Below are 56610 nucleotides of genomic sequence, written 5' to 3' on the forward strand. Positions count from 1 at the left end.
GGGGCAGCCCGAGCGCGGTGCGCTGCCGCTCGGCCCGGACGGCGGCCGGCGCCGGGCGCACCGTCTGGTCCGGCGTCACCGCCGCGGTCCGCGCCCGGACGGCCGGCACCCGGGTCAGCGGCGACGTGCGGCGGCCGGCGAGCGCGTCGGGCGGCGCCGAGCTCGTCGGTGACCGCTTCGCGGCCCTCGCGCAGCCCCCGGGCCAGGAGGGCGACCTCGGCGAGCTTCTGGTCGGCGAAGGCGAGCCAGCCGCGCAGCTCCGGGTCGAGCCCGGTCTCCAGCCCGACGTCGATCGGGACGTGGATCAGCGAGCACGACGGCGCCACATCGAGCCGGCCGACCCGCGGGGCCAGTCGTTCGAGCACGCCCAGCGCCTGGTCGAGATCGGTCCGCCAGACGTTGCGGCCGTCGACCACCCCGGCCACCAGCCGCAGCCCGGCCAGACCGGACGGCGCGTGCTCGCCGGCCAGCCGGTCGAGGTCGGCCGCACCCCGGCCGGTCAGGTCGACGCCCAGCCCGTCGATCCCGCTCGCGACCAGCGGCTCGAGGGCCTCGCCGAGCCGGTCGAAGTAGCCCGCCACCAGCAGCCGGGGACGCCCGGTGACCGCGGACAACCGCCGGTACGTGCCGGCCAGCGCGTCCAGCCCCGCCGGGTCGAGCCCGGTGACGGCGACCGGTTCGTCCAGCTGGACCCACTCCACCCCGGCGGAGGCCAACCGGCCGAGCAGGTCGGCGTAGACGTCGGTCAGCGGGTCGAGCAGGTCGAGCGGCGTGCCGGAGCCGGCCGGATCGGGCTTGGCCAGGCGCAGGTAGCTGTAGGGGCCGAGCAGCACCGGCCGCGGGCTCAGCCCGAGTTCCTGAGCCTGCGCCACCTGGTTGAGCAGGGCGGCCGGATCGAGCCGGAACCGGGTCGAGCGGCCGAGCTCGGGCACCAGGTAGTGGTAGTTGGTGTCGAACCACTTGGTCAGCTCGAGCGGGGCCAGTTCGGCGGTGCCCCGGGCGGCCGCGAAGCTCCGGGCCAGCGCGGCGGCGGCCGGGTCGTCCGCGTCGGCGCCGGCCGCGACGTACCGGTCCGGCAGCGCGCCGAGCATCACGGTCAGGTCGAGGACGTGGTCGTAGAGCGGGTCACCGACCGGGACCTCGGTGATCCCGGCGGCGGCCAACGTCTGCCAGCGCTCGCGGCGCAGGTCGGCGGCCACGCCGAGCAGCCCGGCGGCGTCGAGCGCGCCGGACCAGTGGCGTTCGAGCGCCCGCTTGAGCTCGCGGCGCCGGCCCTGGCGGGGATAGCCGTGCACGGTCGGTGCCGCGGCGGCCGCCGCCGGCACCGGGGCGCGGCCGACCGGGCGGTCACCGGGGGTTGTGGGGGTGGGACGGGACATCAGGACTCTCCTTCGCGAGCTCCTGACGGCCTCGGGGACGTCCGCGGGCACGTCGGACGGCGCGCGCAGGCGCGCCGGGACGGCTCCGACCGACCTTCCGCCGAGGTCGCTGCCGGCTGCCCGGCGGTCGCCGGACAGGTCGCTGGCAGGTCTTCGGACTCACGGGCGCGGGCCGTGGGGCCCACCTACTGGCCGTCGCTTCCCAGGACGCAGGCGTCCCAGTGCTCGTTGACGGCGGTCGTTCCCGTACACCGCTGCGGGGCAGTCCCGGTCTCGCACCGGGTTCCCTCTCTCCTCCCCCGCACCCCGGACTGGCGGCGCGGCGGAACCAGCAACGCGGACGACCCTACGGTGGCGTGGCCCCGGTGAGCGGACCGTCCCGGAACCGGCAGCGCGGGCTCGGCCGGGTCAGGCGAGGGTGGCCGGAGCCGACTCGCGGCCGCGGCGACGCCGGGCCAGCACGACCTCGACGGCCATCGGGATCAACGAGACCAGCACGATCAGCACCAGCATCGCGTCGATGTGCTCGCGGATGAAGGCGATCCGGCCGAGGTAGAAGCCGAGGATCGTCACCCCGGGCGCCCAGATCAGCCCGCCGATGCCCGTGAACAGCATGAACTTGCGGAAGTCCATCCGGCCGACGCCCGCCGTGAAGGTGACGAAGGTGCGGATGATCGGGACGAACCGGGCCAGGATCAGCGCCCGGTTGCCGTACCGCTCGTAGAAGTCGTGGGTCTTGGCCACGTACTTGGGGTGGAAGATCCGGCCGGCCAGTCCGCGGCGCTCGCGGAACAGCGGCGGCCCGACCGCGCGGCCGATCCCGTACCCGCAGGCGTTGCCGGCGATCGCGCAGACGGTCAGCACCGCGCAGACGAAGAACATCGAGTGCGGGATGATCCCGGCGCCGGTGAAGATCCCCACGGTGAACAGCAGCGAGTCACCGGGCAGGATCGCGAACAGCCCGCACTCGGCGAAGATGATGAACGCCACGCCCCAGAGCGCGTACGGACCGAACCCCCGGAGGAGCACCTCGGGGTCCATCCAGGAGGGCAGCAGCAGCGGGACCAGGCCCGCGAGGTGGCCGACGGCGCCGGTGAGGAGGGGCGTCATGGCTCAGACGGTACCGTCGCGGAGCGTGGCAGACGACTCGGCGAGCGCAGCACCCCCGCACCAGGGAGTCCCCTCCGAGCCGCCGACCGCCGGCGCGGAACGGCCGCCGCTCGACGAGGACACCATGGCCCGCGCGGTCGAGCACGGCGTGGGACCGCACCCGCAGCCGTGGCCCGACGACCCGCGGCTCGACCCCGAGCTGCTGGCCGGCGGCGACCGGCGGAACGTGGTCGACCGCTACCGCTACTGGCGGCTGGAGGCGATCGTCGCCGACCTCGACGCCACCCGGCTGCCGCTGCGGATCGCCATCCAGAACTGGGAGCACGACTTCAACATCGGCTCGATCGTCCGGACCGCGAACGCCTTCAACGTGACCGGGGTGCACGTGGTCGGACGGCGGCGCTGGAACCGTCGCGGCGCGATGGTCACCGACCGTTACCTGCAGGTCCACCACCACCCCGACGTCGCGGACCTGGCCGGCTTCCTGGCCGCCCACGGGTCGGTGCCGGTCGGGGTGGACAACCTGCCGGGGGCGGTGCCGCTGGAGACCGCCGAGCTGCCCGAGCACGCCTGTCTGGTCTTCGGCTCCGAGGGCCCGGGGCTGACCGACGAGATGGTGGAGGTCTGCGACCGGCTGGTCGCCATCACCCAGTACGGCTCGACCCGCTCGATCAACGCCGGCGCGGCCGCAGCCATCGCGATGTACCACTGGGCGCTCCGCTGGGCCCCACGCTGATGCGCGCTGAGCCCGTGCTCCGACGCGCGCTGAGCCTGTCGAAGCGCCGGGTAGCACGCGCGCTGAGCCTGTCGAAGCGTCGGGGAGCACGCGCGCTGAGCCTGTCGAAGCGCGGGTGAGCGCGCTGAGCCTGTCGAAGCGCGGGTGAGCGCGCTGAGCCTGTCGAAGCGCCGGGTAGCACGCGCGCTGAGCCTGTCGAAGCGCCCCGGCTCAACCCGAGGGCCGCTGGGCCAGCAGCACCGTGGTCTCGCGGTCGTCGTCGCGCTCGAGCCGGGGCTCCAGCCCGGCCGCCCGGGCCGCGGCCAGCGCCGCCGGCCCCTGCGCCTCGGCCACCTCGACCAGCACCGTGCCGCCGGGCGCCAGCCAGTCCGCGGCGCCGGTGAGCACCCGGCGGGCGGCGTCGAGCCCGTCGGCCCCGCCGTCGAGGGCGGCGCGGGCCTCGTGGTCGCGCGCCTCGGGCGGCATCAGGCCGATCGCCGCGGTCGGCACGTAGGGGACGTTGGCGGTCAGCACCGCCACCCGGCCGCGGTCCGCCACCGGGAGCGGCGCGAACAGGTCGCCGGTGAGCACCCGCGCGTCGGCCCCGGCCAGGTTGCGCGCCGCGCACCCGGTGGCGGCCGGGTCGACGTCGGCGGCGAGCACCCGCAGCCCGGGCACCCGGGCGGCCACCGCGGCGGCGATCGCCCCGACACCGCAGCACAGGTCGAGCAGCAGCGCGTCGTGCCCCGCGTCGCGGACGAGCCCGGTCGCGCGGTCCACCAGGGCGGCCGTCCGCTGCCGGGGCACGAACACCCCGGGGGCCACCGCGAGCCGGAGTCCGCAGAACTCGACCCAGCCGAGCACCTGCTCGAGCGGTTCGCCGGCCATCCGCCGGACGACCAGCGCCTCTCGGGCCCCCGGGTCGGGGGCTGCCGCGAGCAGCAGGTCGGCCTCCTCCTCGGCGAAGACGCTCCCGGTCGACCGGAGCCGGGCCGCCAGCGCGTCGCGTGCGCTCACCGCCCTGCGCGTCCCCGCGGGCGGTCCGGCGGCGGTGTCGTCGGGCACCCGCACCACCTCCGGCGTACTGGTATGGTCTGGTCTGCACCGGCCGCGGGGCCGCTGCGCTCGGAGGCGAAGGAGCTCGACGGTGGATGCCGGTCTGCGCACGGACGAGCCGGACGGCTACCCGGGAAGCTATCGGATCGACCGCCCGATCGGCGCCGCCACCAAGCGCTCACAGGTCCGGGCCATCCTCGAGCAGATGATCGACGGCGAGCTGCACCCCGGCGACGCGATCCCCAGCGAACGCGTGCTGGTCGACCGGCTCGGGGTCAGCCGGGTCACCATCCGGCAGGCGATCGCCGACCTGGTCGACAACGGCGCGCTCGAGCGCGTGCACGGCAAGGGCACCTACGTCACCGGCCCGCAGATCGACTCCCGGCTGCACCTCACCTCGTTCTCGCGCGAGATGCGCGACCGCGGGCTGATCCCGGCCACCGTGGTGCTCTCGGCCAGCGAGCAGCAGGCCGACGACGACACCGCCTACGCGCTACGGATCCGTCCGGGACGGCCGATCATCCGGGTCGAGCGGCTCCGGACCGCCGACGGCACCCCGATGGCCTACGAGATCGGCTACTACCCCTCGGCGCTGTTCCCCGGGCTGCTCGAGCGCGAGCTCGGCGCGCTCTACGACGTGTTCGCCTCCGAGTACGGCGTGGTGGTGACCAGCGCCGAGCAGACCGTCCGCGCCGAGTCGGCCGACGCCCACCAGGCCCGGATCCTCGGGGTGGCCAAGCGCGCCCCGCTGCTCGTCCAGGAGCGGGTCACCTACGCCGGCGAGCGCGCCGTCGAGCTGGCCAGCTCGGCCTACCGGGCCGACCGCTACCGGATCCACATGGCCATCACCCCGCGCGGCGCGCGGGAGAACTGACCGGCCGGAGCAGGCGGTGGAGGAGTTCGTCGCGCCGTACGACCCCGGCCCGACCCACGAGCGGATCGCCCGCTACCGCGGCTGGTTCCGCGGCCGGCTGATCGGGGTGGCCATCACCCTGGTGCTGGTGCTGGTCATCGGGTTCACCCAGCGCAAGGCGCTCGGGACCGCCGCGTTCACCGTCGGGTCGGTGCTGGTGGTGGGGCTGTCGGCGGCGGCCGCACTGGTGCTCTACCTGCTCTACCGCCGCACCCGGGGACCGCTGGCCACGATCGGCACCGGGACCGCGCTGCGGATCGACCGGGCCGGGGTCGAGCTGGCCGGTCAGCCGGTCGGGTGGGCCGAGCTGACCGGGTTCGCGGTCCGCCCGGGCGCCTGGGGGCTGAGCCCGGTGCTCGAGGTCACCGGCCCGCGCGGCAGCGTCCGGCTGCCGCTCGACCAGGTCGGTGCGCCGCCGGCCAGCATCGACTCCGCGGCCCGTGCCTTCTCCGGCGGCCGGCGCGGTCTGGACCTGTCCGCGCTCGACAACTGAGAGGCGGGCGAGCCCGACCGGCGGCTGCGCGAGATAATTGCCGAGGCCGAGACAGCACACGAGACATCCGACGAACGAGCCAGGCTGGTGGACCAGGCTGGCGCACCCAGCAGACGAAAGCGAGACACCATGCCCATTGCGACTCCCGAGGTCTACGCCCAGATGATCGACGCGGCGAAGAAGGGATCGTTCGCCTACCCGGCGATCAACGTCAGCTCCTCGCAGACGCTGAACGCCGCGATCCAGGGCTTCGCCGAGGCCGAGTCCGACGGCATCGTCCAGGTCTCGACCGGCGGCGGCGAGTACGCCTCCGGCCCGAAGATCAAGAACATGGTCACCGGCGCGGTCGCGCTGGCCGCGTACGCGCACGAGGTGGCCAAGAACTTCGGCGTCAACATCGCCCTGCACACCGACCACTGCCCGAAGGACAAGCTCGACGGGTTCGTCCGGCCGCTGCTGGCCATCTCCGAGGAGCGGGTGAAGAACGGTGAGAACCCGCTCTTCCAGTCGCACATGTGGGACGGCTCGGCGGTGCCGGTCGAGGAGAACCTGCAGATCGCCAAGGAGCTGCTCGAGCGCACCTCGAAGGCCAAGATCATCCTCGAGATCGAGGTCGGCGTGGTCGGCGGCGAGGAGGACGGCGTCAGCCACGAGATCAACGACAAGCTCTACACCACCGTCGAGGACGGGCTTCGCACCGTCGAGGTGCTCGGCGCCGGCGAGAACGGCCGCTACATCACCGCGCTGACCTTCGGCAACGTCCACGGCGTCTACAAGCCGGGCTCGGTCAAGCTGCGTCCCGAGGTGCTCAAGGACATCCAGAAGCAGGTCGGGGACAAGATCGGCAAGGCCGACCCGTTCGACCTGGTCTTCCACGGTGGCTCGGGCTCGACCCTGGAGGAGATCCAGGCGGCCGTCGACTACGGCGTGATCAAGATGAACATCGACACCGACACCCAGTACGCGTTCACCCGCCCGGCGGCCGCGCACATGTTCACCAACTACGACGGTGTGCTCAAGGTCGACGGCGAGGTGGGCAACAAGAAGGCCTACGACCCGCGCGCCTGGGGCAAGGCGGCCGAGGACGGCATGGCCAAGCGCGTCGTCGAGGCCTGCCAGAACCTCCGCTCGGTGGGGACCAGCCTCGGCAAGTGAGCGACCGCCAGGGGTCCGGCTCCGCGGACGGAACGCACGTCCCGCGGAGCCGGGTCTGGGTCGGGGACCGGGTGGTGGCCGAGGACGTCGCCGGCCCGGAGACCGCCGACCTGCTGCACCACGAGGCGGACGCCTGTGCGTGGGCGGTCGTCGATCCGTCCGACCACGAGCGGATCGGCGGCGTGATCGACAAGTTCGGGCTCGACGAGTGGGTCCGTCGCGACCTGCTCGGTCATGATCACCACCCGGAGCCGGACCGGCTGGCCGCGCTCGGTCCCGAGCGCGCCGCCGGGCGTCCGCAGGTCAAGTACGAGGAGTTCGGTGACGTCCGGCTGGTGATCACCGCGGCCACCGAGCTGCCCGAGCAGCCACGGGGCCGGGACGCGCTCGACGTCCGCCGGGTGGCGATGGTGATCACCCCGCGGCTGCTGCTGGTGGTGGCCGGTCCCGAGGACGCCGACGAGCTCGGCCGGCACCTGGTCGCCGCCCAGTCGCGGCTCGGTCCCGGCGGCACCGAACGGGCGGCCCAGGCCGTCCTGCACGGGCTGTCGAGCGGCTACTTCACCGTGGTGCAGGCGATCGAGGACGCCGGCGACGAGCTGGCCGACGCGCTCTTCGACCTGCAACCGCTGAGCCGGGAGGAGAAGGGCACCGCCTTCCGGCTGCGGCGCACGGTCACCGAGCTCCGCCGGGTGACCGTGCCGATGCGCGAGGTGGTCGAGGGGCTCGGGCAGAGCAGCGCGGAGGAGCCGGGCAGCATCTCGCGGAGCTGGAACCTGCTGATCGAGCACCAGACCTCGGTCTCGGCCGCCGCCGACGACCTGCGCGACAGCCTGGGCGCGCTGTTCGACACCAGCCTCGCCTTCGACGACTCGCGGATGAACGAGGTGATGAAGAAGCTGACCGGGTGGGCGGCGATCGTCGCCGTGCCCACCCTGGTCAGCGGCTTCGCCGGGATGAACGTGCCCTTCTGGGGCAACGGTCACGCCACCGGCTTCTACGTCTACCTCGCGATCATGGCGGTGGCCTGCGTGAGCCTCTACGTGGTCTTCAAGCGGCTGGAGTGGATCTGATCCCGCCGACCGCCCGGACCACGCCGGGCCCGGCCAGCGTGGCGGTGGCCCGCAACCGCCGGCCCAGCAGCCCGTCGGGCCGCTGACCGCCCAGCCGGTCGTCGTCCAGGGCCTCGCGGTCGACGGCGAGCTCCAACACCCCGCCCTGGTCGGCGACCCGCCGGGTCACCAGGTCGGGGAACCCGGCCACCGGCCCGGTCCGCTCGACCCGGAGGGTGACCAGCTCCCACCGGTCCACGCCGGGGTGCGGTGCGTGCGCGGTCACGACGCCCTCGACGTCGGTGCGGTTCTCGCGGGCGACGACCATCGCGTCCCTCCTTCCCCGGCGCCGGCCAGGTGGTCGACCAGCGACTCGCTGATCGGTTGCCCGGTGTGCGACTCGAAGAAGCTGTACCCGGGCATCGGGTTGACCTCGAAGCACACCCAGACTCCGTCCGGGGTGCGCCGCAGGTCGAGCCCGGCCAGCGGCAGGTCGAGCGCGGCCGCCAACCGGACGCACCGCTCGGCCACCTCCGGAGGCAGCGCGGTGGCGGTGAGCACCGCCTCCTCGCCGTCGCGGCCGGCGTAGCGGTAGTCGGTCGCCGCGGTCTCGACGGCGGTGGCGAACACCCGCTCGCCCACCACGTGCACCCGGATGTCGACGCCGGGCACCAGCGCCTGGAACTGGGTGGGCAGGTTCCGAACCCGGTCGAGCCGGTCGAGGTAGCCGCGGTCGAGCCGCCGGACGATCGAGCGGACCCCGCTGACCGACTTGAACACCACCGCCCCGTGGGCGTCGGCGAACGCCCGGACCGCGTCCGGGTCGCTGCTCACCAGCGTCTCCGGCACCGCGAACCCGGCCTCCGCGATCAGCTGCGCCTGGAACGGCTTCGAGCTGTTCGAGGCCATCGCCACCGGCCGGTTGACCACCCGGACCGGTGCGGTGTCCAGCCACTCGACGGTGAGGTCGACCAACCGGGCGTCGCGCTCGCCCCGTCGCGGGTCGCCGGGAGCCGGGACCGGGCTCAGCGGCCGCGCGTACACCGCGGTCACCCGCTCGAGCTCGACCCGGCGACCGTCGACCACGAACGCGCCGCGCAGCCCGCCGTCCTCGTCGCCCGCCAGCACCAGGTCGGTCCCGGCGGTGGCGCGCTGGTCGACCACGAGGTGGTCGAGGCCGCGGTCCGCGGCGGCCCGCACGGCGCGGACCAGCGGCGGGTCGTCGCCGTACCCGAAGAAGACGATCATGCGGCACGCTCCCCGGCTCCCGGCCGCGTCGACCCGAGCAGCGCGGCGACGGCGGCGAGCTCCGACCGCCCGGTCAGCGGCGGGACGGGGTCGGCCCCGAGCACCCGGCCACGGGCGTCGAGGTCGAGCCCGAGCACCCGGCAACCGCTGAGCGCGGCCAGCCGTCGTCCGGCGGCCGTCCTCCCGGGCCACGACGGGGAGCCCACCGGGACGCCGTCGACCAGCAGCAGCCGGACCGAGGTGGGCCGGTCGTCGAGCAGGTCGTCGTGCGGGAGCCGGGCCTGCCACGGCCCGCCCCGCCAGCCCGGGACCAGCCGGGCCGAGGTCGCCGCGGTGCGCGGGGCGACCGGCCAACTGGCCTCGGCGGCCGCGGCCCGCCACCGGGCCGCCGACCACGACGGACCGCTCGGACGCTGGCCGTCCGGCCGGTTGACCACCCGGTCGCCGAGACCGGCCAGCCAGCTGACCAGCAGCGCCCCGAACTCCGACCAGGCGTAGTCGGCGTCGGCGGGCCCGACCGGGAGCCGCCAGTGCCTGCCGCGGAACCAGACCAGCCGGAGCCGGTCGCTGTCGATGACCACCTCGGGGCCGGCGCCGGACCGGGCCGGCCGGACGGTGGTCGAGGACCGTCCGTCGGCGTGCACCCGGTGTTCCCAGCCGGCCCGGGCCAGCGCGTCGGTGCTGACCAGCAGCGGGCGGTCCCCGTCCCCGGCGGCGGGGGCGAGCCGGCACGCGGCCCGCGCCCCGCCGTCGGAGGGATCGGCCACCACCAGCACCGCGGGCGTCCGGGCCCCCGGACCCGGTCGGGTGCGGTCGGTGACCACGGTCAGATCCGGGTGTCGAAGACGCGCTTGGCCCCGGCGTCGCCGGCCGCCATCCGCGCCGCCAGCTGCGGGTCGGGTCCGGTGCCCGGGGCGCCGATCAGGTCGGGCCGCAGGCTCGGGTCGATGAACGACGCCGCGGTCTCGGTCCCGCCGTCGGCGGCTCCCGCCGCGTCCGGGTCGCCGTAGACCAGCGCCTCGAGGGCGGCCACCCGCTGCTCGAGGTCGTCGCCGGGACCGGACGGTGCGAACCCGCCGCCGTCGCCCCCGCCGCCGGGCCAGTTCTCGCCGGCCTCCTTGGCGTTCTCCTTGATCTCCTTGGCGACTTCCTTGCGGTCCTTGAGGTCCTTGCGGGCCTCCTTGACCTCCTTGATCACCTCCTTGCGGATCTCCTTGACCTCCTTGCGGACCTCCTTGATCTCCTTGGCCACCTCCTTGCGGTCCTTGAGGTCCTTGCTGATCTCCTTGCCGTCCTTGCGGACGTCCTTGATGTCCTTGATCACCGACTTGGTGCGGACGGTGACGTCGGCGGTCATCGACGGGCCGGAGGCGGAGATGTGGGAGACGGTCACCGAGGTGCTCGCGCCCGCGTAGGAGCGGGTGTTCGGCGAGGTCGAGTCGTTGACCGCGGTGGTGTTCGCGCTGCCCGGGAACGGGTCGCCGGCGTCACCGCGGTTGTGGTCGAGCTCGAGGTCGCGCCGGCCGTCGGCCTGGAGCAGCCCGACCTTGTAGTGGTTCTCGTCGGTGTTGCCGGGCTGGTTCTCGTCGACGTGCCAGAGCAGCAACCCGCTGCCCGGCAGGTCGGCGTCGTAGCCGGTCTGCTGCCGGTTCTCGAGCAGGAAGTACTCGCTGCCGCTCGCGCCGTTCTGCCACAGCCGGAACATCGTGTGCCCGGTCTCGATCGCGGGCACGGTGATCGTCCCGTTGGTGGTCACGTTGGTCACTGAGGCCCAGCCCTGGTTGGCCTTGCACCAGGCGCTCGGGTGGGCGGGGACGTCGCCACCGCCGTTCCAGCTGCCGCCGGCCATCAGGCACCAGTTGCCGATGCCCTCGGAGGAGTAGTCGGTGTCGTAGAGGTCGGGGAAGCCGAACAGCAGGTGCCCGAGCTCGTGCGCCGAGACGCCGATCCGGGCGTCCTCGGGGATGGTCAGGTAGCCGTAGATCCTGGTGCCGTCGGCGTTGTAGACGCTGCTCAGCGTCGACTTGTGCGACCAGATGTCGTTCAGGCTGCCGGTCACCTCGGCGCCGGACCCGGCGTGCACGACGATGAACGCGTCGACGTAGCCGTTGCCGTCGTTGTCGTACGGCGCGAAGTTGATCGCCGGGTCGGCCGCGGCGGCGGCGTCGCGGGCCAGCTGCGGGCTGCGGAACGGCGTGCTGTTGAGCCCGATGCCCGAACCGTTGGCCGCGTACCAGGCCAGCGTCTGCGGCATCCGGTAGGGCCCCACCACCGTGCCGTCGAGGGTGACCAGCCCGTTGGTCACCTCCTGGTAGTACTCGCGGACGCTGCCGTGCGGCAGCACGCCGGTGGAGAAGAACAGGTCGCTGAAGTGCTGCGTGGTCTGGGTCATCGCGTGGTCGGAGAAGTCGACCAGCACCACGGCGACCCGGACGGTGCCGCGCAGCGGGGCGCGGTCGGCGGCGGCGTTGCGGATGGCCTGCAGCGGCGTGCCGACCGGGAACTCCTCGGGCGGCACGATCACGCCGTCGTTGAAGCCGAGCCGGCGTGGCTCCCGGCGCAGCGTGAACCGGGCGGAGTCGTCGCCGCGGAGCCGCCGCTGGGCGGTGTCGAGCTGGCCGGACCAGCGCTCGCGGAGCTCGGGGCTGGGTGCGATGGCGCAGGTGCCGTGGCGCTGGTCCTCGGTGAGGCCGGCCGTGGCACCAGCAGCGCCGTGGTCGTGCTGGTGGTCGTGCGGGTGATCGAACATGGTGTCCCCCTTCGTCGGGTCGTGGCGAACGCCCCCGGAGCGTTCCTGCGTGGACAGAGCAGCCACCCGGGCCGGAAATACGGACGCCGTCCGCGGGCGTCGGGGCGGCGGCTACCGTGAACCGGGTGACCACACCGCCGCACCGTGACCTGCTGGCCCCCGCGCTGCCCGAGACCCGGCTCCCGGTCGACCCGGCCGCCGAGGCGCTCGCCGACCCGGACGCCCTCGCCGACACCGTGGCCGCGCAGCCGACCTCGAGCCTGGGCTGGGCGCTGCTCGCCGAGCGCGCGCTCACCGGCACCGGTCGCGAGGCCGACCTGGCCGGGTACGCCTACGCCCGGACCGGCTACCACCGCGGGCTCGACGCGCTCCGCCGGGCCGGCTGGCGCGGGGCCGGACCGGTGCCGTGGGAGCACGAGCCCAACCGCGGTTTCCTCCGCGCGCTGTGGGCACTGGCCACCGCCGCCCGGCGGATCGGCGAGGACGACGAGTACGAGCGCTGCGCGCAGTTCCTGCACGACTCGAGCCCGACCGGCTACACCGCGCTGGCCGGCCGGCCCCGCTGACCCGTACCACTCCGCCTCTGCGCCCTGCCGGTCATGATTGCGCCCGGAAGAACGGGCGCAACCATGACGGCCGGGGCGCAAAGGTCGGGGTGGGCGCAGAGGGCGGGGCAGCGCGGGGTCGCCGTCGGAACTGTGCGGCTGCCGACGATCTTCGGTAGAGTGCCGTGGTAAGAGCCCCTCAGCGACTGCTGGTGGGGCTTCACTCTTGAGGCGCACCAGGACGTGCGCCGCGAAAGGGCGGCGATCACATGCCGAGCATTGTGGTGATGGGGGCCCAGTGGGGCGACGAGGGCAAGGGCAAGGCGATCGACCAGCTGGGTGACCGGGTCGACTACTGCGTCCGCTACTCGGGCGGGAACAACGCCGGGCACACCGTGGTGGTGAACGGCGAGAAGCACGTGATGCACCTGCTGCCGTCGGGGGTGCTCAACCCGGACCTCATCCCGGTCCTCGGCAACGGCGTGGTGATCGACCTCGACGTGCTGTTCGACGAGATCGAGACGCTGCGCGGCCGCGGCGGTCCCGACGTCGAGAAGACGATGAAGATCTCGACGAACGCGCACGTGATCACCGGCTACCACACGGTGATCGACAAGGTCACCGAGCGCTTCCTCGGCAAGAACCGGATCGGCACCACCGGGCGCGGGGTCGGCCCGACCTACGCCGACAAGGTCAACCGGATCGGCATCCGCATCCAGGACCTGCTCGACGAGAAGATCCTGCGGGCCAAGGTGACCGCGGCGCTCGAGCAGAAGAACCAGTTGTTGATCAAGGTCTACAACCGGCGTGCGATCGACCCGGACCAGATCGCCGACCAGCTGCTCTCCTACGTCGACAGGGTGCGGCCGATGATGGCCGACGTCCCGCGGCTGCTCAACGCCGCGCTCGACGACCACAAGGTGCTGCTCTTCGAGGGGGCGCAGGCCCACCACCTCGACGTCGACCACGGCACCTACCCCTACGTCACCTCCTCCAACCCGACCGCGGCCGGCGCCGGCGTCGGCTCGGGGGTCGGACCGACCCGGATCGACCGGGTCGTCGGGGTGGCCAAGGCCTACACCACCCGGGTGGGGGAGGGGCCGATGCCGACCGAGCTGCTCGACGAGCGCGGGGACAAGATCCGGGAGGACGGCGGCGAGTACGGCGCGACCACCGGCCGGCCCCGGCGGTGCGGCTGGTTCGACGCGCTGGTGGTCGAGTCGGCCGCGGTGGTGAACGGGTTCACCGACCTGTTCCTGACCAAGCTCGACACCCTGACCGGCTGGGAGAAGATCCCGGTCTGCGTCGGCTACGAGATCGACGGCGAGCGCACCGAGGTGATGCCGGCGACCCAGACCGACTTCCACCACGCCGTCCCGGTGTACGAGGAGCTCGACGGCTGGACCGAGGACATCACCGGCGCCCGGACGCTGTCCGACCTGCCCAAGGCGGCCCGGGTCTACGTCGAGCGGCTCGAGGAGCTTTGCGGGGTGCGGATCTCCGGCATCGGCGTCGGCCAGGGCCGCGAGCAGACGATCACGATCAACGACCTGCTCTGACCGCCCGCGGCACCGGCGTCAGGGGAGCCCGAGCACCCAGCCGGTGGCCGGCCCGCTGACCACCCAGACCGAGTCCTCGGCCGGGTAGGCCCGGGTGGTCCGGCTGCCGGTGGGTCCGAAGATCTCGATCATGCTGCCGTCCACCAGCACCCGGAGCGGGCCCGGGCCGGCCCCGCCCGGTTCGAGCACCGGCTGGTCACGGTCGCCGGTCCGCAGGCTCAGCCCGAGCAGGCCGTCGGCCTCCAGCTCGAACGCCGGGACGTCGATCGGCGCCCCGGCGTCGAGCGGCTCGCGACGCAGCGCGGTCAGCTCGCGGGCGGGCCGGTCGACCAGCGCACCCTCGGTGATCACCAGCTCGCGGGGGAAGGTCAGCGAGCCCGCCCATCCGGCCGCGGCGACCTGGTCGGCGGACCGGTCGAGCTCCCAGCTCCAGCCCCACAGCAGCACCCGGTCGGGCTGCACCAGGACCTGCGGGGCGTAGAACGCCGGTCCGCTGTCCAGCGTCCCGCCGCTCTCGGCCACGAACCGCGGCGCACCGGTGTCCGGGTCGGGGCGCAGGTCGCCGAGCAGATACCGGACGCCGGCCAGGGTGCCCTCGCCGGGACGCTCGGCCCGCCACAGCGAGAGCAGCAGCACCCAGCGCCCGTCGAGCGGGAACAGGTTCGGGCACTCCCAGATGTCGGCCGCGGCGACGGTGGCGGCCACCGGGTCGGTGTCGTCGAGCAGCGTCCCCGCCGGGAGCCAGTGCTCGAGGTCGCTGGCGTCGTGCACCAGCAGCCGGGGCCGGGCGCCCGGCTCGGGACGCCCCGCGCCCTGGACGACGTAGCGCCGGCCCCCGAACGCGAAGGCGAACGGGTCGCGGACCTCGGCGACCTCCGGGTCGTCCGGCCGGGCGACCACCGGCGGTCCCTGGACCCAGGTCCGCAGCTCGGCGTCGCCGCGGGCCAGCGTGGCCCAGGCGTCGGAGGCGTGCTCGCGGACCGCGGTGTAGAGCGCGGTCGGCGTCCCGTCGTCGTCGACCACGCAGCCCGACCAGCACCCGGCGGCGTCCACCTCGCCGGGCCGGGGCCGCAGCGCCACCGGCTCCTCACGCCAGTGCAGCAGGTCGGTCGAGCTGACGTGGCCCCAGGTGATCGACCCGTGGGTCGGGGCGTCCGGGTTGTGCTGGAAGAAGACGTGCCAGCGGTCACCGAACCGGCACAACCCGTTGGGGTCGTTGAGCCAGCCGGACGCGGGGCGGCCGTGCAGGGCGGGGAACGTCGGGTCGCTCACCGGGCCATCCTGCCCGTCCGGCGCCGCTCGGGCGGAGCCGGTGGCCGGCCCGGCTCGCTAGGCTGAGCGACCGTGACCGACCGGCTGACCGTCCTGGTGATCGGGAACGGCGGGCGCGAGCACGCGCTCGCCCTCGCCCTGGCCCGCGACCCGTCGGTGGCCGCGCTGCACTGTGCACCGGGCAACCCCGGCACCGCCGCGGTGGCCGTCAACCACTCGGTCGACGCGCTGTCCGGGGCGGCGGTGGCGGCGCTGGCCGTCGAGCTGGGCGCCGACCTGGTGGTGGTCGGGCCCGAGGCCCCGCTGGTCGCCGGCGTCGCCGACGCGGTCCGCGGGGCCGGCATCGCCTGTTTCGGCCCGTCGCGCGCGGCCGCCCGGATCGAGGGCAGCAAGGCGTTCGCCAAGGAGGTCATGGCCGCCGCCGGGGTACCGACCGCCGACGCGCGCCGGTGCACCACCACCGAGGAGGCGGCCGCGGCGCTCGACGCGTTCGGCCCGCCGTACGTGATCAAGGACGACGGGCTGGCCGCCGGCAAGGGCGTGCTGGTCACCACCGACCGCGACGCCGCGCTGGCCCACGCCGCCGGCTGCGACGTGGTGGTGATCGAGCAGTACCTCGACGGGCCCGAGGTGAGCTTGTTCGCGGTCAGCGACGGCAGCCGGGTGCTGCCGATGCAGCCCGCGCAGGACTTCAAACGCGCCCACGACGACGACGCCGGGCCCAACACCGGCGGGATGGGGGCCTACACGCCGCTGCCCTGGGCCCCCGACGGTCTGGTCGAGGAGGTGCTGGCCACCGTCCTGCAGCCGACCGTCGACGAGCTGGCCCGGCGCGGGACGCCGTTCGTCGGGCTGCTCTACGCCGGCCTCGCGCTGACCGCAGCCGGGGTGCGGGTGGTCGAGTTCAACGCCCGGTTCGGCGATCCCGAGACCCAGGTGCTGCTGCCGCTGCTCCGGACCCCGCTCGGCGTGCTGCTGCACGCCGCCGCCCGGGGTGCGTTGGGAGAGGTGGGGAGCCGGCTCGACTGGGCCGACGGGGCCGCGGTCGGCGTGGTGGTGGCCAGCCAGGGCTACCCGGCCGCGCCGGTCACCGGCGCGGTGATCACCGGGACCGAGGACGTCCCGGCGGGCGTCGAGGTGGTGCACGCCGGCACCGCCCGTGACGCCGACGGCCGGCTGGTCAGCACGGGCGGCCGGGTGCTCACCGTGGTCGGCACCGGCGCCGACCTCGCGGCGGCCCGCGAGGCCGCCTACGCCGGGGTGGACGTCGTCCGGCTCGACGGCGCCTTCCACCGCACCGACATCGCCCGCGCCGCGGCCGAGACGCAGCGCGCTCGTCCTGCCGACCTGCTGAAGGGAACCCGACCGTGAACGCCCGCTCCACCGTGGTCGCCAACGTGCTGGCCCAGCGCTACGCCTCCGCTGCGATGCGCGAGCTCTGGTCGGCCGAGCACAAGATCGTCCTCGAGCGCCGGCTGTGGCTGGCCGTGCTCGCCGCCCAGCGCGACCTCGGCGTCGACTTCGGCGGAGACGACCCGGACGCGGTGATCGCCTCCTACGCCGCGGTGGTCGACCGTGTCGACCTGGCCTCGATCGCCGCCCGCGAGCGGGTCACCCGGCACGACGTCAAGGCGCGGATCGAGGAGTTCAACGCCCTCGCGGGCTACGAGCACGTGCACAAGGGGATGACCAGCCGCGACCTGACCGAGAACGTCGAGCAGCTCCAGATCGTCTCCGGGCTCAAGATCATCCGCGACCGGCTGGTCACCACGGTCGTCGAGCTGGCCCGGCTGGCCACCGAGTACGCCGAGCGCCCGATGGCCGGCCGCAGCCACAACGTGGCCGCGCAGATCACCACGCTCGGCAAGCGGTTCGCCACCGCCGCCGACGAGGCGCTGATCGCGCTCGAGCGGATCGTCCAGCTGGTCGACCGCTACCCGTTGCGCGGGATCAAGGGACCGGTAGGCACCAGTCAGGACATGCTCGACCTGCTCGGCGGCGACACCGGCAAGCTCGCGCTGCTCGAGCAGCGGATCGCCGAGCACCTCGGCTTCGCCAAGACCTTCACCTCGACCGGGCAGGTCTACCCGCGCTCGCTCGACTTCGACGCGGTGAGCGCGCTCGCCCAGGCCGCGGCGGCGCCGTCCAACGTGGCCACCAGCATCCGGCTGATGGCCGGGCACGAGCTGGTCACCGAGGGGTTCCGGCCCGGCCAGGTCGGCTCGTCGGCGATGCCGCACAAGATGAACACCCGGTCCTGCGAGCGGGTGAACGGGCTGGCGGTGATCGTCCGGGGCAACCTGGCCATGATCGGCGAACTGGCCGGCGACCAGTGGAACGAGGGCGACGTGTCCGACTCGGTGGTCCGCCGGGTCGCGCTGCCCGACGCCTTCTTCGCGCTCGACGGGCTGTTCGAGACGTTCCTCACCGTGCTCGGCGACTTCGGCGCCTTCCCGGCGGTGATCGAGACCGAGCTGCGCCGCTACCTGCCGTTCCTCACCACCACCAAGATCCTGATGGCCGCGGTCCGGCACGGAGTCGGCCGGGAGACCGCGCACGAGGTGATCAAGGAGCACGCGGTGGCCGTCGCGCTCGGGATGCGCGAGACCGGACGGGCCGACAACGACCTGCTCGACCGGCTGGCCGCCGACGACCGGCTCGGGCTGACCCGGGCCGACCTCGACGCCGCGCTGGCCGAGCCGCTCTCGCTGGCCGGCAACGCCGTGGCCCAGGTCGCCGACCTCGCCGAGCGGGCCGAGGAGCTCGCCTCGCTCTACCCCGACGCGGCCGCCTACAGCCCCGCCGACATCCTCTGAACCCCGTCCGGCCGGCGCTGGTAGCACAACGGGGGTGATCCGCACCGACGTCGGTGCGGATCACCCCCGTTGTGTGGTGGACCGGTGGGTCAGCCGGGCTGCCCGACCGGCTGGTCGGCCATCGGGACGATCCGGGCGTGCAGGTCGGGGTCGGTGAACCCGGTGTCGAAGGGGAACATCGGCCGGCTGATCCGGGTGTGGCCGAGCCGGAGCAGGTCCTGGTCGACGCTGCCCGGGGTGAGCGCCATCATCCAGTCGGCGGCGATCGCGTAGAGCTCGGGCTCGAGATAGCCGATCTTGACGATCACCAGGTCGGCGTGCGGGGCGTCCAGGCCGTTGCGCTCGAAGTCTGCCATCCGGTGGTAGGGCTTGCGGTTGCGGGTGATGATCACCTGGAGCCTGCCCACCGCGAGCACCACCTCGACCTCCGCGTCCGGATCGCCCTCGGCGATGTGCGCGACCCGACCGGTGACCTCGACCGGTCCCCGCGGTCCCGGATCCACGATGCCGCCGACCGGGACGGTCACCTCGGCGCCGACGCCGGCGGCGACGCACGCGTCGGTCGCCTGCCGGTCGTGCACCGAGGCGAAGATCGTGGTGACGTCGCCGTCGGTCAGCCGCGGGTCGGCGATCAGCTCGCCCAGGGTCCAGCTGACGTCGCCGGTGCCGCCCGCCGTCGGGTTGTCGCCGCTGTCGGAGATCAGGTAGGGCCGGGCGTCGCTGGCCAGCGCGATGTCCAGCACCTCGGCGAGCGACCCGGTGGGCGCGACGAACTGGAACTCGTCGCGGGCGTCCCAGACCGCACGGGCCAGTTGCTCGGCCTCGCGGGTGATCAGCTCCTGGTCGTCGCCGGTGACCATCACCACGCAGCAGTTGCGCGGCTCGTCGCCCCAGGCGTAGCCGATCCAGATCGCCGCGTCGAGGACCCCGTCGAGCGCCTCGATCCGGGGCACCCGGGCGTACAGCGAGGTGGCCGGCTCGAGCCGGGTGCTGGTCTTCTCGCCGGGCAGCAGGATCGGCACCGGGACCCACGCCTTGAGGGGTCGACGCTGCTCGGGCGGCAGCGCGAGCCGGTCGATCAGGTTGCGGACCGCGCGCTCCTTGGTCTCGAGTGCGTCCTCGTGCGGGGCCATCCGATAACAGGTCAGCAGGTCGAGCGCGTGCGCCAGCCGCCACGAGACGTTGCCGTGCAGGTCCATCCCGGTGCTCATGATCACGTCCGGCCCGACGACCTCGCGGACGGCCACGGCGAGGTCGCCCTCGGCGTCGTCCATCCCGACCACGTTCATCGCGCCGTGGATGTCGAAGACCAGTCCGTCGAGCGGCGTCTCGGCCACCGCCGCCCGGAGCCCGTCGAGGATCTCGGCCTTGAGGCTGGCGTAGTCCGCGGCCGGCACCGGGGCGCCGGGGATCGAGCGCCCGGTGAGCACCGGCACCCAGTCGGCGGCGTCGGCGAGCGCGCCGCCGGCGCCCCAGAACGGGCGCTGGTCGAGCACCTCGGCGCCGCGGCGCGGGTGGAAGTCGGCGATGGTGGTCGCCCCGGGGTTGAAGGTGGAGGCCTCCAGCGAGAGGCCGCAGATGGCGATGCGCGGCCGGTCGGCCGGTGCGGTCGAGGTCATGCCCCATGATCACAATCCCGGTCACGGACGCTTGTGCCGGCTGGTTGACACAAACTCCACAGCCCGTCATGCTGCTTGTACCAACCGGTTGCAACAAGTGGAGGTCGCTGTGCTCGGCCCGGTCCCCTTCCTCGTCCTCGGGGTGCTGCTCGCCGCGGTGCTCGTGCTCGTCGCGATCCGGTTCTGGAGCGCGGTCCGGCCGGTCCCGGCGGGCGCCGAGCCGCCCGGGCTCACCCGGCTCCGGCGGGTCGCGGTGCTGGCTCGGGTGCTCGGGCTGTTCGCCGGTCTCGCCACCCCGTTCCTGCTGGCCGGCGTCGGTCGGCTCGGCCTGGGTCTGGCGCTGGCTCCGACGGTGGTGGCCGCGGTGCTGGTGACCGCCGGGCTGGTCGCCGAGCTGCTCAGCTGGCGGGACGCCCGCGGCGGTTCGGCCGCGCTCGAGGTCCGCCGGGTCCGCGACTACCTGCCGCGCGCGACCACCGGCGCGACGGTCGCCGGCCTGGTGGTGCTGGTCGCCGTCGGGGTCTGGACGACCGTGGTGGCCGCGCCGGACGACCTCGGACGCCCGGGGCGGTCGTACGGCTACACCTGTCGGTACGGCAGCGGCTGCGACAGCGGCTCGTTCGGCCCGTTCCCGGGCTCGTTCTACACGGTCCCGCTGCTGGTCGGACTGGTCGCGCTGCTCGTCCTCGCCGGGCTCGCCGTCGTGGTCGCGGTCCGGCGCCCGCGCGACGGTGCCGACTCCGCGGTCCGTCGGGTCGACGAGCAGGTGCGGCGGTCCGCGGTCTCCACCGCCGTGGCCGCGGTGCTCCTCGCGGTGTCCGGCAGCCTCACCGGGATCGGCCTGACCGCCGGCCGCGGGCTGCTGGTGCACGCCGACGTGCTGTCCGGCGGTCTGCGGGTGGCCGGCGTGCTGATCACCGGGGCCGGCCTCGCCGGGCTGGGGCTGCTGGTCTGGGCCGTCGCGGCGCTGGTGGTCCCGCTGGTGACGCCGGCTCCGGCGGCCGCGAGCCCGGTGCCGTCCGCGGCGCCCGAGCGGTGACCGCGGCACTCCGGGTCGACCCGGACGACCCCACCCCGCCGTACGAGCAGCTGCGGCGCCAGTGCGTGGCGTTGATCGGCTCCGGCGCGCTCGCCGAGGGCACCCGGCTGCCGCCGATCCGGCAGTTGGCCGGCGACCTCGGCGTGGCCGCCGGGACGGTCGCCCGCACCTACCGCGAGCTCGAGCAGCTCGGGCTGGTGGTCAGCCGCCGCGGCGGCGGGACGGTGGTCCGGGCGCCTGCCGCCACCCTCGCGCCCGCCGACCGCCGTCAGCAGGTCGAGCGGGCGCTCCGCGACGCGGTGCGGGCGGCGCGGCTGCTCGGGGCCGACGACCACGAGATCACCGGGGCGCTGCACCGGGCGCTGCAGGGATGATCATCGACGGGCGCCGCCCGCCGACACGCCGGGCGGGTACGGCGGCACGCGCACCCGGTTGACCCGGGCTCCGGGCCGACCTAGCGTCGGGTGACTGTGCGCCGGTACCTGCTCCTGATGTCCGCGGAGTTCCGCCGGCAGAGCACCTACCGGCTGGCGCTGGTCGCCGGGATCTTCACCAACACCGTCTTCGGTTTCCTGCGGATCAGTGCGCTGTTCGCCGCGGTCCGCGGGGGCGGCGGGTCGATCGGCGGGTACGACCTCGCCCAGGCGGCCAGCTACGTCTGGCTCGGCCAGGCCTTCATGGCCCCGGTCTACATGTTCCTCTGGCAGGACGTCGCCGTCCGGGTCCGCAGCGGCGAGATCGTCAGCGACCTCGCGCGCCCCATCGACCTGCAGGCCTCCTACTGGGCCCGCGACCTCGGCCGGGCCGGGCTCCAGTTCCTCACCCGCGGCGTCCCGATCCTGGCGCTCGGTGGCCTGCTGGTCGGGCTGAGCCTGCCGACCAGCCCGTGGTCCTATCCGCTCGGGCTGCTCAGCCTGCTGCTCGGGATCTCGATCAGCTTCGTCTGCCGGTTCGGGATGAACCTGATCGCCTTCTGGACCGTCGACGCCCGCGGTTTCCTGATCCTCTACGGCTTCGTGATGAACGTGCTCAGCGGCTTCTACCTGCCGGTGGCGATCTTCCCCGACTGGCTGCAGGTGGTCGCCCACGCGTCCCCGTTCCCGGCGATGTTCCAGAGCCCGATCGACGTGGTCTCGGGCCGGGTCGTCGACCTGGCCGCGCTCCGAACGGTGGGGATCCAGCTGGCCTGGCTGACCGGGCTGCTGGTGCTGACCCGAGTGGTCTTCGTCCGGGGCCGGCGGCGGCTGGAGGTGCAGGGTGGCTGACCCGACCGCGCGGGTGATCACCCGCGAGGCCGCCCCGGAGCTCAGCGGCTGGACCGCGTTCCGGCTGCTGATCGCGTCCCGGGTGCGCGCGCAGCTGACCTACCGGGCGAACTTCGTGATCAACTTCGCCGGCGCCTTCGTGCTCGGGCTGGTCGAGTTCAGCGAGATCTACATCCTGCTGCACAACACCCCGCTGCTCGGCGGGCTGGACCTGCTGCAGGCCGCGCTGGTCTTCGCGCTGGCCAACGTCGGCTTCGCGCTCGCCGACCTGGTGGTCGGTCAGGTCGACGCGATCCCGCAGCACGTCCGGATGGGCACCCTGGAGTCGTTCCTGACCCGGCCGATGCCGTTGCTGCTCCAGCTGGTCACCGCCGACTTCCAGCTCCGCCGGCTCGGGCGGGCGGTCTTCGCGCTGCTGGTGCTCGTCGTGGTGCTGGTGCTGCTCCGTCCCGAGCCCACCGCGGCGACGGTCTACCTGCTGATCGCCACCCCGCTGTGGGGCGCGACGATCTACGCCGGGTTGTTCGTGCTGGCCGGGGGCATCCAGTTCTTCATCATCGAGGGCACCGAGTTCACCAACGCCTTCGTCTACGGCGCCGGGTACGCCGGGCAGCTCCCGGGCAGCGTGCTGATCGCACCGCTGCGAGTGGCCTTCACCTTCGTCTTCCCGGCCACCGTCACCGCCTACCTGCCGGCGCTGGTGATCCTCGGGTTGCCGGGGCCCGGGTTCCTGCCGCAGTGGCTCGGCTGGTGCGGTCCGCTGTTCGCGCTGACCACCGGGCTGCTCGCCGCGCTCGGCTGGCGGTTGGGTGTCCGTCACTACACCGGAGCCGGAGGATGATCATGAACCCAGCAAGCACGGACCCAGCGAGTACGGACCCCGGTGCGCCGGTGATCGAGCTGGACGGGTTGCGCCGCGAGTTCGTCGTCCGCTCCGGCCGCGGGCTGCGACGCAGCCGTCGGGTGGTGGCCGCGGTGGACGGGATCACCGCCACCGTCCGGGCCGGTGAGTCGGTCGGCTACATCGGCGCCAACGGGGCCGGCAAGTCGACCACGATCAAGATGCTGACCGGGATCCTGGTCCCGACGTCCGGCCGGGTGCGCACCTGCGGCTTCGAACCGGTGCCGCAACGGACCCAGCTGGCCCGCCGGATCGGCGTGGTGTTCGGCCAGCGCAGCCAGCTCTGGTGGGACCTGCCGCTGCGCGACAGTTTCGACATCCTGGCCGCCATCCACCGGATCCCGGCCGACCGGGCCCGGCCGCGGATCGACCAGCTGGTCGAGGGCCTCGAGCTGGGAGCGCTGCTGGCCACCCCGGTGCGTCAGCTGTCGCTCGGCGAGCGGATGCGCGGCGAGGTCGCCGCCGCGCTGGTGCACCGGCCCGCGCTGCTGGTCCTCGACGAGCCGACGATCGGGCTGGACATGATCAGCAAGGAACGGCTGCGGCAGTTCCTGGTCGCCGAGCGGGCCGAGCAGGGCACCACGCTGCTGCTGACCACCCACGACATGAGCGACATCGAGCGGCTCTGCGACCGGGTGCTGGTGGTCGACCACGGCCGGATCGCCTACGACGGGAGCCTGGAGGGGCTGGGGGAGCGGGTCGCGATGGAGCGGGTGCTGGTCGTCGACCTCGCCGAGCCACGACCGCCGTTGGAGCTGAGCAGCGCCCGGCACGAGCGGAGCGAGCTCGACGGGGCCCGGCAGCGGTTCGCCTTCGCCCCGGACCGGACCACCGCGGCCCAGGTGCTGGCCGAGATCGCCGGCCAGGCGGAGATCCGCGACCTGCGGATCACCGAGCCGGCCATCGAGGACATCGTCCGGACCCTCTACACCGGCCGCTGACGGCCGACGCCCCGGTCGGGTGGGTCGCACCCGACGGGACGGGCACGACCGCGCCGCCGGGGCGTCGGGTCGATCAGGGTTCGGCGCGCGGCCGGGTCACTCCTGCGGGATCAGGATCCAGCCGAGGATGTAGATCAGGAACTGCGGACCGGGCAGCAGGCAGCTCACCACGAAGATCAACCGCACGATGTTCGGCGCGATGCCGAACCGCCGTCCGAGAGCTGAACAGACGCCGGCGATCCAGCGGTCGCTGCGCGGGCGGACGAGGGTGCTCATGAAGGTCCTTTCCGGATCGGGAGCCGACGCGGTCGGTCGGCCACCCCTCCACTGTGACGGAGCCGAGGGGCGCAGGGAAGGTCTCGCGGCCGCATCCCGGGTCGGCTCAGGGCCCTGCCAGGGCGGCTCCCGAGCCGACTCCCGACGGCCGGTCAGGGCTAGGCTCGGAGGGTGCCGACCGACTCCGCGCAGTACGCCGACGCGCTCGGGCTCCCGCTGTTGCACCGCGGCAAGGTCCGCGAGCTCTACGCGCTCCCCGAGGCCGACCACGGGCCCGGGGGCGGCCCCGGACGGGTGCTGATGGTGGCCACCGACAACATCTCGGCGTTCGACCACGTGCTCACCCCGCAGATCCCGGACAAGGGCGCGATCCTCACCGGGCTGTCGCTGTGGTGGTTCGACCAGCTGGCCGACCTGGTCGAGAACCACGTGCTCAGCACCGACGTGCCGGAGGTCGTGGCCGGCCGGGCGCTGGTCTGCGAGCGGCTGGAGATGGTCCAGCTCGAGTGCGTGGCCCGCGGCTACCTCACCGGGTCGGGCTGGCTCGAGTACCAGCGGGCCGGCACGGTCTGCGGCGTACCGCTGCCGCCCGGGCTGACCGACGGCTCGCGGCTCGAGGTGCCGATCTTCACCCCGGCCACCAAGGCGCCGCTCGGCGAGCACGACGAGAACATCGACTTCGACACCGCGGCCGGGATCGTCGGCGCCGACCTGGCCGTGCGGGTCCGCGACCTGACCCTGGCCGTCTACCGCCGGGCCGAGGAGCTGGCCCGGGCGCGCGGGATCATCCTGGCCGACACCAAGCTCGAGTTCGGTGTCCGTTCCGACGGCACCCTGGTGCTCGCCGACGAGGTGCTCACCCCGGACAGCTCCCGGTTCTGGGACGCCGACGCCTGGACGCCCGGCAGCCGGCTGGCCTCCTTCGACAAGCAGTACGTCCGCGACTGGCTGGTGCACGAGTCCGGCTGGGACCGCGGCGCCGACACGCCGCCGCCGGCGCTGCCCGACACCGTCGTCGAGGCGACCCGGGCCCGCTACGCCGAGGCCTACCACCGGCTCACCGGGCGCACCTTCGACCGGGCGCTGGTCGGCGCCGGACGCTGAGTCCCCGCCACGGCTCACCCCGCGTTCGGCTGCCGGCCCACGCCGCGGGCGCCGTTAGGATCGGGCCATGGCGCGTGTGGTGGTCGACGTGATGCCCAAGCCCGAGATCCTCGACCCGCAGGGCAAGGCGGTCACCGGGGCGCTGCAGCGGCTCGGTTTCGCCGGGCTCGCGGTGCGGCAGGGCAAGCGGTTCGAGATCGAGGTCGACGGCGAGGTGACCGACGAGCGGCTCGACGAGATCCGCCGGGCCGCCGAGACGCTGCTGGCCAACACCGTGATCGAGACCTTCGCCGTCTCGGTCGAGACCCAGGAGCAGGCGGCGGCCCAGGGGCAGCCGGCGTGAGCCCGAAGATCGGGGTCGTCACCTTCCCGGGCTCGCTCGACGACGTCGACGCGCTGCGCGCGGTCCGGCTGAGCGGGGCCGAGCCGGTCGCGCTCTGGCACGGCAGCGACAGCCTCGACGGTGTCGACGCGATCATCCTGCCCGGCGGCTTCTCCTACGGCGACTACCTCCGGTGCGGGGCGATCTCGCGGTTCGCGCCGATCATGACCTCGGTGGTCGAGGCGGCCGGCCGCGGCGTCCCGGTGCTGGGCATCTGCAACGGCTTCCAGATCCTCTGCGAGGCCCACCTGCTCCCCGGCGCACTGATCGGCAACGACAGCCGGACGTTCGTCTGCCGCGACCAGCGGCTCCGGGTCGAGACCAACGACACCACCTGGACCTCGGCGTTCACTCGCGGCCAGGAGATCACCATCGTGCTCAAGAACGGCGAGGGCCACTACGTCGCCGACGAGCAGACCCTGGACCGGCTCGAGGCGGAGGATCGGGTGGTGTTCCGCTATCTCGACCGGAACCCGAACGGCTCCTACCGCGACATCGCCGGGATCTGCAACGAGCGGGGCAACGTCGTCGGGCTGATGCCGCACCCCGAGCACAACGTCGACCCGCTGACCGGGCCGAGCACCGACGGGCTGGCCTTCTTCACCAGTGCGATCCAGCACCTGCACGCGCTGGCCGGCTGAGCCGGCCGGCGCCGGTGGCCGCTGACGTGGCCCGCCGGCGCTGGCCGCTCGGCCGCTGGACCACGGTGCTGGTGCTCGCGCTCGGCGCCGTCTTCGTGCTGCTCCGGGTCGCCGTCCCCACCGACGACCCGCCGACACCGACGACCATCTACACCTCGCAGGTGGTGGTCGTCGGCGTGGAGGGGATGACCGGCCTCGACGCCGCCGACCGCGCCGTGGTCACCGCCCACGCGGGCGACGTGCAGGCTGGGACCATCGCCACCCGCGGCCGCTACCGGGGGGCGTGCGCCGCCGCCGGGTGGACGACGCTCGGCGCGGGCCGCCGGGCCGCGGTCGCCTCGCTCTGCGACCCCCGGGTGGTCGACGGCCAGATCGCCGACTGGCCCGCCCGGGTGGCCGCGGCCGAGGCCCGGTTCGGGGACGTCCGGATGGGCACCCTGGCCGGTTCGGCGTCGGGGTGCGTCGCCGCGGTCGGTCCCGGTGCCGCGCTGGCCGCCGCCCGTCCGGACGGCTCGGTGCCCGACTACCGGACGCTGGCGCAGTTCAGCGCCGACGGGCAGCGGCTGACCTGCCCGCTCACCCTGGTCGACGCCGGCCCGCAGGGGGCGACGTCGGACCGGCTGGTCCGCGCCCTCGCCGCCCGCAGCGGGGTGACCACGATCGTCACCGGGATCGGGCCGGTGGACCCGGCCGACCGCGAGGAGCTCGGCGTCATCTACCGGCTCGGCACCACGCTCCCGGGGGTGCTGACCTCGGACAGCACCCGACGGGAGGGCGTCGTCGACCTCACCGACCTGACCGCGACGCTGGCCGTGTTCGCCGGGCGGACCGGGCCGGGCGGCGCCGACGCCGCCGTCCCCGACGGCGTCGACGGTTCGCCGCTGCAGGTGGACGAGCAGCCGATGAGCCCGGCGGTGGTCGACACCCTGGTGCACCGGTTCGACGCGCTGTCGTACGCGGTGATCACCGGCTACCTGGCCAACGGGGCGATCGGCGCGCTGATCCTGGCCGCGATCGTCGTCGCGGCGGTCCGCCGGGTCTGGCGGCTGGTCCGGGTCGGCGGGGCGATCGCCTGCGTCTGGACCGCCGGGATGATGCTGCCCGGGGCGTTCCCCTGGTACGACGCCGCCCACCCCGCCCTCGTGCTCACCGTCGCCTCGCTCGGCTGGACGCTCGCGCTGGCCGCCGCCTCGCTCGCGCTGGCCCGCTGGACCCGCTGGCCGGTCGCGGTGGCCGGAGCGGCGCTCACCGTGGCCGCGTTCACCGTCGAGGCGGCGCTCGGCGGGCCGATGGAGCCGGGGTCGATGCTCAACTCCCGCCCGGTCTACGGCGGCCGCTGGTACGGCTTCGGCAACGTGACCTTCGCCGCCTACGCCGTCCCCGCGCTGGTGCTGGCCGGCTATCTGGCGCACCGGTTCCTGCACCACCACCGTCCGCACCGGGCGGCCGCGGTGGTCGCGGTGGCGCTGGTCGGGGCGCTGCAGATCGTCTGCGAGGGCTGGCCGACCATGGGCACCGACTTCGGCGGCGTGATCGCGATGACCCCGGTCGTGCTCTGGCTCGCCCTGGTGGTCTCCGGGCTTCGGGTCACCTGGCGCAAGCTGCTGCTGATCGCGGTCGCCGCGGTGGTGGCGATCACCGCGATCTCGGTGCTCGACTGGCTCCGCGGGCCCGGGAAGCGCAGCCACCTGGGCAACTTCGTCCAGCGGGTGATCGACGGCGACGCCAGCTCGGTGGTGATCCGCAAGGCGGTCACCTCGGTGCAGACCATGATCAGCCCGCTCGGCATCGGCTCGCTGCTGATCGGCGCGGCCCTGTGGGTGATCATCTTCCGGGTGCTGCTGCCCCGGATCCCCGCCGACCGGTACGGCACCCTGCGGCCGACCATGATCGCGGTGCTCGGCGTGGCGGTGCTCGGCACGGTGCTCAACGACGGCGGGATCAGCGTCTGGCTGGTCGGGACGGCGGCTGCGGTCGCGGCCGCCTTCGGGCTCGCCTTCGACGAGCTCGCGGGCGTCCCGCTGCCGGCCGGCAACCCCGAGCGGAGCCGCGCCGCCCGGTCCGGATCGCCGGTCCACCGGACCGCGCCCGACCCGCTGCACCGGCACGACCGGCAGCCTCGGCGGGGCCGTTCGGGTCGCGGTCGCGACCGCTGAGCGGCGGCCCGCTCCGGTAGCGTGACCGCGTGGCCGACACCGTGCAGCACGCCGCCGAGACCCCCGACCAGGAGCAGCCCTGGGCCGAGCTGGGGCTCCGCGGCGAGGAGTACCACCGGATCCGCGAGATCCTCGGCCGTCGTCCCACCTCGGCCGAGCTGGCCATGTACTCGGTGATGTGGTCCGAGCACTGCTCGTACAAGTCGTCCAAGGTGCACCTGCGCCGGTTCGGCGAGCTCAGCCAGGAGACCCCGGTCGGCAAGCTGCTCGCCGGGATCGGCGAGAACGCCGGGGTGATCGACATCGGCCAGGGCTACGCGGTCACCTTCAAGATCGAGTCGCACAACCACCCGAGCTACGTCGAGCCCTACCAGGGTGCGGCCACCGGGGTCGGCGGGATCGTCCGCGACATCCTGGCCATGGGCGCCCGCCCGGTCGGGGTGATGGACCCGCTCCGCTTCGGTCCGCTCGACGCCCCCGACACCGCCCGGGTGCTGCCCGGCGTGGTGGCCGGCGTCGGTGGCTACGGCAACTGCCTCGGGCTGCCCAACCTCGGCGGCGAGGTGGTCTTCGACCGCAGCTACGCCGGGAACCCGCTGGTCAACGCGCTGTGCGTCGGCGTGCTGCGGCACGAGGACCTGCACCTGGCCAAGGCGACCGGGGCCGGCAACAAGGTCATCCTCTACGGCGCGGCCACCGGCGGCGACGGGATCGGCGGTGCCTCGATCCTGGCCTCGGAGAGCTTCGACGCCACCAAGCCGAGCAAGCGTCCCAGCGTGCAGGTCGGCGACCCGTTCATGGAGAAGCTGCTGATCGAGTGCACCCTCGAGCTGTTCGCGGCCCGGGTGGTCACCGGCATCCAGGACTTCGGGGCCGCCGGGATCTCCTGCGCCACCAGCGAGCTGGCCGCGGCCGGTGACGGCGGCATGCACGTCGACCTCGACCTGGTGCCGCTCCGCGATCCCACCCTGGCGCCCGAGGAGATCCTCATGAGCGAGAGCCAGGAACGGATGATGGCCGTGGTCGAGCCCGGCGACGTCGACCGCTTCCTGGAGATCTGCCGCAAGTGGGACGTGCTGGCCACCGTGGTCGGCGAGGTCACCGGCGACGGCCGGCTGGTGATCGACTGGCACGGCGAGACCGTCGTCGACGTCGACCCGCGGACCGTCGCGCACGAGGGACCGGTCTACGAGCGTCCGTACGCCCGGCCCGGGTGGCAGGACGAGGTGCAGAGCCGGGGGACCGGCGGGCTGCGCCGTCCGACCGGCGGCGACGAGCTGCGCGACGAGGTGCTGCGGCTGGTCGCCTCGCCCAACCTGTGCGACAAGTCCTGGGTCACCGACCAGTACGACCGCTACGTCCGCGGCAACTCGGTGCTGGCCCAGCCCGAGGACGCGGGCATGATCAGGATCGACGAGGACACCCGGCTCGGGGTCGCGCTGGCCACCGACTGCAACGGGAAGTTCGCGCTGCTCGACCCCTATCTGGGGGCCCAGCTCGCGCTGGCCGAGGCCTACCGCAACGTGGCGGTCAGCGGCGCCCGTCCGGTCGCCGTCAGCGACTGCCTCAACTTCGGCTCGCCCGAGGACCCGGCGGTGATGTGGCAGTTCACCGAGGCCATCCGCGGGCTGGTCGACGGCTGCCGCGCGCTCGGCACCCCGGTGACCGGCGGCAACGTCAGCTTCTACAACCAGACCGGCACCACGGCGATCCTGCCCACCCCGGTGGTCGGGGTGCTCGGCGTGATCGACGACGTCACCAGCCGGACCCCGATGGGGTTCGCGGTGCCCGGCGACGCGGTGGTGCTGCTCGGGGAGACCCGCGACGAGCTCGACGGCTCGGCCTGGGCCTCGGTCATCCATGATCATCTCGGCGGGCGGCCGCCGTCGCTCGACCTCGACCACGAGCAGCGGCTGGCCGAGCTGCTGGTCGGCGCGGCGCGCACCGGGCTGCTCCGCAGCGCGCACGACCTGTCCGACGGCGGGCTGGCGCAGGCCCTGGCCGAGGCCTGCCTGCGGCACGACCTCGGGGTCGACGTGGTGCTCCGCGAGGGCGTCGACCCGTTCGTGCAGCTGTTCTCCGAGAGCACCGGCCGGGTGCTCGTCTCGCTGCCCGAGGACCGGGTCGACGAGCTCGAGCGGACGGCCGCCGCCCACCAGGTGCCGACGACCCGGCTCGGCCGGGTCGGCGAGCGCGGTGGCGCGTACGTGGTGAGCGGCAGCTTCTCCATCCCCCTCGACGAGCTGCGGGCGCGCTGGCAGGCGACGATCCCCGAGGCCCTCGGCGTCTGAGTCCCCGTCTGAGTCCCCGTGCTCCCGTGACTCCCGGGCGCGGGCCGGGCGGTTGGGTGGGGTGCGCCCCGGGGCTAGAGTGTGGCCGACGACAGGGGAGCGCCCCCGGTCCTTCGGGAGCAGGGCGCTGAGAGTGCGCGCAGGCGCAGACCCTCGAACCTGATCCGGTTCACACCGGCGTAGGGAGTCGGGATTCTCGAACCGGTCCGGGTGCGTCCCGGGCTGGTTCCCCTTCCACACCGAGGAAGGACGCTCGTGACCAGTACTCACACCACTCGCCCGGCCGCACCAACCCGCAGCCGGTTCCGCTGGCGGACGGTCGACCTGATCACCACCGCCATGATCGGGGTCGCCTTCGGGGTGATCTTCATCGGCTGGGGGCAGGTCTACAACCTCGTCGACCCGCTGACCAAGGCGCTGCCGCCGGTCTCCGGACTGCTCGGCGGCTTCTGGTGGCTGCCCGCGGTGGTCGCCGCCCTGGTCACCCGCCGTCCCGGCGCCGCGCTGCTCGCCGAGGTGGTGGCGGCCAGCGTCGAGCCGCTGCTCGGCGGTCAGTGGGGGCTGCTGACCCTCGGCTCCGGGCTGATCCAGGGCCTCGGGGTCGAGCTCGGTTTCCTGATCTTCGCCTACCGCCGGTGGGGCTGGCTGCCGGCCGCGCTCGGGGGGCTGCTGGCCGGGCTGCTCGAGACCCCGTTCGAGTGGGCGACCTACTACCCGTCCTGGTCGGCCGGGTGGGCCGGCCTGTACGCGATCACCATGGGTCTGTCGGGGATGGTGCTCGGCGGGCTGCTGGGCTGGGTGCTGACGAGGGCGCTGGCCGGCACCGGCGCGCTCGCCCCCTTCCCGGTCGGTCGCGAGCGGGCCGAGGCCCGACGACTCTGAACGAGGCCGCGCCGCCGGTCGTCCCGGTCGGTGCCGGTGCGCCCCTGGTGGCCGCCGGGCTCAGCTGGCGGCCGCACGGGCGGCGCGAGCCGACCCTGCGCGGGATCGACCTCCGGATCGAGCCGGGCGAGCGGGTGCTGCTGGCCGGGCCGAGCGGGGCCGGCAAGTCGACCCTGCTGCGGGCGCTGGCCGGGCTGCTCGACGACAGCCTCGGCGAGCAGACCGGCGAGGTCCGGCTCGGTGACGGCGCGCCCGCCGACCGGCCCGGCGCGGTCGGGCTGCTGCTCCAGGACCCGACCGCCGCCACCGTCGCCGAGTACGCCGGCCGCGACGTCGCGTTCGGCCCGGAGAACCGGGCCCGCCCGCGCCCCGAGGTGCTCGCCGGCGCGGCCCGGGCGCTCGACCGGGTCGGTTTCCCCTACCCGGCCGCCCACCGGGTCGACGCCCTCTCCGGCGGCGAGACCCAGCGGCTGGCCCTGGCCGGGGCGCTCGCTCTCGACCCGGCGTACCTGTTGCTCGACGAGCCGACGGCGATGCTCGATCCGGCGAGCGCGGCGGCGGTCCGCACTGCGGTCGCCCGGGGCGCCGACGAGCTCGGGCTCGGTCTGGTCGTGGTCGAGCACCGGCTCGACGGCTGGCTCGGGCTCTGCGACCGGCTGGTGGTGCTCGACGGCACGGGACGTCTGGTCGCCGACGGACCGGTCGCCGAGGTGCTCGCCACCCGGACACCGGCGCTGCTCGACGCAGGGCTCTGGCTGCCGGGCGCACCGGCCCCGGACGTCCCGGTGCTCAGGGTCGAGGACGACTCGCCGCCGGCGCGCGGAGCCGTCGGCGGGCTGGTGGCCGAGGACCTGACCGTCCGCGCGCCAACCCCGGAGGACCGTCGCGGCGTCGCCACCGGCCGGGTGGTCGTCGCGGGTCTCGATCTGGTCCCGGCACCGGGCGAGGTGGTCGCGCTGACCGGGCCGAGCGGGTCGGGCAAGACCACGCTGCTCCGCACCCTGACCGGGCTGCAGGCTCCGGCGTCCGGGCGGGTCGTGCTCGACCGTCCGGTCGGCTGGGTCCCGCAGCACGCCGAGCAGACGGTGACCCGGCGGACCGTCGAGGAGGAGGTGCTGGCCACCAGCACCGTGCTGCACGCCGACGACCCGGCGGCGCTGGCCGCCGCCCGGCGACGGGCGACGGCGGTGCTCGGGCGCCTCGGGCTGGCGCGGCTGGCCCGGGCCAACCCGTACGAGCTGTCCGGCGGCGAGCAGCGTCGGCTGGCGCTGGCCGCCGCGGTCGTCCACCGGCCGTCGGTGCTGGTGCTCGACGAACCGACCGTCGGTCAGGACCGGCAGACCTGGGCGGCGGTGCAGGCGGTCGTCGAGCTGGCCCGGTCCGAGGGCACCACGGTGCTGGTCAGCACCCACGACCCGCTGGTGGTGGACCGCGCCGACCGGGTGCTCCGGCTCGGGGAGCCGGCCGTGGCGACCCCCCTGACCAGCCGGCCCGACCACGTCCCGGGGCCGGTGGACGACCCGACCGACCCCCCGCTGTCCCGGTGCAACCCGTTGGCCGCCCTACTGGTCGGGGTCGGGGCGGCGATCGGGTCGTTCTTCGTCGTCGACTGGCGGGTCGGGCTGGCGGTGCTGCTGGTGAGCGCGGTGCTGTCACCGCTGGCCGTGCCCTACCGGCGGTCCGGGGTGCGCGGACTGGCCCGGCTGATCCCGGTCGTGCTGGCCGCGGCGTCGGTGGCCTGGTCGGCGCTGGTGTTCAGCCGGTTCGACGCCTTCTCGGCCGAGGCGTGGCGGCTGGCTGCCCGCGAGGCGACCCGGATCGGCTGTCTGGTGGTGCCGGGAGCGCTCGTGCTCGGCTGCCTGCGACCGAGCGCACTCGGCGACGCGCTGGCCCAGCGGCTGCACCTGCCGCACCGGGTGGTGGTGGCCGCGACCTCGTCGCTGCTCCGGCTCGACCGGCTGGCCGATGACTGGCGCCGCCTCGAGGAGATCCGCACCGTCCGCGGGCTGGCCCCGGGCCGCTCGCTGCCCGGGCGGGTCCGGCACGTCGCCTCGCTGACCGTCGCCCTGCTGGTCGGGATGCTGCGGACCGCCCAGCAGACCGCGCTCTCGATGGACGCCCGCGGGTTCGCCGCGGTCCACCGCCGGACGTTCGCGCTGCCGTCGCCCTGGCGTCGCCGCGACTGGCTGTGCGTCCTGGTCGGCGTCCTGCTGCTCGTGCTGCCGCCCGTGCTCTCCGAGCTCGCGTCGGGAATCTGACCGCGTCCACCCGGCCGGTTCCCCGACGCGCCGGGGTCGGGCCCTGTGGACGACGCCGACACGCCGAGGGCCGACCTCCCCGCGGTGCAGACATGCACCCACGCCAGATCCCGTCACCCGCCCTGCTCCGGCTCGCCGAGGCCCAGCCGTCCGCCCTCAGCCGCGAACAGGTCCTCGGCCTCGGTCTCAGCCGGCACGCCCTGGCCAGGCTCGTCGCGGAGGGACGCTGGTGCCGGCTCACCGAGGGGATCGTCAGCACCACGCCCCGACCGGAGTGGCTGACCCTGGCCTGGACCGGGCTGTTGGTCGCCGGCGACAGGGCCCGGCTCGGGGGCGCCGCGGCCGCGCACCTGATCGGGCTGGTCGACGCGGCCCCCGACGAGATCGTCGTGTGGAGCCCGGCCGACGCGCCCACCCGGCAACCGCCCCCGCCGTACCGCTGGCGGTTCCGGGTCGACCGGCACGGTGTGCGCGGCACCGGCGCGGCCGGCCACCCACCACGGATCCGGGCCACCGACGTCGTCCTCGACCTGGTCGAGGAGACGGGCGCCGACCGGCTGACCGACCTGGTGACCACGGCGGTCCAACGGCGGGTGGTCACCGCCGGCCAGCTCCGCCGTGCGGCCGGCCGCCGCTCGCTGCTGCGGCACCGGGCGCTGCTCGGCGACGTCCTCGACGACGTCGCGACCGGGACGCAGAGCCCGCTGGAGCGCCGGTTCCTCCGCGACGTCGAACGGGCGCACGGGCTGCCCGCCGGCCTGCGGCAGGTGCGGCGCGCCGGCACCGTGGCCGACGTCCTCTACGCCGCCTTCGGGCTGCTGGTCGAGCTCGACGGCCGGATCGGGCACGACGGCGCCGGTCGATTCCGGGACATGCGGCGCGACAACCGTGCGCTCCGCGACGGGCTGGTGACGCTCCGCTACGGCTGGTCCGACGTCACCGGACGGCCGTGCGCGGTGGCCGCCGAGGTCGGCTCGGTGCTCCACCGGCTCGGCTGGGACGGGACGCCGGACCGCTGTCCGCGCTGCTGATCCGGCAGACGACCGCTCGCGTCGGGGATCTGACCGCGACCACCCGGCCGGATCCCCGACACGCCCACGGACGGCGGCTCCGTAGGCTGTCAGCCCGTGACCAGTTCCACCGTGACCGAGGCCGTCGAGACCGTCCTGCCGGGGGTGGTGGCCGATCTGGAGCGGCTGGTGGCGATCCCGTCGGTCAGCGCCGACCCGGCCCGCGCCGACGACGTCCGCCGGTCCGCCGAGGCCGTCGCCGGGCTGCTCCGCGACACCGGCTGCCCGGACGTCCGGGTGGTCGCTGCCGAGGGCGGACAGCCCGCGGTGATCGCCCGGTACCCGGCCCCGGCAGGGATGCCGACGGTCTGTCTCTACGCCCACCACGACGTCCAGCCCACCGGCGACCGTGCGCTCTGGGGGAGCGATCCGTTCACCGCCGACCGTCGCGGCGACCGGCTGTTCGGGCGCGGGATCGCCGACGACAAGGGCGGGCTGGCCGTCCACCTGGCCGCACTGCGCGCCTTCGACGGGAAGCCGCCGGTCGGGGTGACCCTGTTCATCGAGGGCGAGGAGGAGATCGGCTCACCGACGCTGCGGACGCTGATCGACGAGCACCGCGACCTGCTGGCCGCCGACGTCTACGTGATCGCCGACTCGGGGAACTGGGAGGTCGGCACGCCGGCCTTCACCACCACGCTCCGCGGACTGGCCGAGGTGTACGTCGAGCTCCGCACCCTCGACCACGCGCTGCACTCCGGCCAGTACGGAGGGGTCGCCCCGGACGCGCTGACCGCGATGTGCCGGCTGCTGGCCTGCCTGCACGACGACCGGGGCAACGTCGCCGTCCCGGGTCTGCACGCCGAGCCGGGCCCCGACCTGGTCTACCCGCCGGAGCGGCTGGCCGCCGAGTCGGGCGTCCTCGACGGCGTCGACTACCTCGGCGAGGGCAGCGTGGTCGAGCGGCTCTGGACCAAGCCGGCGATCGCTGTGATCGCGCTCGACGCCACCCCGGTCGCGCAGGCCTCGAACACCCTGGTCGCCGCGGCCCGGGCCAAGATCAGCATCCGGCTCGCACCCGGCGACGACGCCACCCGGGCCACCGCCGCGGTGATCGACCACCTGCGGGCGCACGTGCCGTGGGGCGCGCAGCTCACCGCCACCCCGGGCGAGAACGGCGAGCCGTCGCGGATCCCCTTCGAGGGGCCGTACGCCGAGGCCGCCCGAGGCGCGTTCGCGCAGGCCTGGGGGGTCGAGCCGGTGTTCGTCGGCCAGGGCGGGTCGATCCCGATGGTCGCCGACTTCCAGCAGCGGTTCCCCGACGCGACGGTGCTGGTCACCGCGGTCTGCGACCCGGACAGCCGGATGCACGGCGCCGACGAGTCGTTGCACCTCGGCGACTTCGGCCGGGCCTGCCGGTCCGAGGCGCTCTTCCTCGCCGCCTGCGCGGAGGTCACGAACGGCTGACGGGTTCGCCCGATCGGCCGCGTCCTCGGTCAGCTGGGCCTGATCATCCGTCCGGGACCGGCGGATCCCCCTGCGGACTGACGCCACGGCAGCGGCGGGGTCCCTAGGCTGCCGACTCCGGACACCCGAGGAGACAGGGGGGCGACATGGTCGAGGGCACGAGCCCACCGGCGGTCGGGCGGTACGGACGCCGTCCGGCCAAGCAGGCCCCGGCGCTCCGGCTGGCCAGCTTCCTGACCGGGACGGTGCCGAAGCACCCCGACGCCGTCGACCACGGCGCCAGGATGAAGAACTGGAAGATGCTCGGCAACGACGCCGCCGGCGACTGCGCGGCGGTCTGCTGGGCCAACGAGCGCCGGGCGGTCAGCACCGCGCTGGGTAAGGCCGGCTATCCCACCCAGGCGATGGTCTGGAAGGTCTACCGGTCGCAGAACCCGGGCTTCCGGCCCGGCAACGGACCGCACGGCTACGGCTCCGACGACGACCAGGGCATGGTCATGCAGACCCTGGCCGAGTACCTGCACAAGACTGGTGGCGCCGACGGGGTGAAGTCGGTCGCCTTCGCCCAGGTCGACATCACCCAGCGCGAGGAGCTCGAGGCCGCGGTGGCGATCTTCGGTGGCGTCTCCTGGGGCGTCACCGTCACCCAGGCCAACGAGGACGCCTTCACCGCGGGCAAGCCGTGGGACTGGAAGCCGAAGTCGCCGGTGGTCGGCCGGCACGCCGTCTACGGGCTCGGGTACACCGCCGCCGACGACGAGCGCTTCATCACCTGGGCCACCCCGACCCGCTTCACCGAGCGGTTCCGCCAGCACCAGGTCGACGAGGCCTGGGTCACCATCTGGCCCGAACACCTCGGCAGCAAGTCCTTCCAGGCCGGGGTCGACCTCGCCGCGCTCACGAAGGCCTACAAGACCCTGACCGGAAAGGACCTCGTGATCCCGCCCAAGCCCAAGCCACCCGCGAAGCCCGACGCCGCCGACCAGGCGCTGTGGAAGACCACCGCCTCCTGGCGGAAGGCGCCGCACACCGACCCGACCGTGGTGAAGATGATCAAGGCCCTGGGTGACTGGGGCAAGGCCAAGGGACTGAAGTGAGCCTCAGCCCTTGACCGCACCCGAGGTCAGGCCCTTGACGTAGAAGCGCTGCAGCGCGACGTAGAGGATGACGCACGGGATCATCGCCACCACGGCGCCGGCGGCCAGCAGGCCGAAGTCGACCTGGCCGTAGGTGCCCTGCTGCAGGTTGGCCAGCGTGACCGGCAGGGTGTACTTGTCCGGGTCGGTGATGAAGGTCAGGGCGCCGAGGAACTCGGTCCACGAGACCAGGAACGCGTACAGCGCGGTGGTCGCGACGCCGGGCAGCACCAGTGGCCAGAGCACCGAGAACAGCGTCTGCATGGTGCCCGCCCCGTCGACGTGCCCGGAGTCCTCGAGCTCCTTCGGGATCGCCGCGAAGCTGTTGCGCATCACGAAGATCCCGAACGGCAGGTTGACCGTGGTGTAGAAGAGCACCAGCCCGAGCAGGCTGTCGGTCAGCCGGAACGCGTTGAGCTCCAGGTAGAGCGGGGTGAGGATCGCCTGGAAGGGCACCATCATGGTCAGCACGATCAGCCCGAACAGCGCGTTGCTCATCCGGAACCGGAACTTGGCGAACCCGTAGCCGGCGAACAGCGCGACCGCTGCGGTCAGCACCGCCGTGCCGAGCGAGACCACCAGGCTGTTGAGCACCGAGCGGCCGAGCGCCGGGTTCCCCAGCAGGCCGGAGAAGTTGGCCAGGCTCAGGTCGAAGAACGTCTTCGCGTCAGGCGCGGCGGTGATCACCGTGTTCGGCTGCAGCGAGCGCAGCAGGGCGAAGACCAGCGGGACGGCGAAGACCAGGACGGCGATCAGCCCGCCCGCCACGTAGAGGACCTGCTTGGTCCGGGTGTCGCGCTCGATCCCGGTGAAGCTGGTGGCGCTCATCTCAGTCCCTCTCTCGCAGCAGCCAGAACTGCACCGCGGTGACCAGGCCGATGATGATCACCAGCAACAACGACATCGCGGTCGCGGCGCCCAGCTGCAGCTGGACGAACGCCTTCTTGTAGATCGCCATCACCACCGTCGTGGTGGCCGACCCGGGCCCGCCCTGGGTGAGGATGAAGAACTGGGTGAAGGCGAGGAAGCTGCCGATCACCGAGATGATCACGCTCAGTGCGATGGTCCGCCGCAGCAGCGGCAGGGTGACGTAGCGCTCGGTGCGCCACCACCCGGCGCCGTCGAGCTCGGCCGACTCGTACACGTCGGTGGGGATCCCCTGCATGCCCGACATGAGCAGCACCATGGTCAGCCCGGAGACCCCCCACACCACCAGCACGCAGATGAGTGCGGTGGCCAGCGGCCCGTCGACCAGCCAGGCGGTCTGGCCGTCGGTGATCCCCAGGCTCTGCAACACCACGTTGACGGCACCGCTGCCCGGCTGCGCCTCGAGCACCAGCAGGAAGCTCAGCGTCGACAGCCCGACGACGTAGGGGATGAACAACACCGTGCGCAGCACCTTCACCCAACGCCGGTTGGCCCGGATCATCACCGCCAGCAGATAGCCGAGCACGAGGATCGGGCCGGTGACGATCGCGGTGTAGAGCAGGGTGTAGAGGATCGCCTGACCGAAGGCCGGGTCGGTGAGCGCCGAGAGGTAGTTGCGCAGCCCGATGAACCGATACGAGCCGATCAGCGGGAAGTTGGTCAAGGAGATCCCGATCGCGGCGAGCAGCGGGACGAAGACCAGCACCAGCACGAACAACACCGCCGGGGTGACCAGCAGCAGTCCGGTCAGCGGCCGGTGGGTCAGCGACCTCGGCTGATCGCCCCGGCGGCGTGGGCGGGTGGCCGGCCCGCCGTCGGGGCCGGCGAGCGGGGCTGCCGCGCGGCCGGCGGTCGCGGTGCTCATGCCTGGGCCTGCTGCAGCAGCCGGTCGTAGCTGACCTGGGCTTGCGCCATCGCCGCCTCCGTCTGTCCGTCGAAGACGGCCCGGCGCAGCATGGTCAGCCACGGGCCGTCGCTCTGGTTGTAGAGCACGTTGTAGGCCAGGCTCGTCGGGGCGTAGCCCTTGTCGAGCTCCAGCAGGGTGGGCACCGCGAACGGGTGCTCGCGCCGGAAGGTGTCGGTGACCACGTCGGCCCGGACCGGCGTGTACCCACCGTCGGGCAGCTTGGTCTGCTGCGGCACCGCCACGGCGTAGGCGGCGAACTCCCAGGCCGCCGAGGCGTTCCTGGCGCCGTTGAGCAGGCAGAGGTTGTTCCCACCGTCGAAGAAGGAACGGCCGCCGGTCGGCCCGGGCAGCAGCACGATCTTCGTCCGGGCCAGCGTCTCCTTGCTCGCCTTCGGCACCACCACGCCGTAGCTGGCCGGGAACATCCCGATCGTGCCGGCGGCGTAGTCGGCTCCCCAGGTCGAGGCGTCGTCGGCGTAGCTGCCGGGCGGGACCAGCTTCTCCTGCCACAACGCCTGTAGGAAGTTCAGCGTCGCGCGGACCGCCTCGTTGCCCTCGACGTTGCCGGTCTGGTTGCCGACGGTGCCCTTGATCAGGTCGGTCTTGGCGGCCCAGATGTGAGGCTGGGCGGTGAACCCCCAGGCGCCGGAGTTGTTGCCCGGATAGGTCCAGCCCTTGACGCCGCCGCCGAGCGCGGTGATCTTGCGGGCTGCCTCGAGCAGCCCCTCGAAGTCGGTGGTGCTGGCCTCGAGATCGACGCCGGCCTTCTCGAACAGCTCGGTGTTGCAGAACAGCACCGAGTTGTCGGCCAGGAACGGGACGGCATAGTTGCGGCCGTCCTTGGTGGCCAGCGCGAGGTGCCCGGGGCTCAGCTGGTCGGCGCCCGGCAGCTGCTTGATCAGGTCGGTGACGTCGGCGAACGCACCGCGGTAGGCGAAGAGGGTCGAGTTGATGTCGTCGAAGTCGACCAGGTCGGGCACCCGCCGGCCGCGGATCGCGGTGGCCAGCTTGGTGACGAACTGGGTGTCGGGGATCGGGGTCACCCGCACCCGGATCCGTTGCTGGGCGGCGTTGAATGCGTCGGCCATGAACTGGATCCCGGTCTGGGTGGCCGAGCGGCACCACACCTCGACGAGGCCGCTGCCGCCCTGGCCGAAGCCCGACGCCGCGGTGTCGACCACCGGGAGGGCGCCACCGCAGCCGGACAGCAGCCCGGTCGCCCCGGCGGCGCCGAGGGCGCCGGCCGTGGCGAGCAACCGTCGTCGGGACAGCCTCGTGTGGGCGGGAACCTGTGCGGACAACACTGTCCGACCTCCTTCGTCGCTCCGGATCCGGCTCAGGCCACCGGGAGCCAGACCCGCATCGCCTGCGGGCCGCGGTTGGCCCAGACGTGGTAGGGGATCGCGGTCAGCGTCGCGCCGGACGCTTCCCGCAGCGTGATCACCCGGACCCCGCCGAGCAGGTCGGGGCGGTGCTCGACGCCGAGCTCGGCGTCCGGGTCGACCACGATGTCGTCGACGACCACGCCGTCGGGCTGGTCGCTCTGCTCGAGCGCGTAGACCAGCGGGCCGCGTTCGAGCGCCCGGCAGCCGCGGACGGCGTCGACCCGCGGGTGCGCGGCGGTCCAGCGCGGCGCCATCGGCAGCTCCAACCGGACCACCTCGCCGACCGCGAACGTCCGGGTCACGGTCGCGTAGGCGCCGGCCTCGACCGGCCGGCCGTCGAGGGTGGCGCCCTCCGCCCAGGCCGGGACCCGCAGGCTCAGCGCGATCTCGCGGTCGGGGGCGGCGGTGACGGTCAGCGCGATCGACCCGTCCCACGGGTAGTCGGTGGCGACCTCGACGCCGAGCCCGGTGCGCGGGTCGTCGACGGTGCCGGGGACGTACTGGTGGAGCTGGACCGAGGTGTCGGTGCTGGTGGCCAGATAGCCGGTGAAGCTGGCGAAGGTCCGCATCACGTTCGGCGGGCAGCAGGCGCAGGAGAACCAGCCGCGCCGGCCGTGCGCCGGGCTGCGGTTCTCGTCGGCGTGCGCGCCGGTGCGCAGCTGCAGCGGGTTGACGTAGAAGTACTCGGTGCCGCCCAGCGAGACGCCGGAGAGGAAGCCGTTGTAGAGCATCCGCTCGACCTGGTCGGCGTAGGACGCCTCACCGGTGGCCAGCAGCATCCGCCAGGCCCACTGGACGCCGCCGATCGCTGCGCAGGTCTCGGCGTAGGCGCGGTCGGCCGGCAGCTCGAAGTCGTCGCCGAACGCCTCGCCCTCCCAGCGGGCGCCGAGCCCGCCGGTGACGTACTGCTTGCCGCGGGCCATCGCCGCGTACTGGGTGCCGAGCGCCTCGAGCAGCGCGGTGTCGCCGGTCTCGGCGGCCACGTCGGCGGCGCCGGCCGCCAGGTAGACCGCGCGGACGGCGTGGCCCTCGACCGTGGTCTGCTCGCGGACCGGCACCCGGTCGGAGAAGTAGGTCGGTTCGACGCCGTGGGTGGCCAGCAACCCGCGGCCGCGGGCCTCGACGAAGTAGCGGGCCAGATCGAGGTAGGCCTGGGTGCCGGTCTCGCGGTAGAGCTCGACCAGCCCCATCTCGACGACCGGGTGGCCGTCGACGAAGTCGTACTTGCCGTCCTCGGTGCCGAAGGTGGCGACCAGGTGGTCGGCCAGCTTGACCACCACGTCGAGCAGCTCGGTGCGACCCGAGGTGCGGACCAGCGCGACCGCGGCCTGCATCAGGTGGCCGGCGCAGTAGTGCTCGTGGCTCCACTCGAGCTTGCGGTAGCGCTCGCGCTCGCGGACCTGGACGACCGAGTCGAGATAGCCGTCCTCGGCCTGGGCCGCGGCCAGGGTCCGGGTGATCTGGAGGATCGAGGCGAGCAGGTCCTCGTCGTGGCTGCGGCCGTACTCCCAGGCCGCCGCCTCCAGCCACTTGTGGACGTCGGAGTCGGCGAAGATCGGGCCGATGACGTCGCCCTCCTCCTCGCCCGCGGCGACCCGCAGGTTGTGCAGGTTCTGGGCCTCCTCGAGCTGCTTGAGCCCGGCCGGGATCGCGGCGTCGGCGTTGGCCCGGATGCGGTCGGCCCACAGCCCGGCGGTGACGCTGGCCCGGTCCGGAGCCAGCGGCCGCCAGTGGACGCGAGCGGTGCTGGTGGGGGCGGCGGGACCCGCAGTGGTCATGAGACGACTCCGTCCGGTGACTTCGTGGCCGATCTGGAAACGCAGGAAACGCGTTTTCCTCACCGTAGACCCGGCTCCTCGGGCCGTCAATCGCCTACGATCGTCCGAAACCCGGAAACAGGCTGGAACCAAGCGGGCGGGAGGGCCGATGACCACCACGGGTCGCCCGGTGCGCATCACCGACGTCGCCGCCCTGGCCGGGGTCTCGCCGGGCACGGTCTCCAAAGCGCTCAACAACACCGGCGCGCTCCGCGACAGCACCCGGGCGCGGGTCCGCGAGGCCGCCGACCGGCTCGGCTTCGTCCCCGACCCGGACGCGCGCTGGCTCTCGGCGCGCCGCAGCTACACCGTCGGGCTGCTCAGTGCCGACTCGGCCGGCCGGTTCTCGATCCCGGTCATGCTCGGCGCCGAGAGCGCGCTCGCCGCCGGCCGGATGGCCGCCCTGCTGGCGACCAGCCGCCGCGACCCGGTCCGCGAGGTCTTCCTGGTCGAGTCGATGCTGGCCCGCCGGGTGGACGGGCTGATCGTCACCGGCCGCACCACCGACCCGCGGCCGCCGGTCGACCTGGGCGGCAGCGACATCCCGGTGGTCTACGCGTTCTCGCCGTCCACCGACCCCGACGACGCCTCCGTCTTCCCCGACGACGCCCACGGCGCGCGGCTGGTGGTCGAGCACCTGCTGGCCACCGGTCGGCGCCGGATCGTCCACGTCGGCGGTCGGCCGCACCAGCACAGCTCGACCGAGCGCGCCGAGGCGGCCCAGCGCGCGCTGGCCGACGCCGGGCTGGGGCTGGCCGCCCCGACGCTGTTCGGGGAGTGGAGCGAGGCCTGGGGCAGGCAGGCGGTGGACGTGCTGCTCCGGACCCGCGATCTGGCCGACCCCGACGCCGACCTCGGCTTCGACGCGATCATGTGCGGCAGCGACCAGATCGCCCGCGGGGCCTGCGACCGGCTGCGCGAGCTCGGCGTCGCGGTCCCGGAGCGGGTGGCGGTCACCGGCTTCGACGACTGGGACGTGATGGCCCTGGCCAGCCGACCACCGCTGACCACCGTCGACCTGCGGCTCGAGGAGCTCGGCCGCCGTGCCGCCGAGCTGTTGCTCGACGCCATCGCCGGCCGTCCGCACCACGGCCGCGAGCTGATGCCGATGCGGCTGGTTCCGCGCGCCTCCACCGGCTGACGCTCGCTGAACTTCTTATTCCGGGCGCTGAGCCTGTCGAAGCGCGTGGTGACGTGCGCTGAGCCTGTCGAAGCGGTTGGTGACGTGCGCTGAGCCTGTCGAAGCGGTTGGTGACGCTCGCTGAGCCTGTCGAAGCGCGTGGTGACGCTCGCTGAGCCCGTCGAAGCGCGGGTGACGCTCGCTGAGCCTGTCGAAGCGCGGATGACGCTCGCTGAGCCCGTCGAAGCGCTCAGCGGCAGCGAAGCCCGTCCCCGCTCGGCCGGAAGGTGCACAGCACCCGGTCGGTGTAGCTCAGCGTCGTCCACGGCGCCGCCCGCCCGCCCGCCCGGCTGCGGGGAGCGCCGCACGGGTCGGTGGGCAGTTTCGGGACCACCCAGCGGCCGTCGGCGTCGAGCAGGAACAGCCAGGTGGGAGCGATCCCCGCGGCCGGGCAGACCGCCTGCGCTCCGGGTCCGAAGGTGAGGCTGGGCAGCGCGAGATAGCCGAGCACCGCGCGCACGTCGCGGCTGTGCCGTTCGAGCGCCCGGTTCGGCGCCGTGCCGACGTGCCTCAGGAGCTGCTCCGAGGTGGCGCACCAGACCACCGTCGTCGGCCGGAAGGTCGCGGGGACGTTGCCGGCCGCCGGTGGCCCGTCGGTGCGGTCGCGGGCGAAGCCGACCGCCCGGCAGCCGGACCAGTGCGGGTGCACGGCAGCGTCGGCGGTGCGGGGCGCCTCGATCACCGGTCCGTCCGCTTCCTGCGTCGCGCAGGCGGTCAGGAGCACCGCCGCCGACGCCAGCGCCACCGCGACGCGTCCAGCCCGGATCGGGTCCATGCCTCATCGTGGTCCTGCCCGCGCCGCTCGGCGCCGGTCGTGACCGGATCGTGCGCGAGGTGTGACCACACGGGACCCGACACGATGGGTGATCCGGCCGTGGAACGACGAGACCCCCGGCACCGTCGGGTGCCGGGGGTCGGGAGTTCGTCGAGAGGGTGCGCTCAGCTCTCGAGCGAGGCGTCCAGGGTGATCTCCACCCCGGTGAGCGCCTTGCTGACCGGGCAGCCGGCCTTGGCCTTCTCGGCGGCCGCCTTGAAGCCGGCCTCGTCGAGCCCGTCGACCTCACCGGTCACGGTGAGCTTGATGCCGGTCAGCTTGAAGCCGCCGTTGTCCTTGTCCGGGCCCAGCGAGACGTCGGCCTTGACCTCGAGGGACTGCGGGGTGCCCCCGGCCTCGGCGATCAGCGCGGAGAACTGCATCGCGTAGCAGGCGGAGTGCGCCGCGGCGATCAGCTCCTCCGGGCTGGTGGTGCCGTCCGCGTCGTCGGCGGCGCGCTTGGGGAAGGACACCTCGTAGGTGCCGACCTTCGAGCTGCTGAGCTCGACCTGACCCGAGCCCTCCTGCAGGGTGCCGTTCCAGGCGGTGCGAGCGGTACGCGTGGGCATCTGTTGCCTCCTTGGCGTGGTGTCGATCGGGAAGTACCTTGGGCACAAGGTAGTACGCGGTGCCCCGCCACCCAAGGGTGGGGCCGACATCCGGGAAGGCGTGATGATCGAGAGCAGGACGCGGGTGATCGACGACCTGCTGTGCTTCGACCTCTACGCGGCCTCCAGGGCGATGACGGCTCTCTACCGGCCGCTGCTCGGGCCGCTGGACCTGACCTATCCGCAGTACCTCGTGCTCCAGGTGCTGCACCGGCGGACCAGCGCCGGGATCGGTGAGCTCAACGAGGTGCTGCGGCTCGACTACGGCACCCTCACCCCGTTGCTGCGCCGGCTCGAGCAGCGCGGGCTGATCGCCCGGACCCGCGACGCCGACGACCTCCGCGCGGTGGCGGTCGCGCTGACCGACGCCGGCCGCGCGCTCGGTCCCGCGCTGGACCGGGTCCGAGAGCGGATCGGTGAGACGGTCGGCCTGGACGCGTCGTCGTTGGCCACGCTGCAGGCCACGCTGCGCGACCTCACCGAGCGGATCGACGGCCGGTGACCGGCCGACCGCGGACGGCGGGTGAGATCGGGCCGGGTGTTCGCGGCGTGATGTCCCTCGGTCTTTCCCACCCTCCTGCTGCCCGCGTCGAGGAGGCGTCGTGCTGAGCGACCCGTGGGCGCAACAGCGCGACCTGGCCCGCACCACGGTGGTCTGGTCGGCGGCGAGCATCGCCGCCGGACTGGCTCTCGACCGGTCCGGCCGCTCGCGCCCGGGCGGACCCGGGGGCGGTCAGCGCGCCTGGTGGCGCAGCTTCGGACGTCAGCACCTCGGCTGGGGCGTCGTCGACCTCGGGATCGTCGCGGTCACCGGGGTGCTGCAGCGGCGCCGGAGGCGCGCCACCGACGACCCCTGGGCTCCCGCCGTCCAGGACCACGAACGGGCCACCCTGCACCCGGGTGCTGGCGGTCAACACCGTGCTCGATCTCGGCTACGTCGCCGTCGGTGGGCTGATGGCCCGGTCGGCGAACCGCAAGGTCGCCGGCGCCGGGGTGGCCATCGTGATCCAGGGCGCGTTCCTGGCCGCCCACGACGGCTGGCACACCCACCGCAGCCGCGCCACCCGCTGAACCGGACCGACCAGCCGGGCCAGAGCAGCGCCGTTCAGCCCGGTCCCGGTCAGCCCAGCCCGAGCAGCTCCAGGGTCGCGGCCCGGGAGGCGTGCCAGGCCCGGTGGAACGGGACGATCAGCTCCTGGTGGCCGACGCCCTCGAGCCGGATCAGGCTCCCGAGCGGTTCGCCGTCCGAGCCCACCGAGGCCTCGAGGTAGCGCTCGGACTGGTCGATTGGGACGACGTCGTCGGCGGTCCCGTGGACACAGGCGAACGGCGTGGTGATCGGCCAGCGGATCGGGGACGCCGCCCGGTAGGCGTCCGGGAACGCCGCCGGCTCGCCGCCGATCATCGCCTGGGTGGCGCCGGCGCCGAGGTCCTGCGCGGCCGCGTGCTCGAGGTCGAGCACCCCGGCCTGGCTGACGAACCCGGACAGCCGCACCCGCGGCTCGGCGCCCGGCAGGCCGGCCGGGAAGTGCGGCCGGGCGGCCAGCCAGCCCGCCAGGTGCCCGCCGGCCGAGTGCCCCAGCGCGACCACCCGGTCGAGGTCGAGCCGGTCGCCGGTGAGCTCGCGGACCCGGTCGCCGGCCAGCAGGTCGACCGCCGCCGCGACGTCCTCGCAGGTCCGCGGCCATCCGCCGCCGCCGGCCTTCGGGTCGTCGCCGACGCGGCGGTACTCGATGTTGAGCGCGGCCACCCCGCGGCCCACCAGGTCGCGGGCCAGCGGCGTGCCCAGCGTGCGTCCGTACCGGGTCCGCCAGAACCCGCCGTGGATGACCACGACCACCGGCCAACGGCCGTTGTCGTCAGGGCCGCCCGCACCGCCGCCGTGCCGGGGCAGCCAGAGGTCCGCGTGCTGGCTCGGGTGGTCGCCGTAGGTCAGCCGGGTGCGGCCGCGCCCGAGCAGCAGGTCGAGCGGTCTCCTGAGGTCCATCGTCGTGTCCTTCCGCGCCCGCCGGCCGAGCGGCCGGTCGGCTGTGAACCGCCGTGACGAGCGGCGGACCGGTGCCGCAGGTCACGTTACGATGAGCCCGTGCCCCGCCCGGACGGACGCCTGAACCACGACCTCGATCCGAACGAGAAGGGCCCCCAGGACGCCTGTGGGGTCTTCGGGGTCTGGGCCCCCGGCGAGGAGGTGGCCAAGCTCACCTACTACGGGCTCTACGCGCTCCAGCACCGCGGCCAGGAGTCGGCCGGCATGGCGGTCAGCGACGGCAACCGGATCGTCGTGTTCAAGGAGATGGGCCTGGTCTCGCAGGTCTTCGACGAGAGCGCACTCAACTCGCTCCGCGGCCACCTGGCCATCGGCCACGCGCGCTACTCGACCACCGGCGCCAGCATGTGGCACAACGCCCAGCCGACCTTCCGGCCCACGGCCACCGGCGGCGGCATCGCCCTCGGGCACAACGGCAACCTGACCAACGTCGACGAGCTCGAGACCTGGCTGGCCGACCGGGACGCCCCGGACGACTCGCTGGTCCCGGGTGCCCTCAGTCACGAGCGCGCCACCAACGACACCTCGCTGGTCACCGCGCTGATCTCCACCTACACCGACCGGTCCACCGAGGAGGCCGCGGCGGCCGTGCTGCCGCACCTGCGGGGGGCGTTCTGCCTGGTCTTCATGGACGAGGAGACGCTCTACGCCGCCCGCGACCCGCAGGGCATCCACCCGCTGGTGCTCGGCCGGCTCGAACGCGGCTGGGTGGTGGCCTCTGAGACCGCGGCGCTCGACATCGTCGGCGCCTCCTACGTCCGCGAGGTCGAGCCCGGCGAGCTGATCGCCGTCGACGCGAACGGGCTGCGCAGCCGCCGCTTCGCCGAGGCCCAGCCCAAGGGCTGCGTCTTCGAGTTCGTCTACCTGGCCCGCCCGGACACCCAGATCTCCGGCCAGCGCGTGCACACCGTGCGCACCGAGATCGGCCGCACCCTCGCCCGCGAGCACCCGGTCGAGGCCGACCTGGTCATCCCGGTGCCCGAGTCGGGCACCCCGGCGGCGATCGGCTACGCCGAGGCGTCCGGGATCCCGTACGGCCAGGGACTGGTCAAGAACTCCTACGTCGGCCGGACGTTCATCCAGCCGAGCCAGACCATCCGCCAGCTCGGCATCCGGCTCAAGCTCAACCCGCTGCGTGACGTGATCGCCGGCAAGCGGCTGGTCGTGGTCGACGACTCGATCGTCCGCGGCAACACCCAGCGGGCGCTGGTCCGGATGCTCCGGGAGGCCGGGGCGACCGAGGTGCACGTCCGGATCAGCTCGCCGCCGGTCAAGTGGCCCTGCTTCTACGGCCTCGACTTCGCCACCCGCGCCGAGCTGATCGCCACCGGGCTCAACGACGAGGAGATCTGCCGCTCGATCGGCGCCGACAGCCTCGGCTACGTCTCGATCGACGGCATGGTCGCGGCCACCACGGTCCCCAAGAACGACCTCTGCCGGGCCTGCTTCGACGGCGTCTACCCGGTCCAGCTGCCGCTGGGCGAGCGGATGAACAAGCACCTCCCCGACGAGCTCGGCCGCACCGACGCGGACGGGCTGAGCACGGTGGTCGCCGGGGTCGGCGCCGCCGACGCGCTCAGCCGCCCCTGACCGGGCACTGCCCCACCTCGACAGGAGCCCCGATGACCCAGAGCGCCTACGCCGCAGCCGGTGTCGACATCGAGGCGGGTGACCGCGCGGTCGACCTGATGAAGGAGTGGGTGGCCAAGACCCGCCGCCCCGAGGTGATCGGCGGGATCGGCGGCTTCGCCGGGCTGTTCGACGCCTCCGCGCTCAAGGACTACCGGCACCCGGTGCTGGCCACCTCGACCGACGGCGTCGGCACCAAGGTGGCGATCGCCCAGGCCATGGACGTCCACGACACGATCGGCTTCGACCTGATGGGGATGCTGGTCGACGACCTGGTGGTCTGTGGTGCCGAGCCGCTCTGGGTCACCGACTACATCGCCTGCGGCAAGGTGGTGCCCGAGCGGATCGCCGCGGTGGTCAAGGGCATCGCCGAGGCGGCAGTGGTGGCCGGCTGCGCGCTGCTCGGCGGCGAGACGGCCGAGCACCCGGGGCTGCTGCGGCCCGACGAGTACGACGTGGCCGGCGCGACCACCGGCGTGGTCGAGGCCGACGCGGTGCTCGGACCGGACCGGGTCCGGACCGGGGACGTCGCGGTGGCCATCGGCTCGTCCGGGCTGCACTCCAACGGCTACTCGCTGGTCCGGCACGTGCTGCTCGAGCAGGCCGGCTGGCGCCTCGACCGCGACGTCCCCGAGCTCGGCCGGACCCTCGGCGAGGAGTTGCTCACCCCGACCCGGGTCTACGCGCAGGACTGTCTCGCGCTGATCCGCGCGGTCGAGGTGCACGCAATGAGCCACGTCACCGGCGGTGGGCTGGCCAACAACCTGGCGCGGGTGCTGCCGTCCGGGGTCGAGGTGGTGCTCGACCGGGCCAGCTGGACCCCGGCCCCGATCTTCGGGCTGGTCCAGCAGGTCGGCGGGGTCTCGCGGGCCGACCTGGAGGCCACCCTCAATCTGGGGGTGGGGATGGTCGCGCTGCTCCCGGCCGACGCGGCCGACGCGGCGGTCGCCCTGCTCGGCGAGCGCGGGCTGTCCGCCTGGGTGGCCGGCGAGGTGCGTCCGGGGACGCCCGCCGAGCCGGGCACTGTCCGGCTGGTGAACAGCCATCTCGGTCTCTGAACCGCACGCTTCCGGAGGATCGGCGCCCGCCGACGGCGGGGGATGATTTGCACAGAGGTACCCATTGGGTAGCCTGGGCCCACGACATTGACCAACCCGAGCCGCGGTGAGCCGCAGGCGTACGAGCGAGGGGGTCGACCCTATGGGGCGCGGCCGAGCAAAGGCAAAGCAGACGAAGGTCGCCCGGGACCTCAAGTACCGGACCTTCGACACCGACTTCTCCTCTCTTGAGCAGGAGTTGCGCGGCGGTGAACAGCACCCGTCGGAGATTCCCGAGGCCTACGCGGACCTCGCCGACGACTACGACACCGACGCCCACGACGACGGGTACGGTCTGCGCAAGTCCGGCTGACGCCGGCTTCGTGTCACCGTGAGCACGACCCCGGGACGGTAGGTCCCGGGGTCGCCTCGTGTCGCCAGCCGGCTCCGGTCGGCACTCCGGGTCGGCGCTCCGGGTCATCCCGGACGACGATCTGGTCTCGGCCCGTCGGATGATCTTCGTCACCCGCGCCGCGGCTACCCTGACCCGCATGAGTCAGGACCAGCCCGAGCGGCCGCAGCCGACCCCTCCCGACGGCGACGCGTCGACGCGTACCACGGGGAACGGCTGGCCGTCGGCCGGAGACGGTTCGGGCGCGCACGACCCGTCGGTCGGGGGCACCCCCTCGTCGCTGGGATGGCCCGCGGCCGGCGGGGGCGAGCAGCCGGTTCCCGGCCCGGCCGACGCCCGGAGCTCGGCGAGCGCACCGCAGCACGAGCTCGGCGAACAGTCCGAGGACCGCTCCGGTCCGTGGGCCCCGGCCTCCGCGCCGGGAGCGACCGGCTCCCCGGTCCCGGGTGAGAACCTGTCCGCGCCGGACCCGTACGCCGCGGCCGACCAGCCGTGGAACCAGCCGCCGCCGTACGGCCAGCCGACCGCGACCTGGGGCCAGCAGCCGTACCCGCAGGGCCAGCCGTACGCCCAGGGCCAGCCGTACCCGCAGAGTCAGCCGTACCCGCAGGGGCAGCCCTACCCGCAGGGCCAGCCCTACCCGCAGGGGCAGCCGTACCCGCAGGGGCAGTCGTACCCGCAGGGCCAGCCGTACGCGCAGGGTCAGCCGTATCCGCAGGACCCGTACGGCCAGAACCAGTACGGCCAGACTCAGTACCAGGGCCAGTACGGGCAGGCCCAGTCCCAGCCGCCCTACGGCCAGGCTCCCTATCCGAGCCAGTACGGCGCCGGCACGGCCGGAGCCCCGCTCTCGCCGTCCGACGAGCGGCTGTGGAGCGTGCTCGCCCACGCCGGGATGATCGTCACCGGGTTCGTCGCACCGCTGGTCATCTGGGCACTGTTCAAGGACCGCAGCGCGCTGCTCCGGGCCAACGCCACCGAGGCGCTCAACTTCGGCATCCTCGCCTCGATCGCGGTGACGCTGTCCTCGATCCTCATCTATGCGGTCGTCGGCGGAGTCCTCTTGCCGCTCGTGCTTCTGCTGATGGTCGTGTTCGGGATCATGGGTGCCGTCGCGGCCAACCGCGGGCAGGCCTACCGCTACCCGTTCAACGTCCGGTTCGTCAAAGACCAGGCGTGAGGCGGGACGGAAGCCGAGGGGACCGAGCGCGCCGGAACCGCACGCCGCGACCGTGCGTTGGTCCGGGCGTCCTGCCCCGAACCCGGTGAAGAACGATGAGTGACTGGTCCGACGATCTGCTGCCCGGCTACGCCAGCCGGACCCTCGCCCTGCCCGGGGCCGAGCGCGCGGCCGGCGAACCGGAGGACACCGAGCTCTGCGCGACCCTGGTGCACCGGCGGCCCGAACCCGGGCGGGCGGCCGGACGGCGCGCGGTGCTCTATCTCCACGGCTGGAACGACTACTTCTTCCAGACCCACCTGGCGGACTTCTGCGCCGAGCTCGGCTACGACTTCTTCGCCCTCGACCTGCGCCGGTACGGCCGCAGCCTGCGACCGGGCCAGCTGCCCGGCTTCATCACCGATCTCGAGGAGTACGACGCCGAGCTCGACGCCGCCCATGCGCTGATCGCCCACGGCGACCCCGACGAGCCGGCGGTCGGCGCCCACGACGAGGTGCTGCTGATGGGGCACTCGACCGGCGGGCTGATCGCCTCGCTATGGGCCGCGCGCCGGCCGGGCGCGGTGGTCGGGCTGGTGCTCAACTCGCCCTGGCTCGACCTGCAGGGGTCCGCGATGGTCCGCGCCGTCGGCACGCCGGTGATCGACGCCGTCGGCGGCCGCAACCCGACCGCGGTGATCCGGCTGCCCGACGCCGGCCTCTACGCCCGCACCCTGCACATCAACCGTGGTGGCGAGTGGGAGTACGACACCTCGCTCAAGGCCCATCCCGGCCCGCCGATCCGGGTCGGCTGGCTGCGCGCGGTCCGGCACGGTCACCAGAAGGTCGCCGCCGGGCTCGGGATCACCGTCCCGGTGCTGGTGCTGGCCTCGACCCGGACGAAGTTCACCCGGCAGTGGGACGAGGAGCTCCGCGGGGTCGACAGCGTGCTCGACGTCGAGCAGATCGTCTCCCGGGCCGGCCGGCTCGGGCCGCACGTGACCATCGTCCGGTTCGAGCGCGGCATCCACGACCTGGTGCTCTCGCGACCCGAGGTGCGGCGCCGGGTGTTCTCCGAGATCGCCCGCTGGTGCGCGGCCTATCTGCCGGTGCGGACGGCTCCCGGAGCCGGCTGAGAGCAGGCCCACAGCCAAAACCGCACACCGGCTTTCACGCTTTTGCTGAACACTGCTTGAATGAAGACGTGACCGAGATGCCCCATGTCGTCGTCGTTGGTGCCGGATTCGCCGGTGTGGCCGTCACCCGCGAGCTGGCCAAGCGCGGATTCCGGGTGACGGTCGTCGACCGGCACCCCTACAACACCTTCCAGCCGCTGCTCTACCAGGTCGCGACGGGCGGGCTGAACGCGGGCGACGTCACCTACTCGCTGCGCTTCCTCAGCGCCAAGAACAAGGCGAACTTCCGCCGCACCAAGGTCGTCGGCATCGACCACGACCACAACGAGGTCATTTGCGACGACGGCGTGCGGATCCCCTACGACTACCTCGTGCTGGGCACCGGCATCACCACGAACCACTTCGGGATCCCCGGCGCGGCCGAGTACACGATGAGCATGTACACCCGGGCCGAGGCGCTCAAGGTGCGCGACACCATCTTCGGCGGCCTGGAGAACATCGCCGGCACCTCGCACCCGGGCACCGGCGGCTTCACCGTCGTGGTGGTCGGCGGCGGCCCCACCGGCGTCGAGATGGCCGGCTCGCTGGCCGAGCTCAAGGACTCCGCGATCCCGACCACCTACCCCGAGCTGGACCCGAAGAAGGTCCACGTGGTGCTGGTCGAGATGGCCAACGCGCTGCTGCTGCCGTTCGACGAGAAGCTCCAGCGCTACACGCTGAGCGAGCTGGTCAAGCGCGGGGTGGACGTCCGGCTGCGGACCGCGCTCTCCGAGGTGCACCCCGACCACGTGGTGTTCAAGGACGGCAACCGTCTCGACGTCGACCTGGTGATCTGGGCGGCGGGCGTCTCCGGCTCGAAGGAGCTCAACGACTGGGGCGTCCCGATCGGCCGCGGTGGCCGGATCGAGGTCGGCACCGACTGCCGGGTGAAGGGCTTCGACAACGTCTTCGCCATCGGCGACGTCGCGCTGATCACCGAGAACCCGCTCCCGCAGCTGGCCCAGCCGGCGATCCAGGAGGGCAAGTTCGTGGCCCGCCAGATCGGCCGCCTGGTCAACGGCGAGGACACCGAGGAGTTCCACTACTTCGACAAGGGCACGATGGCCACCATCGGCAACCGGGCCGCCGTGCTCCAGCTGCCGAACGGCTTCAAGATGACCGGCACCTTCGCCTGGCTGGGCTGGATCGTGCTGCACATCGCCTACCTGCTCGGCGGCCGCAACCGGGTGCAGACCCTGGTCAACCTGGCTGCGCGCTACGCCACCTGGCCGCGCCGGGCCGGCGCGATCGTCGGTGACGTCAACGAGACGCCGCAGCAGGCCAAGGTCAAGGCCAGCAAGAAGAAGGAGCAGCTCTCGCAGCGTTCCTGACCCGCGACCGACCGGACGCGCGCGGACCCTCGGGTCCGCGCGCGTTCGTGCGTCCTGGCCGAGACGCGCGCTGAGCAGAGCAAACGCGCGCAGGGGAGATGCGCGCTGAGCCTGTCGAAGCGCGAGCTGGGAGGGGCGCGCGCTGAGCCTGTCGAAGCGCGAGCTGGGAGGGGCGCGCGCTGAGCCTGTCGAAGCGCGAGCAGGCAGGGACGCGCGCTGAGCCTGTCGAAGCGCAGGACCTCAGCGCGAACGGATCAGGACAGCACGCCCCGGACGATCGAGTCGCCCGAGTGCGCCGCGGAGCCGTCGTCCTCGGCGGGCTGCCGGGACAGGTCGACCACCGGATAGCGGAGCAGGTCGACGTCCTCGGGCAGCGGGAAGCTGGTGTCGGTGTCCTCGACCCGCGGCAGCTGGCCCAACCGGACCATCCCGCTGAGGTCGGGCGCGATCAGCCAGGCGGCGAGCTGCGCACCCACGCTGGCGTCGTGGTGAGCGGGCAGCAACCCGAGTCGCATGCTGATGTGCAGGGTGCGGTGGTCCTCGTCGTCGCTCTCGACGATCGCGGTCCCGTGGGCCCCGGGCCAGTCGGGCCGGGCCGCGAGGTTGGCGTGCGCCAGCTCGGCGGCGGAGCCGAAGCCGGCCGGCGCCGAGACGTGCCGCCAGTCCTCGTCCAGATCGTCGGCGTCGTCGTCGAGGGCCCGTTCGAGCTCGTCGATCCGCTGGGCCAGCGTCGTGGTCGCGACCGACGACCGCCGGTGCGCGTCGACCGCGCTACGGTGCATCTCGATCTCGTGGCTGATCCGGTGCCAGACGTGGTCGGCCGGCTTCTGCAGCACGTCGGCCACCAGCTCCTGGGCCAGCCGGTAGGTGTGGCGGTAGGCGTCGAGCTCGGCCTGGCACTCGGGGCAGCTCTCGACGTGCGCGCGGTCCTCGTCGGTCCCGCCGCCGTCCCCGAGCACCATCACCGCGATGACCTCAGGACTCGTGTGCATCAGCCCTGGCCTCCAACCCTTTGCGCAGCTTGATCAGACTCCGTCTGATGTGACTCTTGACCGTGCCCGGCGGCAGCTGCAGCCGCTCGGCGATCTGGGCGTGGGTCAGGTCTTCGTAGAACGCCATCCGTAATACCGTCCGAGGTACCTCCGGCAGATGCGCCATCTCGTCGGCAATCAGCATCCGGTCGGCGACCCGGCCGGTCTCGCTCTCCACGACGACCGGCTCGGTGTTGGCGATCAGGGTCTCGCGAATGCGGCGGTCACGGCCGCGCTTCTCGTAGGCGTCGGCGATCTTGTTGCGGGTGATGCCGATCAGCCAGGTGGGCAGCTTGGCCCGCGTCGGGTCGTAGCGCGCGCGGCCCTGCCAGGCCGCCACGAAGACCTTCTGGGTGACGTCCTCGGCTTCGGTGACGTCGCCGAGGGAGCGGAGGGCCACGCTGTAGATCAGCGGGGACCAGCGCTGGTACACCGCGGCGAGGCCGTCTTCCGAGCCCGCGACGAAGTCGGCAACGGCCTGCTCGGCGTCGCCATCTGGTCGTGCACTCACGTTGTGTGGGACTCTCTTTCCCGGGGCTCGCGGCGAGCATACCGCCGACCTGCGCCCGAACGGGGTACGGGGCCCGGAGAGCTCGAGCACACCGGTCAAGGGTCTGGGCTTGCGCCCACGGTGGCCAGGGGCGGGGTCGAACCGCCGACCTTTCGATTTTCAGTCGAACGCTGCTACCAGCTGAGCTACCTGGCCGTGGCGTCCCCGGGGCTCCTGGGAGCCCGGAAACGACTACACGGCGACGCTTTCGCATCGCCGTGAGCGACCCCGACGGGACTCGAACCCGCGACCTCCGCCGTGACAGGGCGGCGCGCTAACCAACTGCGCCACGGGGCCTTGCACAGAACCGGGACGCCCGCCGTGCGGTCGTCCCTGAGCTGGACCTGGCCTTGCTCGTGTTGTGTGACGTCCCCGGACCGTTCCCGGTCGGCGACGCCCGCGAAACTATAGCGCAGCGGCCGGGCGGGCACGAATCGTGGAGCCGGGCGATCGGTCCCGGTGCTAGCGTGAGCTCGGCGCGCAGGTCGCCTCCGGTCCGCGGACAGGGCACAGCCCACCTGACGATCAGATCTCGGTTGGTGCAGGACTCCTCTTTCGCCCCGATGACGCGGACCTCGGGCTGAGCGAAGGAGGCCTCCGTGCCCGACCCTGTTCCCGCGTCCGAACCCGCGCGTCCGCCCGCCCGCTGGCGGCTGCCCGACGACCCCGACCTGGACTGGCTGCGCAAGCGCGCCAAGCGGCTGCACCGTGGGCTGCTCGCCGGTGATGCCGAGGCGATCGCCCTGCTGGCCGAGTTCGACCCACCAGCTCCGGCCGACGGCGAGCCGATCCCGCTGGCCCGGGCGCAGCGGGTGCTGGCCCGCGCGTTCGGCTTCCCGCGCTGGGACGCGCTGCGGGCCCGTCTGCGGACCATCGAGCACTGGACCCGCCGGCCCGGGCCCGACGACGTCCGCGCCGACGAGCCGCCGGCCGACCGGTTCCTGCGGCTGGCGTTCCTCAGCTACAGCCGCTACGACGCCGCGGATCTCGCCGACGCGCGGGCGATGCTCGAGGCGGATCCGTCGCTGGCCACCGCCTCGGTGTGGGCCCTGGCCGCCTGCGGCCGGACCGACGAGCTGGCGGCGCTGCTGGCGGACCGGCCCGAGCTCGCCCGGGCCGAGGGCGGCCCCTACCGGTGGTCGCCGGTGCTGTCGCTCTGCTACGCCCGCCT

At 73.6% G+C, this 56610-nt stretch carries 52 protein-coding genes, 2 tRNA genes, 1 pseudogene and 2 riboswitches (1 of these 57 only partly in view); of the genes and pseudogenes, 34 read left to right on the forward strand and 21 right to left on the reverse strand.

Annotation, left to right across the window (positions count from 1 at the left end; translation table 11 throughout):
- A pseudogene (locus tag FHX74_RS00005) lies at positions 1–1379 on the reverse strand (5-methyltetrahydropteroyltriglutamate--homocysteine S-methyltransferase); the annotation flags it as partial.
- Positions 1380–1506: 127 nt separating this feature from the next.
- A riboswitch (cobalamin riboswitch) is annotated at positions 1507–1727 on the reverse strand.
- Between the two features lie 60 nt (positions 1728–1787).
- Positions 1788–2489 (reverse strand): DedA family protein, encoded by a 702-nt coding sequence (locus FHX74_RS00010; RefSeq protein WP_182558071.1) that lies wholly within the window; start codon positions 2487–2489, stop codon positions 1788–1790.
- Positions 2490–2613: 124 nt separating this feature from the next.
- Here FHX74_RS00010 and FHX74_RS00015 point away from each other — a divergent pair, with 124 nt between their 5' ends.
- Positions 2614–3225, forward strand: coding sequence for a TrmH family RNA methyltransferase (locus FHX74_RS00015; protein WP_182558865.1), 612 nt, complete (start codon positions 2614–2616; stop codon positions 3223–3225).
- Between the two features lie 210 nt (positions 3226–3435).
- On the opposite strand, the gene FHX74_RS00020 is transcribed toward FHX74_RS00015, so the two are convergent.
- On the reverse strand, positions 3436–4221 hold the full coding sequence (locus tag FHX74_RS00020) for a putative protein N(5)-glutamine methyltransferase (protein WP_182558072.1): 786 nt from the start codon (positions 4219–4221) through the stop codon (positions 3436–3438).
- A 130-nt stretch (positions 4222–4351) separates the two neighbouring features.
- On the opposite strand from FHX74_RS00020, the gene FHX74_RS00025 reads away from it, so the two are divergent.
- The 4 genes from FHX74_RS00025 (at position 4352) to FHX74_RS00040 (ending at position 7894) form a co-directional block, all read left to right on the forward strand.
- Complete coding sequence (locus FHX74_RS00025) at positions 4352–5134, forward strand: GntR family transcriptional regulator (RefSeq protein WP_328823534.1); 783 nt, start codon at positions 4352–4354, stop codon at positions 5132–5134.
- A 16-nt stretch (positions 5135–5150) separates the two neighbouring features.
- Positions 5151–5666: a hypothetical protein gene (locus tag FHX74_RS00030; RefSeq protein WP_182558073.1), complete on the forward strand. Its 516-nt coding sequence runs from the start codon at positions 5151–5153 to the stop codon at positions 5664–5666.
- Positions 5667–5795: 129 nt separating this feature from the next.
- Positions 5796–6821 carry a class II fructose-bisphosphate aldolase gene (gene fbaA, locus FHX74_RS00035; RefSeq protein WP_182558074.1) on the forward strand — a complete coding sequence of 342 codons (1026 nt, stop codon included), beginning with the start codon at positions 5796–5798 and terminating at the stop codon, positions 6819–6821.
- Entirely contained in the window at positions 6818–7894 is a 1077-nt protein-coding gene (locus FHX74_RS00040; protein WP_182558075.1) for a magnesium transporter CorA family protein, read from the forward strand. The genes fbaA and FHX74_RS00040 overlap by 4 nt, the downstream gene beginning before the upstream one ends.
- Here FHX74_RS00040 and FHX74_RS00045 read toward each other — a convergent pair.
- From FHX74_RS00045 to FHX74_RS00060, 4 genes are read right to left on the reverse strand one after another with little or no spacing between them, the layout of a single operon-like run.
- Positions 7872–8201 carry a hypothetical protein gene (locus FHX74_RS00045; protein WP_182558076.1) on the reverse strand — a complete coding sequence of 110 codons (330 nt, stop codon included), beginning with the start codon at positions 8199–8201 and terminating at the stop codon, positions 7872–7874. The genes FHX74_RS00040 and FHX74_RS00045 overlap by 23 nt on opposite strands.
- Positions 8156–9121 carry an ATP-grasp domain-containing protein gene (locus FHX74_RS00050; RefSeq protein WP_182558077.1) on the reverse strand — a complete coding sequence of 322 codons (966 nt, stop codon included), beginning with the start codon at positions 9119–9121 and terminating at the stop codon, positions 8156–8158. The genes FHX74_RS00045 and FHX74_RS00050 overlap by 46 nt, the downstream gene beginning before the upstream one ends.
- Entirely contained in the window at positions 9118–9945 is an 828-nt protein-coding gene (locus FHX74_RS00055; RefSeq protein WP_182558078.1) for a hypothetical protein, read from the reverse strand. Before FHX74_RS00055 ends, FHX74_RS00050 begins: the two co-directional genes overlap by 4 nt.
- A 2-nt stretch (positions 9946–9947) precedes the next feature.
- Complete coding sequence (locus FHX74_RS00060) at positions 9948–11870, reverse strand: M6 family metalloprotease domain-containing protein (RefSeq protein WP_182558079.1); 1923 nt, start codon at positions 11868–11870, stop codon at positions 9948–9950.
- Positions 11871–11995: 125 nt separating this feature from the next.
- Between FHX74_RS00060 and FHX74_RS00065 the strand changes: the two genes are divergently transcribed.
- Both FHX74_RS00065 and FHX74_RS00070 read left to right on the forward strand, forming a co-directional pair.
- The gene (locus FHX74_RS00065; protein WP_328823535.1) at positions 11996–12436 is read left to right on the forward strand and encodes a DUF3151 domain-containing protein; all 441 of its coding nucleotides are present in this window, start codon (positions 11996–11998) and stop codon (positions 12434–12436) included.
- 248 nt (positions 12437–12684) lie between these two features.
- Positions 12685–13974, forward strand: coding sequence for an adenylosuccinate synthase (locus tag FHX74_RS00070; RefSeq protein WP_182558080.1), 1290 nt, complete (start codon positions 12685–12687; stop codon positions 13972–13974).
- Between the two features lie 18 nt (positions 13975–13992).
- Here the strand turns inward: FHX74_RS00070 and FHX74_RS00075 are convergent, their stop codons facing one another.
- Complete coding sequence (locus tag FHX74_RS00075; RefSeq protein ID WP_182558081.1) at positions 13993–15246, reverse strand: glycoside hydrolase family 32 protein; 1254 nt, start codon at positions 15244–15246, stop codon at positions 13993–13995.
- A gap of 84 nt (positions 15247–15330) precedes the next feature.
- On the opposite strand from FHX74_RS00075, the gene purD reads away from it, so the two are divergent.
- The gene (purD, locus tag FHX74_RS00080) at positions 15331–16617 is read left to right on the forward strand and encodes a phosphoribosylamine--glycine ligase (protein ID WP_182558868.1); all 1287 of its coding nucleotides are present in this window, start codon (positions 15331–15333) and stop codon (positions 16615–16617) included.
- A complete protein-coding gene (gene purB / locus FHX74_RS00085; protein ID WP_328823536.1) occupies positions 16614–18062 on the forward strand; it encodes an adenylosuccinate lyase in 1449 nt (482 codons plus the stop codon). Before purD ends, purB begins: the two co-directional genes overlap by 4 nt.
- A gap of 89 nt (positions 18063–18151) precedes the next feature.
- Here purB and FHX74_RS00090 read toward each other — a convergent pair whose 3' ends face one another.
- Positions 18152–19681, reverse strand: coding sequence for a M81 family metallopeptidase (locus FHX74_RS00090; protein ID WP_182558082.1), 1530 nt, complete (start codon positions 19679–19681; stop codon positions 18152–18154).
- 97 nt (positions 19682–19778) lie between these two features.
- Here FHX74_RS00090 and FHX74_RS00095 point away from each other — a divergent pair, with 97 nt between their 5' ends.
- The 5 genes from FHX74_RS00095 to FHX74_RS00115 all read left to right on the forward strand — a co-directional run bounded on the left by FHX74_RS00095 (position 19779) and on the right by FHX74_RS00115 (position 23827).
- Positions 19779–20720 (forward strand): hypothetical protein, encoded by a 942-nt coding sequence (locus tag FHX74_RS00095; protein ID WP_182558083.1) that lies wholly within the window; start codon positions 19779–19781, stop codon positions 20718–20720.
- On the forward strand, positions 20717–21094 hold the full coding sequence (locus tag FHX74_RS00100) for a GntR family transcriptional regulator (protein ID WP_182558084.1): 378 nt from the start codon (positions 20717–20719) through the stop codon (positions 21092–21094). Before FHX74_RS00095 ends, FHX74_RS00100 begins: the two co-directional genes overlap by 4 nt.
- A 117-nt stretch (positions 21095–21211) precedes the next feature.
- Positions 21212–21985 carry an ABC transporter permease gene (locus FHX74_RS00105; protein ID WP_182558085.1) on the forward strand — a complete coding sequence of 258 codons (774 nt, stop codon included), beginning with the start codon at positions 21212–21214 and terminating at the stop codon, positions 21983–21985.
- The gene (locus FHX74_RS00110) at positions 21978–22826 is read left to right on the forward strand and encodes an ABC transporter permease (RefSeq protein WP_328823537.1); all 849 of its coding nucleotides are present in this window, start codon (positions 21978–21980) and stop codon (positions 22824–22826) included. The genes FHX74_RS00105 and FHX74_RS00110 overlap by 8 nt, the downstream gene beginning before the upstream one ends.
- Before the next feature lie 50 nt (positions 22827–22876).
- On the forward strand, positions 22877–23827 hold the full coding sequence (locus FHX74_RS00115) for an ABC transporter ATP-binding protein (RefSeq protein ID WP_328823538.1): 951 nt from the start codon (positions 22877–22879) through the stop codon (positions 23825–23827).
- Between the two features lie 96 nt (positions 23828–23923).
- Here FHX74_RS00115 and FHX74_RS00120 read toward each other — a convergent pair whose 3' ends face one another.
- Positions 23924–24103, reverse strand: coding sequence for a PspC domain-containing protein (locus FHX74_RS00120; RefSeq protein WP_182558087.1), 180 nt, complete (start codon positions 24101–24103; stop codon positions 23924–23926).
- Positions 24104–24274: 171 nt separating this feature from the next.
- On the opposite strand from FHX74_RS00120, the gene FHX74_RS00125 reads away from it, so the two are divergent.
- The 10 genes from FHX74_RS00125 to FHX74_RS00170 all read left to right on the forward strand — a co-directional run bounded on the left by FHX74_RS00125 (position 24275) and on the right by FHX74_RS00170 (position 37391).
- Complete coding sequence (locus tag FHX74_RS00125; protein ID WP_182558088.1) at positions 24275–25207, forward strand: phosphoribosylaminoimidazolesuccinocarboxamide synthase; 933 nt, start codon at positions 24275–24277, stop codon at positions 25205–25207.
- Between the two features lie 67 nt (positions 25208–25274).
- The gene (gene purS / locus FHX74_RS00130; protein WP_182558089.1) at positions 25275–25550 is read left to right on the forward strand and encodes a phosphoribosylformylglycinamidine synthase subunit PurS; all 276 of its coding nucleotides are present in this window, start codon (positions 25275–25277) and stop codon (positions 25548–25550) included.
- On the forward strand, positions 25547–26230 hold the full coding sequence (gene purQ, locus FHX74_RS00135) for a phosphoribosylformylglycinamidine synthase subunit PurQ (protein WP_182558090.1): 684 nt from the start codon (positions 25547–25549) through the stop codon (positions 26228–26230). The genes purS and purQ overlap by 4 nt, the downstream gene beginning before the upstream one ends.
- Positions 26231–26244: 14 nt before the next feature.
- Positions 26245–28386 (forward strand): hypothetical protein, encoded by a 2142-nt coding sequence (locus FHX74_RS00140; protein WP_182558091.1) that lies wholly within the window; start codon positions 26245–26247, stop codon positions 28384–28386.
- A gap of 29 nt (positions 28387–28415) precedes the next feature.
- A complete protein-coding gene (purL, locus tag FHX74_RS00145) occupies positions 28416–30677 on the forward strand; it encodes a phosphoribosylformylglycinamidine synthase subunit PurL (RefSeq protein ID WP_182558092.1) in 2262 nt (753 codons plus the stop codon).
- Positions 30678–30760: 83 nt separating this feature from the next.
- Positions 30761–30880: riboswitch (TPP riboswitch) on the forward strand.
- Between the two features lie 52 nt (positions 30881–30932).
- Positions 30933–31559, forward strand: a complete 627-nt coding sequence (locus FHX74_RS00150; protein WP_328823539.1) for an ECF transporter S component — start codon at positions 30933–30935, stop codon at positions 31557–31559.
- Between the two features lie 47 nt (positions 31560–31606).
- Positions 31607–33817 (forward strand): ATP-binding cassette domain-containing protein, encoded by a 2211-nt coding sequence (locus FHX74_RS00155; RefSeq protein WP_182558093.1) that lies wholly within the window; start codon positions 31607–31609, stop codon positions 33815–33817.
- A 92-nt stretch (positions 33818–33909) separates the two neighbouring features.
- Entirely contained in the window at positions 33910–34848 is a 939-nt protein-coding gene (locus FHX74_RS00160) for a type IV toxin-antitoxin system AbiEi family antitoxin domain-containing protein (RefSeq protein ID WP_182558094.1), read from the forward strand.
- A 96-nt stretch (positions 34849–34944) separates the two neighbouring features.
- Positions 34945–36294 carry a dipeptidase gene (locus tag FHX74_RS00165; protein ID WP_182558095.1) on the forward strand — a complete coding sequence of 450 codons (1350 nt, stop codon included), beginning with the start codon at positions 34945–34947 and terminating at the stop codon, positions 36292–36294.
- 146 nt (positions 36295–36440) lie between these two features.
- Positions 36441–37391 (forward strand): hypothetical protein, encoded by a 951-nt coding sequence (locus tag FHX74_RS00170; protein WP_182558096.1) that lies wholly within the window; start codon positions 36441–36443, stop codon positions 37389–37391.
- Between the two features lie 3 nt (positions 37392–37394).
- Here FHX74_RS00170 and FHX74_RS00175 read toward each other — a convergent pair whose 3' ends face one another.
- From FHX74_RS00175 to FHX74_RS00190, 4 genes are read right to left on the reverse strand one after another with little or no spacing between them, the layout of a single operon-like run.
- Complete coding sequence (locus FHX74_RS00175) at positions 37395–38258, reverse strand: carbohydrate ABC transporter permease (protein WP_182558097.1); 864 nt, start codon at positions 38256–38258, stop codon at positions 37395–37397.
- A 1-nt stretch (position 38259) separates the two neighbouring features.
- Complete coding sequence (locus FHX74_RS00180) at positions 38260–39222, reverse strand: carbohydrate ABC transporter permease (RefSeq protein WP_182558098.1); 963 nt, start codon at positions 39220–39222, stop codon at positions 38260–38262.
- Positions 39219–40568 (reverse strand): ABC transporter substrate-binding protein, encoded by a 1350-nt coding sequence (locus FHX74_RS00185; RefSeq protein ID WP_220483350.1) that lies wholly within the window; start codon positions 40566–40568, stop codon positions 39219–39221. Before FHX74_RS00185 ends, FHX74_RS00180 begins: the two co-directional genes overlap by 4 nt.
- Positions 40569–40600: 32 nt before the next feature.
- The gene (locus FHX74_RS00190; protein WP_182558099.1) at positions 40601–42427 is read right to left on the reverse strand and encodes a glycoside hydrolase family 127 protein; all 1827 of its coding nucleotides are present in this window, start codon (positions 42425–42427) and stop codon (positions 40601–40603) included.
- Between the two features lie 148 nt (positions 42428–42575).
- On the opposite strand from FHX74_RS00190, the gene FHX74_RS00195 reads away from it, so the two are divergent.
- Complete coding sequence (locus FHX74_RS00195) at positions 42576–43607, forward strand: LacI family DNA-binding transcriptional regulator (RefSeq protein ID WP_182558100.1); 1032 nt, start codon at positions 42576–42578, stop codon at positions 43605–43607.
- Between the two features lie 229 nt (positions 43608–43836).
- On the opposite strand, the gene FHX74_RS00200 is transcribed toward FHX74_RS00195, so the two are convergent.
- Both FHX74_RS00200 and FHX74_RS00205 read right to left on the reverse strand, forming a co-directional pair.
- Positions 43837–44421, reverse strand: a complete 585-nt coding sequence (locus FHX74_RS00200) for a hypothetical protein (RefSeq protein ID WP_182558101.1) — start codon at positions 44419–44421, stop codon at positions 43837–43839.
- A 164-nt stretch (positions 44422–44585) separates the two neighbouring features.
- On the reverse strand, positions 44586–45029 hold the full coding sequence (locus FHX74_RS00205) for an OsmC family peroxiredoxin (protein ID WP_182558102.1): 444 nt from the start codon (positions 45027–45029) through the stop codon (positions 44586–44588).
- A gap of 103 nt (positions 45030–45132) precedes the next feature.
- Here FHX74_RS00205 and FHX74_RS00210 point away from each other — a divergent pair, with 103 nt between their 5' ends.
- Together FHX74_RS00210 and FHX74_RS00215 are read left to right on the forward strand one after the other, a co-directional pair.
- The gene (locus FHX74_RS00210) at positions 45133–45570 is read left to right on the forward strand and encodes a MarR family winged helix-turn-helix transcriptional regulator (RefSeq protein ID WP_182558103.1); all 438 of its coding nucleotides are present in this window, start codon (positions 45133–45135) and stop codon (positions 45568–45570) included.
- A 398-nt stretch (positions 45571–45968) separates the two neighbouring features.
- Positions 45969–46139, forward strand: a complete 171-nt coding sequence (locus FHX74_RS00215; RefSeq protein WP_182558104.1) for a DUF6992 family protein — start codon at positions 45969–45971, stop codon at positions 46137–46139.
- A 49-nt stretch (positions 46140–46188) separates the two neighbouring features.
- Here FHX74_RS00215 and FHX74_RS00220 read toward each other — a convergent pair whose 3' ends face one another.
- Positions 46189–47055 carry an alpha/beta hydrolase family protein gene (locus tag FHX74_RS00220; RefSeq protein WP_182558105.1) on the reverse strand — a complete coding sequence of 289 codons (867 nt, stop codon included), beginning with the start codon at positions 47053–47055 and terminating at the stop codon, positions 46189–46191.
- 99 nt (positions 47056–47154) lie between these two features.
- On the opposite strand from FHX74_RS00220, the gene purF reads away from it, so the two are divergent.
- The 6 genes from purF (at position 47155) to FHX74_RS00250 (ending at position 53858) form a co-directional block, all read left to right on the forward strand.
- Positions 47155–48705 carry an amidophosphoribosyltransferase gene (purF, locus tag FHX74_RS00225; RefSeq protein ID WP_182558106.1) on the forward strand — a complete coding sequence of 517 codons (1551 nt, stop codon included), beginning with the start codon at positions 47155–47157 and terminating at the stop codon, positions 48703–48705.
- A 32-nt stretch (positions 48706–48737) separates the two neighbouring features.
- Positions 48738–49802: a phosphoribosylformylglycinamidine cyclo-ligase gene (gene purM, locus FHX74_RS00230; protein WP_182558107.1), complete on the forward strand. Its 1065-nt coding sequence runs from the start codon at positions 48738–48740 to the stop codon at positions 49800–49802.
- Between the two features lie 142 nt (positions 49803–49944).
- Positions 49945–50154 carry a DUF3073 domain-containing protein gene (locus tag FHX74_RS00235; RefSeq protein WP_182558108.1) on the forward strand — a complete coding sequence of 70 codons (210 nt, stop codon included), beginning with the start codon at positions 49945–49947 and terminating at the stop codon, positions 50152–50154.
- Between the two features lie 178 nt (positions 50155–50332).
- On the forward strand, positions 50333–51373 hold the full coding sequence (locus FHX74_RS00240) for a DUF4870 domain-containing protein (protein ID WP_182558109.1): 1041 nt from the start codon (positions 50333–50335) through the stop codon (positions 51371–51373).
- Between the two features lie 95 nt (positions 51374–51468).
- A complete protein-coding gene (locus tag FHX74_RS00245; RefSeq protein ID WP_182558110.1) occupies positions 51469–52488 on the forward strand; it encodes an alpha/beta hydrolase in 1020 nt (339 codons plus the stop codon).
- A gap of 77 nt (positions 52489–52565) precedes the next feature.
- Positions 52566–53858: an NAD(P)/FAD-dependent oxidoreductase gene (locus FHX74_RS00250; protein ID WP_220483428.1), complete on the forward strand. Its 1293-nt coding sequence runs from the start codon at positions 52566–52568 to the stop codon at positions 53856–53858.
- Positions 53859–54112: 254 nt separating this feature from the next.
- Here FHX74_RS00250 and FHX74_RS00255 read toward each other — a convergent pair whose 3' ends face one another.
- The 4 genes from FHX74_RS00255 to FHX74_RS00270 all read right to left on the reverse strand — a co-directional run bounded on the left by FHX74_RS00255 (position 54113) and on the right by FHX74_RS00270 (position 55736).
- On the reverse strand, positions 54113–54850 hold the full coding sequence (locus tag FHX74_RS00255; RefSeq protein WP_182558112.1) for an anti-sigma factor: 738 nt from the start codon (positions 54848–54850) through the stop codon (positions 54113–54115).
- Entirely contained in the window at positions 54834–55400 is a 567-nt protein-coding gene (locus FHX74_RS00260) for an RNA polymerase sigma factor (RefSeq protein ID WP_182558113.1), read from the reverse strand. The genes FHX74_RS00255 and FHX74_RS00260 overlap by 17 nt, the downstream gene beginning before the upstream one ends.
- A gap of 121 nt (positions 55401–55521) precedes the next feature.
- Positions 55522–55595: transfer RNA gene (locus tag FHX74_RS00265), tRNA-Phe, on the reverse strand.
- 67 nt (positions 55596–55662) lie between these two features.
- Positions 55663–55736, reverse strand: a tRNA-Asp gene (locus tag FHX74_RS00270).
- Positions 55737–56038: 302 nt separating this feature from the next.
- On the opposite strand from FHX74_RS00270, the gene FHX74_RS00275 reads away from it, so the two are divergent.
- On the forward strand, positions 56039–56610 hold the 5' portion of the coding sequence (locus FHX74_RS00275; RefSeq protein ID WP_182558114.1) for an ankyrin repeat domain-containing protein. It continues 946 nt past the right edge of the window; the window shows 572 of its 1518 coding nt (coding positions 1–572); it begins with the start codon at positions 56039–56041; the stop codon falls past the right edge of the window.

Source organism: Microlunatus kandeliicorticis (assembly GCF_014137855.1).
GTDB classification, from domain to species: Bacteria; Actinomycetota; Actinomycetes; order Propionibacteriales; family Propionibacteriaceae; genus Microlunatus; species Microlunatus kandeliicorticis.

Bases quoted from the DNA above. Each gene is read 5' to 3' on its own strand.
- FHX74_RS00010 (WP_182558071.1), bottom strand. From the start codon at position 2,489: ATGACGCCCCTCCTCACCGGCGCCGTCGGCCACCTCGCGGGCCTGGTC.
- FHX74_RS00015 (WP_182558865.1), top strand. From the start codon at position 2,614: ATGGCCCGCGCGGTCGAGCACGGCGTGGGACCGCACCCGCAGCCGTGG.
- fbaA (WP_182558074.1), top strand. From the start codon at position 5,796: ATGCCCATTGCGACTCCCGAGGTCTACGCCCAGATGATCGACGCGGCG.
- FHX74_RS00045 (WP_182558076.1), bottom strand. From the start codon at position 8,201: ATGGTCGTCGCCCGCGAGAACCGCACCGACGTCGAGGGCGTCGTGACC.
- FHX74_RS00050 (WP_182558077.1), bottom strand. From the start codon at position 9,121: ATGATCGTCTTCTTCGGGTACGGCGACGACCCGCCGCTGGTCCGCGCC.
- FHX74_RS00060 (WP_182558079.1), bottom strand. From the start codon at position 11,870: ATGTTCGATCACCCGCACGACCACCAGCACGACCACGGCGCTGCTGGT.
- FHX74_RS00070 (WP_182558080.1), top strand. From the start codon at position 12,685: ATGCCGAGCATTGTGGTGATGGGGGCCCAGTGGGGCGACGAGGGCAAG.
- FHX74_RS00090 (WP_182558082.1), bottom strand. From the start codon at position 19,681: ATGACCTCGACCGCACCGGCCGACCGGCCGCGCATCGCCATCTGCGGC.
- FHX74_RS00105 (WP_182558085.1), top strand. From the start codon at position 21,212: ATGTCCGCGGAGTTCCGCCGGCAGAGCACCTACCGGCTGGCGCTGGTC.
- FHX74_RS00120 (WP_182558087.1), bottom strand. From the start codon at position 24,103: ATGAGCACCCTCGTCCGCCCGCGCAGCGACCGCTGGATCGCCGGCGTC.
- purS (WP_182558089.1), top strand. From the start codon at position 25,275: ATGGCGCGTGTGGTGGTCGACGTGATGCCCAAGCCCGAGATCCTCGAC.
- FHX74_RS00160 (WP_182558094.1), top strand. From the start codon at position 33,910: ATGCACCCACGCCAGATCCCGTCACCCGCCCTGCTCCGGCTCGCCGAG.
- FHX74_RS00170 (WP_182558096.1), top strand. From the start codon at position 36,441: ATGGTCGAGGGCACGAGCCCACCGGCGGTCGGGCGGTACGGACGCCGT.
- FHX74_RS00175 (WP_182558097.1), bottom strand. From the start codon at position 38,258: ATGAGCGCCACCAGCTTCACCGGGATCGAGCGCGACACCCGGACCAAG.
- FHX74_RS00180 (WP_182558098.1), bottom strand. From the start codon at position 39,222: ATGAGCACCGCGACCGCCGGCCGCGCGGCAGCCCCGCTCGCCGGCCCC.
- FHX74_RS00190 (WP_182558099.1), bottom strand. From the start codon at position 42,427: ATGACCACTGCGGGTCCCGCCGCCCCCACCAGCACCGCTCGCGTCCAC.
- FHX74_RS00195 (WP_182558100.1), top strand. From the start codon at position 42,576: ATGACCACCACGGGTCGCCCGGTGCGCATCACCGACGTCGCCGCCCTG.
- FHX74_RS00200 (WP_182558101.1), bottom strand. From the start codon at position 44,421: ATGGACCCGATCCGGGCTGGACGCGTCGCGGTGGCGCTGGCGTCGGCG.
- FHX74_RS00205 (WP_182558102.1), bottom strand. From the start codon at position 45,029: ATGCCCACGCGTACCGCTCGCACCGCCTGGAACGGCACCCTGCAGGAG.
- FHX74_RS00210 (WP_182558103.1), top strand. From the start codon at position 45,133: ATGATCGAGAGCAGGACGCGGGTGATCGACGACCTGCTGTGCTTCGAC.
- FHX74_RS00220 (WP_182558105.1), bottom strand. From the start codon at position 47,055: ATGGACCTCAGGAGACCGCTCGACCTGCTGCTCGGGCGCGGCCGCACC.
- purM (WP_182558107.1), top strand. From the start codon at position 48,738: ATGACCCAGAGCGCCTACGCCGCAGCCGGTGTCGACATCGAGGCGGGT.
- FHX74_RS00235 (WP_182558108.1), top strand. From the start codon at position 49,945: ATGGGGCGCGGCCGAGCAAAGGCAAAGCAGACGAAGGTCGCCCGGGAC.
- FHX74_RS00240 (WP_182558109.1), top strand. From the start codon at position 50,333: ATGAGTCAGGACCAGCCCGAGCGGCCGCAGCCGACCCCTCCCGACGGC.
- FHX74_RS00245 (WP_182558110.1), top strand. From the start codon at position 51,469: ATGAGTGACTGGTCCGACGATCTGCTGCCCGGCTACGCCAGCCGGACC.
- FHX74_RS00250 (WP_220483428.1), top strand. From the start codon at position 52,566: ATGCCCCATGTCGTCGTCGTTGGTGCCGGATTCGCCGGTGTGGCCGTC.
- FHX74_RS00255 (WP_182558112.1), bottom strand. From the start codon at position 54,850: ATGCACACGAGTCCTGAGGTCATCGCGGTGATGGTGCTCGGGGACGGC.